This is a genomic window from Leptospira chreensis (genome assembly GCF_016919165.1).
GTDB classification, from domain to species: domain Bacteria; phylum Spirochaetota; class Leptospiria; order Leptospirales; family Leptospiraceae; genus Leptospira_A; species Leptospira_A chreensis.
Genome location: NZ_JAFFPS010000008.1, coordinates 1 through 56,922 on the forward strand (window position 1 = coordinate 1; position 56,922 = coordinate 56,922).

Here is a 56,922-nt window from a genome sequence, read left to right on the forward strand (position 1 = left end):
CTGATGAATCTTACAATTGTTATGGGCTCGAATACTTCTGTTTTGAGGGGGACGGCCTTTGGACTTCTTCAGATGAAGAACTTGTAAACTTGGCGAAGAAGGAAGTTGTCAAGTTAGGATTAACAAAAATTGAAGATATAAAAGAGGGTTTCGTTGTTCGCCAAAAGAAAGCCTACCCGGTTTATGATGATGTTTATCAAGATCATATTGATATCTTAAAAACTGAGATTCAAGGCAAATTTCCTAATCTTCATTTAGTTGGTAGAAATGGGATGCATAAATATAATAATCAAGATCATGCGATGATGACTGCTATGTTAACTGTTGAAAACATAGCTCAGGATCGTAATGTGTATGATGTCTGGAATGTGAACCAAGACGCTGAATATCACGAAGGTGGAGAAGCGGGTAAAATTAATATTGAAGAAAGATTGGTTCCTTTAAAAGTTTAGGGCAATTTCTTTTAGTTAAGTCATAAGATCGATATTATCAATAGGATAATATCGATTTGTGGTTAAGATTTTTTTTACTTCATCAGTTAAATTTTCTGATATGAGGGCTTTGATTAGATCCCTTTTTAGGAATGGAAATCCATGATCCTTAATGATTGTATCCCAGTATACATGGGTAGGATTCATGTAATGCTTGTGGTCGATGATTTGATTGAGTTTTTTGTATTCAACGTAAGATCCCACTTTGAATCCATGATCCAGCCAATATTTGGTTCCGCCTACCTCATACTCAAGAATTAACAGTTTTTTAAAGCGAGTAGGGTAATAACACAGCCCATTCCAAAAATCTTTAAACAGCTTGGATTTCGGTGTTCTGTTTTGGAATACTAAAAAATAGCTCATAACATGATAGCCAAATTCGTATGAATCTGTTAGTCCCCAAACATCATAGTCTGACTGATTAAACTTGTCAAAGATTGGTTTTAATGACTGGAGTGGTCCATAAATACTATCATTTGTGAATACGATTTGTTCGTATTCTTCCCAGTTTTCAGTTTCGAATAAACCGGTCTTCCACGATCCAAAATCATATCCAATGTTCTCACGCCAAATGTAGTGTTTTAAATATGGTTTTATAGATTCAATTTCCTTTTCAATGGAAACTGGTGAAGTGTCTACCAAGACAATATCTGAACCAAGTTCGAATAGATTTTTAAGATAAAATCTAAGATTCTCAGTGACTTGACCTTTAAGATTAAATGTGGAAAATAGCACCAAACGAACATTTTGTTTTGTATGGAATTTTTGGCTGACAAAGACCTTCGGTTTACTACTTAGAAAAAGCCTTTTAAAAAGGTTAAACTTGTGTAACTGATACAAGATTTTTAATAAGAATTCCTTAATCAGGATTTTATTGTTTTTTCTCTCTATTTTAATCATCTCTGGTCAAATCTCTTCATTTTCCATTTTTAATTGGATTTTACTACTCAAACTTGTGTAAAGTGTTTTGTGCAATTAAAGAAAAATAAATTGAAAATGGAATGCTAAAGTTATTATTGTTCTATAAGCACGTTTATGGATTATTCAAAATACTCAGTTGTAGTTGTTGGATCTGGTTTTTTTGGCTCGGTCATTGCGGAGAGAGTTGCTTCTGAACTAAAGAAGGAAGTCCTCGTAATAGAAAAAAGAAATCATATCGGGGGGAACTGCTATTCCGAAATCAATCCAGAAACGGGAATTGAATTCCATACTTATGGAACTCATATCTTTCATACTTCGAATCAAAAAGTTTGGGATTATATTCATAGGTTTACTGAATTTAATAATTACTATCACCAAGTTCTAACCACTTTCAAAAATAAAGTCTACCAGATGCCGATCAATTTGGAGACAATCAATCAATATTATGGTTTGAATCTAAAACCATATGAAGTGGAAGCTTTTTTGGAAAAAGAAAAGGCAAAGGAAAAGTTTGATCACCCACCACAAAACTTTGAAGAAAAAGCCGTATCTTTAATCGGTCGCCCGTTATACGAAGCATTCATTAAAGGTTATACCAAAAAACAGTGGAACAAGGATCCAAAGGAATTACCTGAATTTATATTAAATCGACTTCCTATCCGAAAAAATTATAACGAAAGTTACTACTATAGTCGATGGCAAGGGATTCCCAAAGATGGTTACGGAAAAATTTTTGAAAGAATGCTTTCTAATCCCCTCATCACTACTTCTTTAAACACCAATTTTTTTGATGTTAAGGATCAGATTCCTAAAGATACAATTCTCATCTATAGTGGGCCTATTGATCAATACTTTGATTATAAGTTTGGGAAATTAGAATATCGTACCCTTCGTTTTGAAACGGAAATACATTCTGTTGATGATTATCAAGGTACATCTGTTATGAATTATGCTGAGGAAGAGGTTCCATTTACAAGAATTCATGAACCTAGGCATCTTCATCCAGAAAGAACATACGGAAACTCAACGCTAACAATTAAAGAGTTTTCTTCCTTAGATGATGGGTCTAATCCTTATTATCCTATTAATGACAAACGGAATACAGATTTAGTGAAGGTTTACAGAAAGGAAGCTGATGCATTAGAAAATGTTTTTATCAGTGGAAGATTAGGTGACTATAAATATTTCGATATGCATGAAACGATAGACGCTGCTTTAACCCTTTTTGAAAACAAAATCCGTTCCAAACTCGGGTAATCATTCAGGACTTACTTAAAATAAAACTTTGTAAGTTCTCTTAACATAATCAATCGCCCTCTGATAATTTGAAACATACTTCGCTTGGTACCTCCTAATCCTCTTAAAGTGAAGGTGTTTTGGTGTCTTCGGTAATAAATGTAGGGAGTTTCGAGAAGTTCTACCTTACCCGTTAATTCGGCAACAAGGCCCAACCAAAGGTCATGACCGATTTCTTTGGTTTTGGGGAAGGGAATTGCCTGATCCAAAATATTTCTGCGAAAGGCCATACAAGATCCATAATAAGAACTTCGAATGATATTTTTGATAATCCCTTTTTTTGATCCAAATAATTTGAAAAATGAAGGATGGGTCGGATTCAAATTTTCGTCAGTTACGATGGAGTTATGCAAAACTAAGTCATAGTTTTCTAATATTTGATTAATTGTTTTTACTTTGTTCTCAATCCAAAGATCGTCTTGGTCTGATAGATAAATATAATCTCCTGTTGCTTGGACTAAAGCATTCTGAAAATTTTGAATTGGATCTCTGAATTTTTGGAAGAGGAAAAGTTGGATTCTTGCATCTTCGGAAGCAAATTTTTCTAAGATCTTTACCGTTCCATCAGAAGAGGAATCGTCGGAGATGATCACTTCATCGTTATCTGATAGTTGTGTCAGGATGGAGTTAAGTTGCTCTGCAATATATTTCTCACCGTTATATGTTGCCATACATACTGAAATTTTTGGTTTCATAAATGTTACTCCAACTCTATTTAAGTTTCGTTATCTGAAAACAAAATATTCGAAACTGTTCGGTTAGAATCCGGTATTATTTTCTTCTATTGACATGTCGCTCCTCGGAAAAGAACTTGTTCGAAGAGTTCGGTAAAGGACATATAAAAGCTTAAATCTATGAAAACTCAAAATTTTCCCATTTCTGGTCCCGTACTCATTTTACCAACGGTTCATGGAGATGATAGGGGCTTTTTTTTGGAATCGTTTAAGGCTTCCGAATACACGGCTTTGGGAATCCCGGAACTTTTTCAACAGGACAATCATTCTAAATCCAATAAAAATGTTTTGCGTGGACTTCACTTCCAAGCTCCCCCGATGGACCAAGGGAAATTGGTTCGAGTGGTAAAAGGATCTGTATTGGATATCGCTGTAGATATTAGAAAAAATTCCAAAACATATGGTCAGTATGTCTCTGTAACTCTCACAGAAAAAAATCATGAAATATTTTGGGTTCCGTCAGGTTTTGCCCATGGGTTCCTTGTTTTGGAAGACAATACAGAATTTTTGTATAAAGTAACCAATGAGTATTCTAAGGAATCTGAGGGTGGGATATTGTTTAATGATCCAACAATCGGAATTGATTGGGGTATCAATACGGACAGTTGTATTTTATCTGAAAAGGATAAGCAACTAACATTATTTAAAGATTTTATTAGTCCATTTTAGTTGATAAACCAATTGCTTTTAAGCAGATTTTTTATTCCTAGTTATAACATGATTGAAAGGACAGTATAGGTTAAAGAATGAAACAAAGAAAGATTCTTGTCACAGGTGGGGCCGGTTTTATCGGTTCAAATTTTGTTCACACGATACTCGAATCCACGGAGAATGTATCAATCACTGTTGTTGATAAGTTAACATATGCTGGTAATTTAAAAAATCTAGAAAAATGGAAGGACGATTCACGACTTCAATTTATAAAATTGGATATTACCGATAAAGCTGAAGTTTTCTCTAAATTGGAAAATATTCCTGTGACAGAGATCGCGCATTTTGCAGCCGAATCTCATGTGGATCGATCTATTCTTGGCCCGGAAGAATTTGTGAAAACAAATTTGATGGGAAGTTTTTACATGTTAGAACTCGCGAGAATGTTACATGCTAAAAAACAATTGAGATTATTCCTTCATGTCTCGACCGATGAGGTGTTTGGTTCCTTGAGTGCAGATGGGGCATTCACAGAACAAACTCCGTATGCACCTAATTCTCCTTATTCGGCTTCAAAAGCTGGGTCTGACCATTTAGTTCGTGCCTATTTCCATACCTATGGATTACCCGTAATTACAACTAATTGTTCTAATAATTATGGACCATTTCATTTTCCCGAAAAATTAATTCCTCTTATGATATTAAACTGTCTCCAGGGAAAACCACTCCCGGTTTATGGAACTGGTGAAAATATAAGAGATTGGTTGTATGTAAAAGACCATTGCCTAGCCATTGATTTAGTAATGAGAGACGGTAAGTTTGGTGAAACTTACAACATTGGGACTCGAAATGAAAAAAACAATTTAGACATTGTTTATAAAATTTGTGAACTAATGGATGAAAAAAATCCCAAGGGTGCACCTCATAAAAAATTGATTCAATTTGTTAAGGACCGTCCTGGGCATGATTTTCGTTATGCGATTGACCCATCGAAAATAGAAACTGAATTGGGTTGGAAACCAAAGTATCAATTTGAAGAAGCCATCGAACAAACTGTGGATTGGTTTTTGGAAAATAGATCCTGGTGGGAAGAAATTCTTTCTGGCGAATATAACAAATATTATGATTCACAATATAAGGAATTAAAAAACAAATGAAGGGTATCATTTTAGCAGGTGGTTCGGGAACACGTCTGTATCCAGTAACTAAGGTCGTGAGTAAACAATTACTGCCGATCTATGACAAACCAATGATCTATTATCCTTTAAGTACGCTTATGCTTGCAGGTATCAAAGAAGTTTTGATTATTTCAACTCCAGAGTCGACTCCGCTTTTTCGAGAAATGTTAGGTGATGGCTCCCAGTGGGGAATTTCTTTACAATATGAGATACAACCTTCTCCCGATGGATTGGCGCAAGCCTTTCTCATAGGGGAACGGTTTTTGAATGGTGGGGAACCTTCAGCGTTGATTTTGGGCGATAATATTTTTTTTGGTCATGGTATGGAAGAACAGCTGAATGCGGCAGTATCCAAAAAAAATGGAGCTACTGTTTTTGCCTATCATGTGAATGATCCCGAAAGGTATGGTGTTGTTGAGTTTGATGGTGAGAGAAGGGCTGTGTCGATCGAAGAGAAACCTCTAAAGCCCAAAAGCAGTTATGCTGTTACTGGATTGTATTTTTATGATTCTAATGTAGTCGAATATGCAAAACAAGTGAAACCTTCCAAAAGAGGAGAACTTGAAATTACTGATCTGAATAAGATCTATTTAGAAAAAGGTAGTTTAGATGTCCAACTGATGGGAAGAGGGTATGCCTGGCTCGACACAGGGACTCATGAATCTCTTCTAGAAGCCTCCACATTTGTTGAGACTGTAGAAAGGCGACAGGGCCTTAAGATTGCTTGTCCCGAAGAAATTGCTTATCGCAAAGGTTATATTTCTAAAAAGGAATTGGAAAATTTAGCAGAACCTTTGAAGAAAAATGGATACGGTCAATATTTACTTCGTATCTTAAATGAAACTATCTATTCATAAGAATTTAAGAACTAAAAGATAATGAAAAAAATTCTAGTTACAGGATCTACCGGACAGTTAGGAAATGAACTCCGATCTTTATCTCAAGTAGAGAAAGAGTATCATTTCGAATTTGTAGATCGCTCCCAGTTGGATTTAGGTTCCGAAGTCAGTATCAAAGATTTTTTTTCCAATCAATCCTCTTCTAATTATTTAGCAATTATCAACGCCGCGGCTTATACTGCTGTGGATTTGGCGGAGAAAGACAAACAAAACGCAGAGTTAGTGAACGTGGATGGACCCACAAGAATTGCAAAGTATGCAAAATCATTGGGAGCAAAATTCATTCATGTCTCAACGGATTTTGTTTTTGATGGAAATCATTCTCGTCCTTATAAAGAAGTAGATCTTAAAAACCCCATTTCTGTTTATGGAAAAACAAAATCTGATGGAGAAGATTCCGTTTTAGATACCAACCCAGATTCGTTAATCCTTAGAACATCATGGGTTTATTCTAAGTTTGGAAAAAATTTCTTTAACACCATCGCTCGGTTGTCCAAAGAAAAGGATAGCCTTCGCGTTATAGACGACCAAATGGGAACTCCAACTTGGGCCGGAGACCTTGCACGTGTATGTTTTTCTGCTGCCATCTCAAAGGAGTCTGGAATCTTTCATTTTTCGAACGAAGGTGTTGCCAGTTGGTATGATTTTGCTTATGAGATTGTTAGGTCATTTGGTTATGATTGTAAGGTGATACCTATTGTTACCGAAGATTATCCGACAGATGCCAAACGACCTTCCTATAGCGTCCTGAGTAAACAAAAAATCAAGAAGACCTTCGACGTTCAAAACGTACATTGGAAAGAAAGGTTGTATCGTTTGGTGGATGAAATAAAAAACCAGAAGTAAGATTAGTTTTCCAAACGCTTTGATTTGTCTGAAATACTAAATTCATTTCCAGTTCTATTTTGATTTTTCCTTTCTAATAAACCAATCTCTTTAAAATGAAGTAAATTTTTATGCCTAAAGTATCTGTAATTATGCCAGCCTACAATGCGGTTTCCTATCTTGAGGAATCTGTAAATTCTCTTAAAAATCAAAACTATACAGATTGGGAATTGTTACTTGTGGATGATTGTTCCAAAGATGAAACAGCAGCTTTGGCCAAAAAAATTGCGGCTTCGGATTCTCGTATCCAATTCATAGCTAAAGAAAAAAATTCGGGATCTGCTGATACTCGTAATACGGGGATACGATTAGCAAAAGGTGAATTCATTGCTTTTCTTGATGCCGATGATTTGTGGGAACCTAATTTTTTGGAAAAGATGATCCCATTTATGGAAGAATCGAAAGCTCCATTTTCATTCGCATCTTACCGCATCATTGATGAGGATGGTTTTGAGTTTTGTGAACCATTTCTGGTAAAATCGAAGAAGTATTCTTATCGTGATTTGTTACATTACAATCGAGTGGGTTTACTGACTGCTATTTATCATGTTCCCAGTGTTGGAAAAAAATTCTTTGACCCAAGTTTGAAAAGTTTGAGAGATGATTACGCACTCTGGCTCGATATCCTTCGTGATGGTAAAATTGCCTATGCTAATTCTGAGATACTAGCGCGGTATCGGGTGCGTAGGGGAGCTGCAACGTCTAACAAGAAAAAAGTGATGTTAGCCCATTTTCGTATGTTAAAAAACCGTGAAAACATTTCTGGCTTTTATGCCTTAATTCTAACATTGGTTCATGGAATTATGGGCCTTCGTAAATATAGAAATAAATAGCGATTCCCCCATCTCATATATCGCTTTTTACCGCTTGACTTTCATTTCTCTCCGTAATTCCTAGATAGTAGCTATGGTCGCTAGACGTAACCTCGTAAGTCCTGAGAAAGCAAACAAAACATCCCTAATCATTCCTATTTACAATGAGTCTGCCCATCTGGTAGATTTCTTAGGAAAGATTGATTCCCTCCAATTGCCGACCAAAAAAGAACTTGTATTCATCGATGATGCCTCACGCGACCACTCGCTTGCCATCCTCAAGGAATTTCGGTTTCGTTCGGAATATAAAATCTTGATCCAAGAAAAGAACCAAGGAAAAGGCGCTGCCCTCCACCGTGGGATTGCTGAGGCAACGGGAAATATTATTATTGTTCAAGATGCAGATTTTGAATATGACATGGATGAAATCCATATGCTCATTGAACCAATTGCGAAGGGTAAAGCGGATGTTGTGTTCGGTTCTCGTTTTAAAAAAGATGGCCGTCAAGTACACCGCACTTTCCATTATCTGATCAATCGAATCCTCACAATCCTCTCCAATTTCTTAAGTGGGCTTTACCTCACCGATATGGAAACTTGTTACAAAGCGTTTCGGTCAGAAATTGTTCAAAATATCAACCTGGAATCAAAGCGGTTTGGATTTGAGCCAGAGATTACCGCTAAGTTAGCACGTCTTAAAATTAGGGTATTGGAATTTCCAATTTCTTATTTTCCAAGAAATTATTTAGAAGGGAAAAAAATTACATGGAAAGATGGGGTTGCGGCACTTCGTCACATTCTCTATTTTAATCTCATTGTTTCTAAAAAAAGTTTTTTCTATAAGTCGATGCCTGACAAATATATTCCTAAAACTGCCAACTGGCTTTAAGATGAAGAGAATCCTACTTCTCCTTTTTGATTTTTTATTCTTCTTTGGTTTTTTAAGTCTTTTTTTTGGAGAAACAAACCAAAAGTTTTTTAGAAATGATGCAATTGGTTTAGGGTTCTTTCTTTTTTCTATTTATTTCATCTGGAATTACAAAAAGAGGAAAAGTTCTTTTTCTTCTTTGTTTCACCTGCTATTTGTTATATTACTTTCTAATTTTGTATTTTTTAAATTAGCTGAGTATGACCCGATTCAACTCCTCCCTGAAAAACTTGCGATAAAATTGTTTATGTTTTTCTGGGCCGTTGGTTTAATTTACCTTCATTCCAAATATTCGGAAAAAGACTTTTTCTCCTTCGGTAGTATTTTAGCGATTCTACCTTGTTTTGTAACATCCAATTTTATGAGTTATCCTGTGATTCCGATTGGATTCGCGCTAGCTCTAACAATCAGACATCAGGAAGCACTTCAAGAAAGGATTTCTTGGTTTCTTGTCATTGGAATGGGGGCCTTTCTTTATTGGATTATCAAAGATTGGTATGATGATTTTGCATTAATTCGAATTTTGCTACTCTTTGAGGTTTTGATTTTTGTTTCTATTGCGAAGGCCTGGAAAGAAGAAATCAAACAGACTGTGGTGGATGGATTACTCTTAGGATTTCTCATCAATGCCGTCATTCTTTCCATCAAAATGTTTCTGGAGCCGAATTTCAGTATTAGCGCTTATCGTGAGGAATTGTTTCTCATCCCAGTAAGTTTGATTGGTTCAAACTCATTTTTGGTATTAGGTCTTGCTGTTTATTCGATTCATTTGGGAAACAGGTACAAAAACCTATTTTACTTTGCTGTTTTAATTTTTGCTTCTTTTCTGTTGATGATATCGGTTTCACGAATTTCAATATTGTCAGTAGGTTTACTTGTTTTCCTAATTATGTGGAACCAACGATCCAATTCTGTAAAAAAGATTTTGCTTGTCGTTGGGATTCCGGTAATCCTCCTCTATGTTTTGTTTTCCGTTTATTCTGAAAAAATACTTTTAGATATAGGAACCATTGGAATCCGATTATCGATTTGGAAGTTGCATTTTTTTTCAACGTTTGCCAATGCCCCGGTGTTTGGTCTGGGCTTTAACCCGGAGAAAATTATCCCATTTTTAGATGTACGTTATTTGTCGATTGCTGATTTTGAATCAGTAAAAGATTATATGATTCACTTTCATACTTTTCCACTAGCGCACAATTTGTATTTTCAAATGTTAAGTTCTGTCGGTATTGTTGGAGTCATAGTTTTTTTCTATTTTGTATTTACCTTTCAGTTCCGATTTTTTAAAAACTATAACAAGTTTTCTTCGAAAGAAAAGTTATTAGTTTCTGTTCTTTCTATTTGGCTCGTTCACGAGTTTCTAGATTTTAGTAGTTTGGAAGTGGCAAATGTTTTCTTTCTAGGAATGGTTGTTGTTTGTCTTTGGAATTCTACATTTGATAGAGAAAATAAAAAAGAGATTACTAATCCCATTTTTTCAAAACTCTATCTAACAATTTTCTTTTTCATCCTCTTATTATTTTCCATTCGTTTTAGTTTTGTAGAACAATCTATTTTTAGATATTATAAAGATGTACAACTTTCTGCATTTTATGAGTTTCAACCTAAAACAAATTCCTCTCTGCGTCCACTTCGAGATATGAATCTAGAATTGTTAAACAATTGGAAAGTGCGTTTTTTGGGCGAACGTTATTTCTTTCTTGAACTTGCCTTGGCTGCGGGGTCGGAGACTGAGTCGGATTTACTTGTTCAATGTTTTGAAACCATGCCCCGTAAGGAACTTTGTTCTGCTAATTTAATGGCTTATGTGATCAAACAACAAAATATGGAGAACGCGCTCCATATGAGTCGATATTTTCTATCTACGAAAGATCCATTTGGAATCTATACTCGGGACTTTTTATGAAAAAAAAGAAATCTGTTTCCTTTGTCATTCCTTGTTTAAACGAGGAAAGGACCTTACCTTTGGTTCTAGAAAAACTTGTGACCATTCAGAGAGATTATAAAAGTCTCTATGATATTGAAATTTTAGTTTCTGATAATGGTAGTAAAGATAAGTCTGTAGCCATTGCAAAGAAGTTTGGTGCGACTGTGGTTTCCGCAATGGAAAAAGGTTACGGGTCAGCCCTTGATACAGGGATTCGTAGTGCCAAAGGTGAGATTGTTGTTTTTGCTGATGCAGATGATACCTATGATTTTTTAGAATCACCTGCTTTAATTGAAAAACAGATCGAAACTGATTGTGATATGGTCATTGGTTCTCGTTTGGATGGCAGAATCCATAAAGGAGCTATGCCTTTTTTACATCGTTACTTAGGGACACCTGTTATTAACTGGATCATCAATTTGCTTTATGCAAAAAAAACAAAGATCCGCGATAGTAATTCTGGGTTTCGTTGTTTTAAAAAAGAAAGTTATTTGAAATGGAATGTAAAAAGCAAAGGGATGGAATTTGCCTCCGAACTTTTGATCAAAGCATTGATTAATGAATCTACCATGTATCATGTTCCTGTTTCTTTATACCCTGATAAGGCAGGAAGAATCCCACATTTACGCACATGGCGTGATGGTATGAGGCACTTGTTAAGGATTTTGTTTTATGGCCCACACCTATTTGAACGAGTAGGGGTTTTGATATTTTTAGCTGCCTGGTCGCAACTCCTTGTTTCTGTTTTTGTTGGAAAAGTAATCACCTTGTTTGGTGCTAATTTGTATGGCTTACATTCCATGGTATTGTTTTCCTTCTTTTCTATTTTGGGTTTGAGCCTTTGGGGTACGGGACTTCTCATTGCAACCAAACAGCCAAGAATTAGCCGAATTTATCAGTCGATTTTAGCAATGGAAGAAGACCGACTTTTTTTTGTTTTGTTAAGTGGTTTTGGAATCATTGTTTTGGCCATCATTTGGATTTTTTTGCAATGGCAAAAGTCCGGTTTCGTTTTTATTAATTTTGAACGCGAGTTTATAGTAGCGACTAATTTAAGTTTAACGTTACTTATCTTTGGTTTGCAAGCTGTAACAGCACATATCATTAAAAGAGATTAAAATGGGTTTTCCCAGAAGGCTGTTTATCTATTTTCTCCTTCTACTGATTCCCATTTTCTATCGATGGAAGTGGAATGACAATACTGTATTTGTTTCTAGTGATCCTGAAATTAAATACTACCAAGTAATCCAAAGCCTTGAAGGTGGTTCCGCTTGGGAATGTTATTTCCCAGCCAAAGATTTGGGATTCGATGTTTCTATGATCCCTTTTGGTTATCCATGGGCTTTCTTTTTGAAAGATGGAAATTGTGTATTTCAATACCCGGTATTGTTTACCTGGATCCAGAAACTGATCATTACCATTTCATCCAAGAAATGGATAACATACATTCCCCTCTTATTTTTCTTTTTTAATTTTTATCTTTTGGATCGCATTTTGGGTAGGTACGAGAAGAGGGGATACCTCTTACTGATCTCTGTTGTTTTTATCCAGTTTCTCACTCCAGTATTTCTCTCTGCCTTAGATTATTCTGAACTCACGTTAACCAATTTTTTCTTTCTTTCCGCTATACTGTCATTTCTGGAATTCCAAAAGGAAAAAGGTTTTCGTTATGGAATCCTTCTTGCGGTTTCCGTTATATTTAACTTTCAACTTCGTCCTGAATCCACAATCGCACTCATTTTCTTTTTAGGAATTGCCTTTAGCTTGGAAAAGGACAAATGGATGTTAACGAAGAACCTCATCCCTTATATCATTCTTTCTTTTGGATTACAATTAGCATTCTTTCTTTGGAATCATCAGACATATGGTCACATCCTTGGAATGCGAGGTTTGAATACAGTGACTGATATGGGATCAGGAGCCATTCAAAGGCAACTTGTTAAGGAATGGGTAGCGGATCTTTGGGGGAATGAATTCAAAATTGGAATATTTAAAGGATACCCAGTTTTATTTTTAGGTCTCATCGCATTATGGTGGGAGAGGAAATCGGAAATTTTTCCATTTCTGTTATCGGGTTTGTTGTTTGTATTTCTTTTACCAATTCTATCACCGTACCGAGCGGGTGTTGATATATTCGGAATGCGTTACTATGAGAGTGGCGTTTATCTTTTGATGATGGGTGTTTTTCTATCCCTAAGCAAAAGAGATGCGAGTGTTTCTTATTTTCTGATTCTGTTACCTTTTGTATATTTCTCTTATAAATCTGATTCTAGAGCCATCAAACAATGGTCATCTTCTGCTAAATTATACCATCAGGTGATGAAACAAATTGAAACATTAAAACCTGACTTAATTGTCCAACGCGGACTTTCTTTGTCTTATCTGGTTGGTGATAGTTATACTAAATACCCTCAGGTTGCTGTTTATTCCAATGAAGATTGGAAAAAAGTGGAAACTGTTTTGGGAAATCAAAAGAAGAGAATATTGTATTTAGAATGGGAAGGGAATCAACTTGTAAATGAAGAATTTCCTTCTGCTATCTGGAAAGCAAAATTCGATATCAACTTTGAACTAAAACCTGTGCGATACAAAATTCAATCGGAACATTCTTTGGCTCACTTCAAAGGTTTTCTTTTGGAGCAACATAAATGAAGAAAGTTCTCGATTGGGTAAATCAAGTTCAAGAAAAAATGATTAAAAAAGAAGTTATTATTTTTGTTTTAGTTTTCTGTGTTGGGTTTTTGGTTTTCAAACGAATCGGGTGGGATAGCGGACTTGGTCCATTAATGCAATCCGATTCACAAATTAAGCTGTATCAAACGATTGAATATAAAGAAAGGGGGATCAACTCCCATCAATGTTATTCCAAATACAGTGACTTCGATTCTGAGCTTCGATTTTATCCATTTCGTTATCCATGGACATACTTTTCAACGGATTCCAATGGTCAGAAGACTTGTGTTTTTCAGTATCCGAGTTTTTTTGCTCAATTTTTCTCACTTTTCCCCATTCCGTATCGTGCGTTAAATTCGATTATAATTTTTCTCTATCTGCTTTTATGTTTTGGCTTTGTTTTGTTTTTACGTTCCGTTTTTAACATTAAGAAAGTCGATCATTTGACCTTAGCTGGGCTTTTGTTTTTAGTCGGCTATGGTATCTCGAGTGCCATTGAGTTTTCAGAGAGTGTTCCATCTCATATACTTCTCCTTGCATTTTTTTATTCCGTTTTTCGATTGGAAAGTAACAAAACTGTTTCCTTTCCTCTTGATTTTCTTTTGGGTTTTTGCGGTGGTGTTTCTGTTTTTTTACGTTCCGAGTCGATCATATATATTGGATTCCTTGGTTTGGTTCTCCTCTATTACAATCGAAATCAGTTCCTTAGTTGTTTAAGAAAATACTATCCTCTCGTTTTGGGATTCAGCTTAGCATTGGTTTTATTTGGATATTATAACTATTCCGCATTCCAAGAGGTTCTTGGAGTAAGAAGTAAGGTAAGTCTAAACGATTTTTCTAGATTAGTTTTAATCGAGCGAATTCATTTGATTTCTGAATTTTTCTTTGGAGATACCAACCGTATTGGTTTTTTATTCTATTGTTTACCGATTGTCGCTCTGATTATTTATTCATTTTTGAAATTGAACCTATCGCGATTGCAAAAATTAATGATAGTATCAGCACTACTTTCGTTCTTTAGTGTTGTATTCCTGAGCCCGTATTCATCGGGTGGGTTGTATTTAGGCCTTCGTTTTACTGAGTTTTCCTATTTTATCTTTAGTGTTTTTGTCATTTCGTTGCTCTCTACAGTCAGCTTTCCAAAGGAACGTCAGATCATCCTACTATTGGTATTGTTACAAATTGGATTTGGGGTTTACCATGTTAGGCGAAATTTCAAAACCATCGATTATGTAAAAAAATACCACGACGTGTTTCAGGAAAAATTAGAAAAATATCCAGAGGCACCGGTTGTCCATTTAAGCACTTTTGATTTGTTACTCATTTCTGATTCGTTTCTGAAAAAACCACATTGGATTGCCAATAGACAAACAGAGTTTGCTGCTTTGGAATCAAAGTTTGTAAATTCTGGAATAAAACAATTCCAAGTATTTGTTTATAATTTTAAACCGCCGAAAGATGAGAATGTAACTCAGGAATTTTATGAAAATTGGATCGATACTAAATACGAAATTGAATCTAAATATTTTCAAAAAATATCGGATGAAGAAATTGCTGGGTTTCGACTTATGTTTTGGGAGAAAAAGTGAACCAAATCAATTCTAAATTACGTGAATATCGATTCGAAATAGGAATCCTTTTGGCTTTGGCCATTGGGATTTTTTTGCGATTCTATCAATTGGACCGCCAAAGTTTATGGGGGGATGAACTATACTCTGTATATGCGTCTTCTCTTTCTAATTGGTCTGATTTTTGGGCCTATCTTGCAGAGGATCCGCATCCACCTTTGTTTCAGATTTTACTTTCTTATTGGATTCGGTTTACGCCAAACTTCACTGAATATTCTGTGAAATTGTTTCCCGTTTTTATTTCAATATTGAATCTATTGATACTTTGGGTTTTGACTTCCTCTTGGGAAAAACCAAAACGATTTCTTTTTCTATTCTTACTTTCTCTTTCCCCCGGTGCGATCTATTATGCGCAGGAAGTTAGATCGTATTCATTATTACTTTGTCTATCCTCTATTATACTCGTTTTATTCATTAATTTAGAAATTAAAGCCAATAGAAGGATTCGTTTTCTTTATTTGATCTTCGCTTCTATTTTGATCTCTTACGTTCATTTGTTCGGGTTTATTTTTGTTGGTACTTTATACTTTGTGTTTTGGTTGCGTTTTTTTTGGAACAGAGATATAGAAGCCAGGTATATTTTTATTCTTGGTATTTTAACCTTATTTGCTTTTATTCCTTTTTTATACCAACTGGTTAGTGGCTCCAAAATTGCCACTGCTAGTTGGATCGATCCACCGAATTGGGTTTTATATCGCACTTATTATTCCCTGTTTTTTTATACCTCTAAGAAGTTTCTATTTCTAACAGCGATTGTTCCGATTTCAGTTTTCATCTATTGGATAGGGAAGGACATTCGAGACACAAAATCTAGCGATCCAAAACAAACGTTTTCTTCTTCACGGATGATCCTTCTTGTTGCCTTTTGTATTGTGATTTCCACTAGCTTATTTTCCTTATTCAAACCCATTGTTACCAATCGGAATTGGATCGTAACTCTTCCTTTGGTTTATTATTTTGTGGCAGATCACCTGAAGGTTTCTTTGCATCGTTGGTATGTCGTTGCAGCGTTGATTTTATTGACTTTATTCTCCCTTCTTGATTTCAAAAAGAACTACTATTTTGTATTTAAGGAAGATTGGAGAGGCTCGGCTCAGTTTGTGACAAACCACTGCCAACCGCCTGTTGTATTAGTAGACTCGTACCCGGAATATCTTGGTTTGTATTTGCGATGGGAAGGTCATAATGAATTTTCACCAATTCTTACTGGGTCCGATTCTGAAATTTTACAATCCAAACTTTGTATAACAAAGCGTTTTTTAGGTGGGAATGGAGTCGGTTTACCTCCTTCGGTTGCTATGGAAAAATCAGGGCAGTCTTTATTTTATGGATTTACTGTTGAGGAATACAAAAAATCAAAATAAATTTTAGATCTGAATCGCTAGACCATGCGATGGAATTGATTCCTAACAGATTGTGAATTATATAAATTGGAAGTTTTATGAAATATTATTTAGAAGAAAGAAAAAATCCGAATCTTTTGTGCATCATCATCCCTTGTTATAACGAAGAGTCGGCTCTTCCCTTTTTAAAAGAAAGATTAACGCAAGTCTTGAAACTACTTTCTATGAAAACAGAAATTATTTTTGTCAATGACGGTAGTACAGACGAAACCATTTTTCAATTAGTGGATTGGTCTAAAGTGGATTCACGAATCCACGTTGTGAGTCTTTCTAGAAATTTTGGCCATCAAATTGCGGTGACTGCGGGAATGGATTATGCGAAGGGAGATGCCGTAGTTGTAATGGATGCTGATTTACAAGATCCACCTGAAGTTATTTTGGAAATGTTAGCTAAGTATCGAGAAGGATACGATGTCGTTTATGGCCAAAGGCTTGCTCGTTCCGGAGAATCGTTTTTTAAGAAAACAACAGCTTGGGTTTTCTATCGGGTAATGAAAATTTTAGTTCATAAAGATCTTCCTTTAGATTCTGGTGATTTTCGCCTAATCTCAAGAAGGTGTTTGGATGCATTGAATGGACTTCGTGAAAATCATCGTTTTTTGCGAGGAATGAATGCTTGGATTGGGTTTCCACAAACCCCCGTATATTACAATCGTGACCCACGTGTCGCAGGTGAAACAAAATATCCTTTGCAAAAGATGTTAAAACTAGCGATGAATGCTGCGGTTTCGTTTTCGCCTTTACCATTAAGGTTTAGTTTGGGTTTAGGAATCGTTGTTGCCATCATTGGTTTTGGAGTTGGGGTTTATGCACTCTTTCGTGCCTTTCAACATTTTATTTTAAAAATGCCAATCGTGTATAACCCAGGATGGGCTACGATTGTGACTCTAATTTGTTTGATTGGTGGATCCATTTTAATTTCGATTGGAATTTTAGGGGAATACATCGCTCGTATCTTTGAAGAATCCAAAGGGCGACCTTTGTATGTGGTTGAGTTTGTAAAAGGCGGAACATCTCTTAAGCGGAAATAAATTAATATTCCGCTTATGGTTTGATTTGTTATTTAGATTTCACTGTTCCCACCCAAATGCGATAGGTCTGCCGATCTAGAATTTGGAAATCATTGGTCAATAATCGCATTTGAGTTTCTAGTTTCATTTCATCCCATTCGGAGATACGGTAACCCGATTTCCGTTTATCTTCATTGATTGCTTCTTTCATTTCCTTCGAAAATAAATCTGGATTCCAAGTGATAAATGCAATTTTGGCATTGTGATTTGTAGTAACAATGCGATCCAATAACTTAGAATTGAGATCGGATGTATAGGAAACAATTACCGTATGATCAAAATAATAACTTCCACTGGTGTATAAATTTAGGTAGTCCTGAAATACGAGGATATCTGGTTTTATTTCCGTTAGGATCGGAGTGAATTTTTTTTCTAAGTTTGTTTTTGCTTTTTGTAATTTGGCACCAAGGATACCCAAAGAAAAGGTAAAGAGGCCAAAGGTAAGTAAAAAAGAAAAGAACAATGGTTTTCTCTTATGATAATAATAGGAAACAAATGGTTTCAAAAGTAAAAGATAAGGGAAAATTAAAACCGTATAAAACCTTGGCCCCCAGTTGTTGAATCCGTCATTGGGAGCAAGGAAAGGTATGACAACAAGTGTTACCGTTGTGGCGATGAGGAGATTTTTTTTGGAATCAGAAATGGTTTTGAACTTATACCAATAAATACTCAGCAAAACGAATGCGAACGGGATGTATCCAAAAAAACCAAGCTTTCTATCTGAATAAAATAATAAACTTTGAAACCACTGCAATCGTTCCGAAAACCCAGCCGAAAATCCGTTAGCATTGGCTAGAAATCGTGTACCCAGAAAATGGCCGTACAGGATTTGATTGATGCTTAAATAAAAAATGAGAAAGACTACAGTAGAAATCAAAAATACTAAATAGGTTTTTATATAACTTTGGATTTTGTTCCACCCATTTCTTTTTATGTAAAAGTAGAAATGGCTAAGGAAAAAAATGCCATAAAATGGGACTGTGTCTAGCCTGACTATGATGCTCCAAGCAAGGAAAGCTCCGCTTAAAAATTGAAAGTTTACTGAACGTTTCTTTTTTAAGAAAGGATATAAAGAGATTGTGGAGAAGGCAAATAACAAAGGGAATTCAGAATACTCCCAACTGAGTGGCCAGAGAAAAGTGGTAAAAAATGAAATGGCGATGAGTAGAATCGAAAAATGGTAAAACCTTCTTAAGATCAAAAAGGTAAATGCTAGAAATAGTAGGGATGTGTAGGCCAGAAACGAAACTGGTAGGATTGAAAGGAAAGGTGCCATTAAATAAGCAAACTGAATGGGAAAGGCGCTGACTAAGTTCCTGTTATTTTGTATGTATAAGTTTTTAGTCAGATGAAAAAACTCTAATTCAGGATCAAAAGCTTTCGCAGGATAATACAAATTGTCCGACAAAAAATGGTTCTGCCAAATGGAGTAGGTTTGTACTGCTTTGTCGTGGCTGTCTTGAAATAATGAATAACGCGGTTGGGTATATTCAATAGAATAGAAAACGGCAAGAATCAATAAAATCCAAAGGATCCAACTTCTAATTTTACTATGACTTCTTTTCATTCTTTTGAAATTTCCTTCCAACCTTTAATAAATTCAACTCGGTTTGTATGAATAATCGATTGCTTTCTAACGATTTATCAAGACAGTATGCCAATATCGTATCATTATGAAAGAATATTTTTTAGAAATTTTTAAGAAAAACAAAAAGGAAATAAATGAGTTGTACGGGATCCGTGCACTTAGCTGTTATCTGGTAATCCTATTTCATTGTTTTGCATTTTCCATTGATGCCTTTCCCAGTCATTATGCTCCCTATTTGAACAACGCGCAGAATGTCGAATTTTTGATGAGTTTGTTTTTTGTGATTAGTGCTTTTTTGGTTTCTACTTCCTTCTCAAGAGAACTGGAAAGAGCGAGTTTTCTGGAAAGTTGGAAAAACTTTGTAATCAAACGTAGTTTGCGAATTTTTCCGGCATTCTATGTAATCTTGTCGATTACGCTTCTCATTATGGCAGGAGTCTTAAAGAAAAGCCAAGAAATGGAAGGAGCTTCCACCTTTGCCGAAGGAATTGTTGGTTTAAAATTAAAACTTTCTTTTTGGTGGACGGACTTAGCTTATATTTCTAATTATTTTCCAAACCGTATTATGGTGCATGGTTGGTCTCTCTCCATGGAAGAACAATTCTATCTGGCTATGCCCATTGTGTTTTTATTTTATACAAAAGTTCTTGCCAATCGAAATCAGAAATTTGTTTTTTTAATTCTACTTCTTTTACTTCCTAATTTCATTCGTTATTATTATTTTCAAAATTCTACTTTTGAATCGTTTGATATTTATGTACAAACATTGTTTCATCCCATTCATACACATTTCGAACCCTTTGTTTATGGAATTTTGCTGATGGAGCTTTGGAGGTCCAGTAAGATCTCCACTGAAATTAAGGGACTCAAAACTGCTTTTTTTAGTATTTTCACTGTTTTGTTTTTGATTTTTTGTTATGTATGTACATTAGAATTTTCGGAAGCAAAAGAATACTTTATTGTTTATCGAATTAGTTTTTATTCCTTTTTTGCTTTTGTGATTGTTTTTGGGTCAGTGGGGGGATTCTTTTCGAAAATCTCTTGGTTTTTAGCGAACCCATTTTTAGTATTCATCGGGAAACTCAGCTACGGAATTTATTTGGTTCATATGCTCGTGAATGCAACGGTTATGTTGACCGTACTCGATCATAAAATCGTAGAAAATAACGATGTGGGTAGGTTGTTTAAAGCATCCTTTATCAGTTTGTTTATCTCAACGATCATTGCTCTTGTCAGTTATCTTGTGATCGAGAAACCATTTTTAAAAATCAGGGAATGGACCCAGGCCCGGTTTGATATTTCTACCAATACGTTTTATTATGTAAAAGGAAATGCCAAAGAAAGGGTGCTTGTCTCTTTGTTTTTAACCTTTCTTTCCTTTTTTCCTTACCTGATCATCAAACAAATGGTTGCTGTTGATTTTATCCCCAAAGGGACTTTCTCCACCGCTGTCATTTGGCTGTGTTTGATCATTCCTGTGTTCATCAATCTCGTAAGCTTAAGCGTTAAGAAAAAACTGTTTTTCTATTATTATTTAAGCCGCTTTCAAGATTAAACAAAGTTCTAAAGAACTTTATGTATTGTAAAGTTCTAAGACTTAAAGGCAGAAACAAGACCTTCTTTTAGTTTCTGTCTTGCTCCTTCTGCTGCTTTGGGGATTGTCAAATCCTCAAGTAGCTTTAACAGAAACCCTTCGTCCACTAATTTCCCCTCTAACACCTTTCCAATCATTCCCGCCACCACAGCTAGATTTTGTTCGATGGTAAAATAACCTTCGGATTCCAAAATCAACGCCATTCCTATTGCACCTTCCGTTCCATAAAATGCTTGGTTGGTCCCAAATACGGACTCATACATTCCCGCCGGAAGTGCGTCCTTAACTTTTTCACGCATTTCCTGTTCGCTCGGTCCATGCCCCGTTCGATTGATGATACTCAAATTAACTGGATTTACGTTTCCGTGAATTCTATGGATTTCTTCCGCAAGCAAACGAATTTTTTTGGCGGCATCCCTTGTGATCGCATCACGACCAAGGAAATTTAGTTTATAAAGATATTCTTCTAATTCATCTCCAGTCAGTTTTCCCATACAGATGATTTGATAGAGAGTGAAGATCATATAATCAGATTCTGTATTATCACCGAGTAGAATTTCTTTGGATTCTATGGGTAAGTAGATCCGGTCATAAAGCAGGATGGAAAGTTTATAGGACATTTGGTCAAAGAGACTTTGGTAGGAGGCACCTAAGAATTTTTTAGTCCGAGACCAAGCTGGTTTGAATCCATTTTGTAAAAATTCGATCGGATTAAAAATCGTACCGAGCACTTTATCGAAAACACCTTTGATGGTTCCTTCTAAGTATTTTAAATGTAAGGATTCGATTTGGATATTGTCTTTGGCAATGGTCGCAAGCATGGTTCTGCGAAAGAAGTGAGGGCTTGCGGAAATAAAAGCGAGTGGGGCGTTCGAGAGGGAAGTTCTAAGTTCCCTATACAGTTCTGGCATTCCCGGCAGTGCCTGCTTTTGGTTCGGTGTTTCAAAGACGGCTGTGAACTTTCCCTTCCCCGAATGGATGTCGGTGGCCAAATACGTTTGGTCGATATCGGATGTGACCACAAGTCCTTTGTAGTCTTCGGAAAGGATACGGAGTTTGCCCTTACCCACCATGGTAGTCTTTCCTAAAATGGAATCTTCTGTGGAATTGAGATGGGCTAAGTCTTTGGAGTATTGACGAAAACTATCCAGACCTTCTAGAATCACTTGGAAGTCATGAGATCCTACGGGAAGTTTGTCCCTGATTTCACAGGAAAAAAATCCATCCTCATCGGCTTTGATTTTTCCCGAACTATAGATTTTGTTTCCGGCCAAATCGAAAACTTCCAATTTCAATACGGGTTTTCTGACCGGTGCCAAAGAGAAATCGAGAAAGGGGGTGATTTTTGTTTCTTCTCCAATAAAGAGTCCGGTCATAAGATCCCAAAGCCCTTCGGCTTTCATTAGATCGGTAATCCCTACATCCACCACCTGTCCTCTGACGTAAGATCGCCTCTCTCTTCCTAAAGATCCTCCGCAGACAGCAATTCTTTTGATATCGGTAATGATTGGTTGTGTGGTATTTGGTTCTTGGGACATAGAATTTATGCCCTAGAGCATCTAAGAAAACAAGGAGCCGTCTATTCCTTTTTATGGTTTCACTACGATCCACCAATGATTTTGTCCGACTTTTGCAAAAGGAAGGAGAGCTCCATGTAGTTTCCGATCCTGTGGATCCTTATTTGGAACTAGCAGAGATCCAAAGGCGTGTGGTCGCCAAAAAAGGCCCAGCCCTCTTATTTACCAATGTGAAAGGAACTAAGTTTCCGGTGGCGACCAATCTCTATGGATCAGAAAAGAGAATCCATTTGGCTTTTGGGCCAAAGCCGGTCGCAACCATAGAGCGTCTGGCCAAACTTGCTAAAGAAATTTTCCCGCCCCGGTTTTCTAAACTTTGGAAAGAACGTTCCCTTGGGCTTTTGCCTTTCCAAGTGGGTTTAAAACAAGTGAGAAGAGCTCCTGTGCTCTCTGGTAGCGTTCTCTCGACAAATGACTTACCCCAACTGGTTTCTTGGCCCAAAGACGGAGGAGCCTTTGTGACCCTCCCTTTGGTTTATACCCAACATCCAGAATCAGGAAATGGAAACCTAGGAATGTACCGTGTCCAACTTTTCGGTGACAAGACGGTAGGGATGCACATCCAAATCCATCGGGGTGGTGGATTCCATTATTATGAGGCCGAAAAAAATGGCCAAGCCCTCCCGGCCCATGTGTACATCGGCGGACCTCCGGCACTCACCATTGCTGCGGTCGCTCCTCTTCCCGAAGAAATCCCCGAACTTGTTTTTGCTTCCTTTTTAATGGGAGAAAAACTTCGAATGACAAAGGACAAAGCGGTCTCCCCATATCCCATTATTGCTGATGCTGACTTTGCCTTGATCGGAACCATTCCTCCTAAACTTCGAAAACCGGAAGGTCCCTTTGGAGACCACTACGGATACTATTCGTTGTTACACGACTATCCCTATTTGGACCTAACCCATATCCGACACAGAAAGGATGCGATTTGGGCCGCCACTGTTGTGGGAAGGCCTCCCCAAGAAGACCACTACATAGCTGAGTTCTTACAAGATTTACTCTCTCCTATGTTTCCACTTGTTATGCCACAGGTGCTAGGTGTTTGGGCTTACGAAGAGTCAGGGGTTCATTCCCTGGCGGCAGCTGTCGTGAAAGAACGCTATTTCCGAGAAGCTTTTATGGGAGCTCTTCGGATACTGGGAGAAGGGCAGTTGTCTCTTACCAAATGTTTACTTGTGACAAACGAACGAGTGAATCTTAAAAACTTTTCGGAAACCTTCAGAGTCATTACAGAAAGATGTGATCCAAGAACTGATTTTTTTATCTTTAGCCATATCAGCCAAGATACTTTGGATTATACCAGTGGAACGGTGAACAAGGGAAGTAAGATGCTTTGGATGGGAATCACGGAAGCCAATGCCTCTTTAAAGTATCCCAACTTACCGAAGGAATTTTCTGGAAATTTCAAAGACAAACGTTTCCAAAATCCGAAAGTGTTTTTGCCAGGAGTCCTTGTGGTGAAAGGTTCAGCTTATGTTAAAGAGGATCATTTGGCACTGGCTTTATTGCAAGAAGACTTAAGTCGTTTCCATTATGTATTCCTTGTGGATGATGCAGAAGATTCTGTGCGAACTGATTCGGATTTTATCTGGACTATGTTTACCCGAATGGAACCGGCCTCCGACGTTTATGCCAGAACGGAAACCAAACAAAACCATATTGCTTATGAAGTTCCCATTGTCTTTGATTGCCGGATGAAACCTTGGATTCCCGAAGTTCTGGTTCCTCTTTCGGAAACGGTCAAACAAGTGGACGAGAAATTTGGAAGGATGATCGACTTGGTCTGACTTCCTCTGATTTCATGTAATCGGATTCTTTTGGATCCGCATTTGTTTTTCTTCTTTGTAAAAAAAGTGAATGGTAAGAAACGAAAGGTTATAAAAACTAAAACGAAGACATGGCAAAAAAATTAACTTTAGTCACTGGCGGTGCGGGTCTCATCGGTTCGCAAATCATCGAAGATCTCAATCACAATGGGAATACGGATATCTTGGTTGTGGACCATCTGGGAACTACAGAGAAATGGAAAAATCTACAACGAAACTTTTTCCAAGACTATTATGAGAAAGATAAATTCGAATCGCTTTTGGATGCGGGACATTCTCTTTTCAATGAAATTTCGGAAATCTATCACTTAGGTGCCTGTTCTGCCACAACAGAAAAAGATGCTACCTATCTTATGCAAAATAACTTCCATTATACGAAGAAACTGGCTGAGTTTGCCGTCGCGAGAAACATTCCCTTTCTTTATGCATCGAGTGCGGCTACTTATGGGGAAGGAGAATTTGGATACAACGACAAAGCTCCTATTGAGAATTTAAAACCGTTAAATATGTATGGGTATTCCAAACAACTATTTGATCTTTATGCTAAAAAAACGGGGATCGCTGACAAAGTCATTGGACTCAAATACTTCAATGTCTTTGGGTATGGGGAAGCACATAAGGGAGATATGCGTAGCCTTGTTTTGAAAGGTTATGAACAAATCCGCGATACAGGGAAATTAAAGTTATTCAAATCCTATAAACCGGAATACAAAGACGGGGAACAAAAACGAGACTTTCTCTATGTAAAGGATGCCAGTAAAATTAGTATTTATCTTTGCAGTGAACGAAAGTACGGATTGTACAATGTGGGACGAGGGGTTGCGGAAACTTGGAATGAACTAGCGAACGCTTTGTTCGCTGCCATGGGTAAACCCGTCAACATTGAGTATGTGGATATGCCTGATTCCTTAAAAGGCAAATACCAATACTATACCTGCGCGGAAATGGAAAAGATAGGGCAAACGGGTTATCCCTTTGGTTATACCAACCTCCGGGATTCAGTGGGAGAGTATGTTCGTTTCCTTGTGGAAGAAAAGAACTAGTGTTTACTTTTTATACACTTTGACAATGGTTTGGATCAAATCTTTGAACTTTGGATCTTTCAAACTATAGAATACTTGGTTGGATGATTTGCGGGATTCTAAGATTCCGTTGTTTTTCATCTTACTTAAGTGTTGGGAGGCAGCCGATTGGCTCGTTCCTAACAATTCAACAAGCTGTCCGACTGTTTTTTCTTCTTTGGCTAGGGTATAAAGAATCAAAAGGCGGATAGGGTGGGCGATCCCTTGGATCCCCTTAATGGCTTGTTCCAATTGTTGTTTAGTGAGTTCAGTTTTTATTTTCATCAGTAAGAATTCCGTTATATCCTTATGACGAATCTATCCTGTATTTACCTACGAAATTTTTTTCGTTTGTAAAAAAAATGACAAAGCCATGCAATAAATTTTGAACACCCCCGGCGGCAACCGAGGGCAAAGTGATTAATCGAAGTTAGATTCGAACTCCACCGGAGATTTCTAAAACAACACCGGTAACCAAATCATTGGAGATGATGAACTCTGCAGTGGATGCAATTTCATCTGGTTCCCCTAGTCGTCCCACAGGGATGATGGATTTCCATTTGTCTAATGCTTCTGGGTTCATATCTTTTAAGACCATTTCCGTTCCGATAAAACCGGGAGCAATCCCTGCCACTCGGATTCCAAATTTGGCAAGTTCTTTGGACCAAGTCACTGTCATTGCCGCCACTCCGGCCTTCGCTGCACTGTAATTGGTTTGTCCTGAATTTCCGTGCATAGCAATCGATGCGATGGGAATGATCACTCCCTTTTTTTGTTCTACCATCTTTGCCGCTGCTTCTCTTGCCGTAAGGAAAACACCTGTCAAATTCACATCAATGACGGATTGCCATTGGTCGATTCCCATCTTTCCTTTGACCTTTCCTGTTTCTTTGTCCACGCGGATGAGAAGCCCGTCTCTTAAGATTCCAGCGTTCAAAATGGCCACATCGAGACTTCCTTGGAAAGCTACCGCTTCCTCAATCAGTCGGATGCTGTCTTCTTCTTTGGCCACATTGGCGATGATACCCGTCGTTTTGATTCCTTCTTTTTGGAAGAGGGCGACCGTTTCGTCGAGTTTGTCTTTTTGAATGTCAGAGAGAATGATATTGGCTCCGGCCTTTCCTAAGCGGTAAGCCATTGCCTTTCCGAGTCCACCGGCCGATCCGGTGACGAGAATGTTTGCACCTTTTAATTCCATGTCCACCAGTTTCGAAAATGGCGAACATGAGGTCTATTCAAATCGGGGTTTGATTTTGTTAGATTTCTGCGAGTTCCGCACTTCGAAACGACACATAATTGTCGTTAAATGGAATTTCTACACGAGCGACCGTTCTGTCGGAATGAGTGATGATTCGAAATAGGTTAGGGTCCACTCCTTCATTTTTCAGAAGGATCATAATCAGAGCAATTCCAAGACCCGCACCTTCCGTATTGTCCATATTGTCCATATAGAACTCGGCGATGTCGTTATAGTTCATGGACTTTTTCATTTTTTCACGCATCCGGGCTTCTTCGGTTTTGATTACGGGAGTGTTGTTTGTAACTTCTACAAGGAGGCCATCGGGGCAGTAGTGGAATTTGATTTGGACATAGACACCACGAGCGAGGCATCGTTTTCCATATTCATCAGCCATCTTCTCAGAAAACTTTTTGGAATAGTCTTTGATTCCTTGGAAGTAGTCGTTTTCGTCAGTGATGTCGAGTCCCTCGTCTTCAAAGAAAACTCGTTTTTGATTGGCTTTGATTCCGTTGATGGTTAATTCTTTGGAGATGGTGTAAAGCATCTCCACAAATTGGGTTTGTCCCACTTCCGCAAGAATGTTTGTGATGAGTCCAAGGACGTATTGTTCTAGTTGGCGATTCATCCGCGAAGAACGGACGACTATTTTGGATTTTGCCTTTACCAAATCAGGGATTTGTGTTTCTAATTCTATAAATGGTTTCGCCACGAATCATTCCTTAAAGCGGGGATTGTTCCCACATGGTTCTATTATCGAACGGGGAAATCCACAACTAAAATCTCAAGGGAAATTCACTGTTTTTCTTGTTTTTTCTCCATTTCCATGAAATAAACTCATTTTCCATTGACCAAAGAGCCTCATTTAAAATAGTGTAAAAAACCTAGCCTTGCTTGGAAACCCGCGCTTGGGTGGGAAACGTTTGCCCTCTTAGCTCAGTGGTAGAGCACTTCCATGGTAAGGAAGGGGTCACCAGTTCAAGCCTGGTAGAGGGCTTGTTTAGGGCTGTAGTTTAATGGTAGAACTAGGATCTCCAAAGTCCTTGGTGGGAGTTCGATTCTCTCCAGCCCTGCCAGATACTGCAGAATATATAGAATTAGAGAACAGGACAAGGATCAATGAAAGCTACGAGTTTCATTCAGGAATGTAAAGCAGAACTTGAAAAAGTGCATTGGCCTACGCGCCAAGAAGTGGTGAGTTCTACCGTTGTAGTCCTAGTTACAGTATTTATCTTTTCCCTATTTTTATCAGCTTCGGATTTTGTTTTCCTGAAACTGTTAAAGTGGTTCTGGGCATTAGGAACATAGGTAGGGAAGTGGGCGATTCTTTAGATAAAAAATGGTATGTGCTTCAGACCTATTCCGGACACGAGAATAAGGTGAAGACAAACATTGAAAAGATGGTCCAACAACAAAAGCTGGAAGACCAAATTTTCGCGGTAAAAATTCCTTCAATGGAAGTTGCCGAGATGAAAAACGGCAAGAAGAAGGTTACTAAGAAAAAACTCATGCCGGGTTATGTTCTCGTTGAGATGAACATGACGGATGACCTTCGATTTAAAATCCAGAACTTACCTTCTGTGTCTACGTTTGTAGGCGGAAAAGGAAAAGGGCCGGAGCCACTTTCACTTGATGAGATCAAAAACCTCTTCAGTGATGTGGGAAGTGTGGAATCGGAAGAAGTTTCGAGACCTCGTTTCCTATTCAAAGTGGGCGAAACATTGAAAATTATAGATGGTCCGTTTGCTAATTTCACAGGACTTGTGGATGAAATTTTCCCTGATAAAGGAAGACTCCGCGTTCGTGTAGAAATTTTCGGAAGATCCACTCCTGTAGAGTTGGATTACCTCCAAGTAAAATCGGAACAATAGAACTGATAGATTGATTTGAGTAAGGAACTATAACGAGATGGCTGCAAAGAAAGTAGTAAAACAAATTAAACTCCAAGTGGAAGCAGGGAAAGCAAACCCAGCTCCTCCAGTAGGTCCCGCTCTTGGTCAAGCCGGACTCAATATTATGGAATTTTGTAAACAGTTCAATGAGAGATCAAAAACTCAAATGGGACTCAAACTTCCTGTAGTAATCACTGTTTATTCTGACAGAAGTTTTACATTCGTAACTAAATCTCCTCCAGCGGCTCTTCTTGTATTGAAGGCGCTTGGCTTACAGGGTGGATCTGCCACTCCACACACTGTAAAAGTGGGAACAATCAAACGAGCTCAACTAGAAGAAATTGCAAAAACTAAGATGGAAGACCTCAATGCGAACGATATGGATGCAGCAATCAACATCATTGCTGGAACTTGTCGTTCCATGGGTGTAAACGTCGAGTAATCATAGGAAACGGGAACTGAAGTCATGAAACGCGGCAAAAAGTATATCCAACTCAAAGAGAAAGTCGATCGCACAAAGGCTTATACCCTTGGCGATGCAGTCGGTTTGGCAAAAGCTACTAGTTTTTCCAAATTCGATGGAACATTAGAGATTTCGACTAAAATCAATTATAAGTCTCTTCAAAACGTTAGAGGAACAATTTCTCTTCCACACGGAACTGGTAAAACAATCAAAGTTTTGGTTTTCTGCAAAGGAGACAAACAAAACGAAGCAAAAGAAGCGGGCGCTGACTTTGTAGGAGATATGGATCTCATTGAAAAAGTTGCTGGTGGTTGGACTGATTTTGACGCTTGCGTTGCTACTCCTGATATGATGAAGGAAGTAGGAAAGCTAGGTCCGGTTCTTGGCCGTAAAGGTCTTATGCCGAAACCAAAAGCAGGAACAGTGACTACTGATGTATCAAAAGCAGTAAAAGAACTAAAAGCCGGCCGAATTGAATACCGCCCTGACAAAGGGGGAGTGGTTCACTTAGGGGTTGGAAAATGTTCCTTCTCTGATGATAAACTTTCTGACAACATCAATGCAGTAGTGGCAGCACTTATGAAAGACAAACCTTCCGATGCGAAGGGTGATTATTTGAAGTCTTTCTCTGTTGCGGCAACTATGGGAATCGGCGTGAAAGTCGATGTGAAAGAACTAGTAAACGCGAACATATAACGAGTAAGAACAATGGCAAATTCATCTAAAATTGAAGCAGTAGCGGAACTTAAAGGTCGTCTTGAAAAAAGACCCAATTTCATTTTAGCATCTTACAGTGGTTTAACTGTTGAAGATATGTCTAACCTTCGTGCGAAACTTCGCAAAGAAGGATCGGAGATGAAGGTAATCAAAAATAACCTGTTTCTCCGTGCTTTAAAAGAGTCTTCTGAACATAAAAATAACTCCATTGATTTTGGAGATATTTACAAAGGCCCTCTTGCAGCTATTTTCTCTCTGGATGCACTTCCAGCAGTAGCGAAAGTTTGTAAGGACTTTGCAAAAGATAAGAAGGAACTCGAAATTCGAACCGGCTATATGGACGGGGAAGTTTTGGGTAAATCTGGAGTAGAAGCGATTGCTGGACTTCCGTCCAAACAAGAACTTCTTGCGCAAATTGCTCGTGGGGTCAATGCTCCTGCAACACAAATTGCTTCTGGAATCAATCAAATCATGGCATCATTGGCACGCGCCATCAATGCTGTAGCCGAGAAAAACGGCAATTAGTAATCATAGTGATTAGTAGGATAAGGAGAATATAGATGTCTGTTGACGCGCTATTAGAACAAATTGGAAGTCTTACACTGGTTCAGGCAGCTGATCTAGTGAAAAAGATGGAGGACAAATTCGGGATTTCTGCTGCTGCACCAGTTGCGGTAGCGGCGGTTGCGGGTGCAGGTGGTCCAGCTGCTGCTGAAGAGCCTGCTACTTTCAATATCATCTTGAAAGCACACGGTGACAAAAAGATCGACGTTATTAAACTCGTTCGCGAAATCACTGGTCTTGGATTGGCAGATGCGAAAACGCTTGTTGAAGCTGGTGGAAAATCAGTGAAAGACGGTGTTTCTAAAGACGAAGCTGCTGATATTAAGAAAAAACTCGAAGGTGTTGGGGCTCAAGTAGAAGTTGCTGCTGCCGGTTAATCGGTTGCCAATTTTTAAACCCAGTCTTCAAAAACTTAGAGGCAGGGAGGCCGTAGGCGTCCCCACCTCTATTTTTTCGTTTATCATACCATCTATTATTTTGACGTCTCTAGGGAGAGTATTCCATGCATACCCGAATGCAAATTAGAAACCGGGTAAATTTCGGTAAAATTACCGACCTCAATTTACTTCCTAATCTTATCTACGTACAGAAAAAATCCTTTGATTGGTTTCTCCAGTCGGAAGTGAAAGATCCGACGAAACGTTTGAACCAAGGGTTGGAAGCGGTATTTCGCGAATCCTTCCCAATCGAATCGCCAAACAACGATATGGTCATGGAATATGGCCATTATATCTTGGGAGAGCCGAAACGCGATCCACAAGAGTGCAAAGACACTGATTCTTCTTTTGCTGTTCCTTTAAAAGCAGTCATTCGACTCATCATTAAAGATACCGGAGAGATCCGGGAGCAAGTTGTCTATATGGGAGACCTTCCTGTGATGACAGACCACGGAACTTTCATCATCAATGGTGCGGAAAGGGTAGTGGTTAGCCAGTTGCATAGATCACCTGGTATTTTCTTTTCTTACGACCAAGTGCGAGATACTTTCTCGGCTCGGGTCATTCCATACCGAGGTTCTTGGTTAGAATTCGAGATGGACAATAAGGGAATCCTTGTTGCGAAAATCGACCGTAAGAAAAAATTCCCAGCTACCTTACTTGTAAAAGCTATGGGTATGGGAACAAACGAAGAAGTACTTCGTTTGTTCTACGGATCTTCTAAAATGAAGATCGCTGGTGCGAATCCAAAAGACCTCAAACGTCTGATTGGTCGCCGAACCATCGCTGATATCATCAACATGGAAACCGGAGAGGTAATGCTCGATGCCGGTTCCAAAATCAACGAAGATAATATCTCCATCCTTCGTGAAATGAAGGTAAAAGATGTGGATGTCATTGAATTTCCGAAAGGAAAAGACAACCCAGTTCTTATCAACTGTTTGGAAAAAGACGGTGTCAACGACTACGAAGACGCAGTAAAAAAATTCCACACAATTATGAGACCAGGGGAGCCTTCTACGATTGAAAACGCAGAAGCGGAACTCCGACGCCTCTTTTTCTCTCCTAAAACTTTTGATTTAGGAATCGTGGGTCGTTACAAAATCAATAGTAAATTCGAATTCAATAATCCGAAAGACTTTGCTAAGGCAGAAGATCGAGTACTACGTAAATATGACATCATTGAAACAGTTCGTTACTTAGTGATGCTTATGTCAGAAGCGGAGAACTACTACCCGGATGATATTGACCACTTAGGAAACAGAAGGATTCGTTCTGTTGGTGAGCTTATTGCTAACCAATTGAAACTCGGATTCTCTCGGGTAGAACGAGTGATCAAAGAAAGAATGACAGTTCAGGAGCCGGAACAACAAACTCCTCAACTTCTCATTTCGATCAAACCAATCACTGCTGTAATCAATGAATTTTTTGGTTCCTCACAACTTTCTCAGTTTATGGACCAAACAAACCCACTTGCTGAACTTACTCACAAACGTAGGTTAAACGCACTTGGGCCTGGGGGACTTTCTCGTGATAGAGCAGGTTTCGAAGTTCGTGACGTTCATTATTCTCACTATGGCCGTATGTGCCCAATTGAAACACCGGAAGGTCCAAACATTGGTCTCATTCTTTCCATGTCTAGTTTTGCAAGGGTCAACGATTATGGTTTTATTGAAACTCCTTACCGCCTTGTCAAAAACGGTAAAGTTCAAAAACAAGTCGAGTATCTCACTGCAGACAAAGAAGAATACCATTACATGGCACAGTCGAATTCGACTGTAGATGATAAGGGAGAATTCACTTCCAAACTCATTTCCACTCGCCATAGAGGGGACTTTCCTTTCCGTAGCCCAGCAGAAATCCAATACATGGATTTGGCACCACTCCAAGTAGTGTCTGTGTCTACGGCTCTCATTCCGTTTTTGGAACATGATGATGCGAACCGCGCACTTATGGGTTCCAACATGCAACGCCAAGCGGTTCCATTACTCACGGAAGAAGCTCCGTTTGTAGGAACTGGTATGGAGGCTCGTGCGGCTTATGACGCAGGTGTTTGTATCGTTGCGAAAAAAGACGGTGTGGTTTCGAAAGTAGATGCTACAGGTGTTTGGATCAAAGAAGACCAATCTAAAGAGATTGTTCATTACCCACTCATTAAATTCAAAAAAACCAACCAAGGAACTTGTTTTAACCAAAAACCAAACGTGGCTATGTTACACACAACCACTGGTGGAAAGGTAAGTAAAGTATCCAAGGAACGTGTGGAACTTACTTCTCCTAACGGAGAAAAAGAAACACACGAACTTTTCCATTCGGAAGAAGTTCAGTTTGTGGCCGTTGTGAAAGAAGGCCAAGACTTAGGAATTGGAGCACCAGTTGCCGGACAAATCATCAAAGGTGAAAAATACGGTGACTTTGGTCAAATCCTCCAAAAAGGAACTGTTCTTGCGAATGGTCCATCCACTGATGCTGGTTATTTGGCACTGGGACGTAACGTTCTTGTTGCATTTATGCCTTGGGAAGGTTACAACTTTGAGGATGCGATTCTAATTTCTGAACGAATCATCAAAGACGACGTTTTCTCTTCGATCCACATTGAAGAATTCGAAATCCAAGCTCGGGAAACCAAACTCGGACAAGAACAAATCACTCGTGACATTCCAAACCTTTCGGACAAAGCGTTCCGTGATTTGGATGAGTCCGGTGTGATCCGTGTGGGTGCCGAAGTAAAACCAGGAGACATCCTTGTCGGTATGGTAACACCAAAAGGTGAAACTGACCTCACTCCAGAATACAAACTTTTACACTCCATTTTTGGAGAGAAGGCAAAAGAAGTAAGGGATTCCTCACTTCGTATGCCAAACGGTTTTGAAGGAACTGTCATCGATATCAAACGTTATTCCCGTGAAACTGGCGATGAACTCGCTGCTGGCGTGGAAGAAATGGTGAAAGTCTATGTAGCTCGTAAACGTAAACTCCTCGTGGGTGATAAGATGGCGGGACGACATGGAAACAAAGGGGTCGTGGCTCGAGTGATGGCACAAGAAGATATGCCATACATGGAAGACGGATCTCCTGTTGATATCGTGCTAAACCCATTGGGAGTTCCTTCACGGATGAACCTCGGTCAGATTTTCGAAACCCAACTTGGTTTCGCTGCGAAAAAACTCGGAATCAATTTTGAAACCCCAGTTTTTGACGGAGCAACCGAAGGTGACGTAAACGAGTTCTGCAAAAAAGCAGGATTACCGGAAAACAGCAAATTTCAGTTATACGACGGAAGAACGGGCGAAAAATTCATCAACCAAGTATTCTGCGGTTATATCTACATGTTGAAACTGGCCCACTTGGTGGATGATAAAATTCACGCAAGATCTACTGGACCTTACTCACTTGTTACGCAACAACCACTCGGTGGTAAGGCGCAGTTCGGGGGACAAAGGCTCGGTGAGATGGAAGTTTGGGCTCTTGAGGCTTATGGTGCATCACACACCTTACAAGAGTTACTTACTATCAAGTCAGACGACATGTTAGGACGTGCAAGAATTTACGAAGCAATTGTGAAAGGAATCCACTCGATCAAACCGGGAATTCCAGAATCATTCAACGTTCTTGTACAAGAACTCCGAGGACTAGCTCTTGATATCATTATCAAAGACTCCGAAGGATTGGAAGTGGATATCTCTGATTACGAAGATGAATTCTCGAAGAACAAAAAGAAAATCAAGTTCGAGACCATTGAAAACGTTTAGGGAAGGGAAAAAGTATGAGAAATTACAATAGTTTTGAATCGATTACGATCCGTTTGGCTTCGCCGGAACGGATCAAAGAGTGGTCGTTTGGGGAAGTTAAAAAACCTGAAACGATCAACTACCGTACCCTAAAGCCGGAACGAGATGGTCTTTTCTGCGAAAAAATCTTCGGAACCACTAAGGATTGGGAATGTTACTGCGGTAAATTCAAATCCATCCGTTACAAGGGAGTGGTTTGCGACAAATGCGGGGTTGAGGTAACTCACTCCAAAGTTCGTCGTGAGAGAATGGGCCATATTGAACTTGCGGCTCCCGTATCTCATATTTGGTATTACCGATCGGTTCCGTCTCGTATGGGACTACTTCTCGATATGACCATCAACCAACTCAAAAGTGTTCTTTACTTTGAGAAGTATGTGATCATTGATCCTGCTGATTCCGGAAGGAATCGCGGAGAACTCATCGATGAAGATGAATACCATAATTATTTAGATGAATACGGTGATAAGTTTATCGCAGGTATCGGTGGGGACGCCATCAAAGAACTTCTCGCACGCATTGATGTGGATGCAGAAGCTCGGGTGATCCGCCAAAAGATCCAAGATAAAAACAAAATCTCCGACAAACGTATTTTTAAACGCCTAGAAGTTTTGGAAGCGTTCCGGGATTCCGGAAACCGTCCTGAATGGATGGTGCTTGATGTAGTTCCCGTGATTCCACCAGAACTACGTCCTATGGTGCAACTTGAGGGGGGACGTTTTGCAACTTCCGACCTAAACGACTTGTATCGTCGTGTGATTAACAGAAACAATCGACTCAAACGCCTTCTTGCATTAAAAGCTCCTGAGATTATCGTACGTAACGAAAAACGTATGTTACAGGAAGCAGTAGATGCACTTTTTGATAACAGCCGTCGCAAACGAACTGTAAAAGGAAAAGGAAATAGACCACTAAAATCGATTTCCGATATGCTCAAAGGAAAACAAGGCCGGTTCCGCCAAAACCTACTCGGTAAACGGGTGGATTATTCTGGTCGTTCCGTAATTGTTGTGGGACCTGAACTCAAATACCACCAAATGGGTCTTCCTAAAAAAATGGCTTTGGAACTATTCAAACCATTCATTATGAAACGCCTTGTGGATTTGGAACTAGCACCAAACATCAAATCTGCGAAGAAAAAAATCGAAGCAGAAGACAAAGAAGTTTTTGATGTATTGGAAACAGTTGTTAAAGAACACCCTGTACTACTCAACCGAGCTCCGACTCTTCACAGATTAGGAATCCAAGCATTTTTACCTGTCCTTGTAGAAGGAAAAGCAATTAAACTCCATCCTCTCGTATGTCACGCGTTTAACGCCGACTTCGACGGGGATCAAATGGCGATTCACGTTCCACTAGCTCCAAAAGCTCAGCTCGAAACCTGGATGTTAATGTTATCACCACATAACATTTTGAACCCTGCCAATGGACAACCGATCTGCGGACCAACACAAGATATCGTTCTTGGAATTTACTACCTCACATCCGAAGTCAAAGACGGAAAAGGGGAAGGGAAATTCTTCACTGGGCTCGAAGAGGTAATGTATGCAATTGAAACGAAAACCGTTGAAATTCGCTCCAAAATCTCCGTTCTCCATGAAGGAAAGATCATCGAAACCACACCGGGTCGACTCATTTTCAACCAGGTGATGCCAAAAGGTTATGTTTATATCAACAGAACCCTAGGTGATAAAGAAACAAACAAAATCATTGCAGACGTATACGAGAAGTTTGGGCCAGGAATCACAGTTGTGATGCTTGATGAAATCAAACGACTTGGTTATCGTTACGCGACTGTATTTGCTCCGACCATTTCCATTGATGACATCCGCGTTTCTCCTCAAAAAGAGGGACTCGTAAACGATGCCAACAAAGAAGTAGAAAAAGCGGATATGGAGTATCGTAAAGGTATCATCACTAACGAAGAACGTCGTAAAAAAGTAATCGAGATTTGGACCAAAACCAATGACCGCATTACCGACGGGATGTTTAAGGAATTGGAAAAAGACCAAGGTGGGTTCAACCCAGTATTCGTGATGGCAGCATCCGGAGCTCGTGGTTCCAAACAACAGATTCGTCAGCTCGCAGGGATGCGGGGTCTTATGGCGAAACCGTCTGGGGAAATCATCGAACTTGCGATTCGTTCCAACTTCCGTGAAGGTCTCGGAGTCTTAGAATTTTTTATCTCTACACACGGTGCGAGAAAGGGTCTTGCGGATACGGCGTTAAAAACTGCCGATGCCGGTTACCTCACTCGTCGTCTTGTGGATATCTCTCAGGACGTAATTGTTTCTGAAGACGATTGTGGAACTAAGGCAAACATCACTCTTGGAATCGTAAAAGAAGGGGAGAACGTCATTGTTTCCCTGGGAGACCGCGTATTTGGTCGTTATACGGCAGAAGATTCTGTGGATCCAGTGACTGAAAAAGTTGTTTTCCCGAAAGACACACTCATCACAAGAGCGATTGGCCAACAAATCGAAAATCTTGGTTATGATAAAATCAAAGTAAGATCTCCCCTCACTTGCCGGTCTCGTCACGGGATCTGTACAAAGTGTTACGGTATGGACATGGCTCGCCTAGTTCCTGCCGAAATTGGGGAAGCCGTAGGAACCATTGCAGCACAGTCCATCGGGCAACCAGGAACACAGCTGACAATGAGAACCTTCCACGTGGGTGGAGCGGCATCTGCTACCATTCAGGAAAAAGAACATAAAGTTCCTTATAGGTCTCTCGTAAAATCCATTAACGGACGTTTGGTGACAAACGCGAATGGAGCGAAGGTATTTGCTCGTCGCGGAACCATCATCGTGAATCGCCTCATCCAAGAATTCAATACAGAATCACTTTCCAGTGTTCGTATTGTGGATGGACAAAGATTGGAGAAAGGGGAAGTATTCGCAACGCAAGTGGGTGAATCCACAGAACAACGAATCACTTCAGACCAAGCGGGAACTGTTTCTCTTGTGGGAACTACACTTCGTATTTTAGGTGATGACTTTGTCATTCCAGTAAAAATCGGAACCATGCTTCGCACAGAAGAAGGCCAAATCGTAGAAGAAAACAAAGCACTTGCTGAGTTTGACCCTTACAACGAAGTCGCAGTTTCTGAAACTGCGGGAACCATTGTTTGGGAAGATTTGGAAATTGGTAAAAACGTTCGTCGTGACGTGGATCCAAAAACATCCAATATCATTCTGAAAGTTGTAGAACAAAAGAAAGATCGTTTGGTTCCGAAAGTGGTTGTAGGATCCGATGGATATTCCGTTCCTGTGGACGCACTCCTCCAGTTCCAAAATGGGGACAAAGTGCGAGAAGGGGATGTGATCTTCAAGATTCCATCAGTTGCTGAAAAAACACGAGATATCACCGGTGGTCTTCCAAGGGTAGATGAACTTTTCGAAGCTCGTCGTCCGAAAGATGCCTGCACACTCGCAGAAATCGATGGAAAGATCGAAGACAAAGGTGAGATCGTTAAAGAAAAACGAATTCTATATATCGTTCCAGAAACTACTGAACTTGAAAAAGTAAAAGTAGCAATCCCAATCGGAAAACAAATCCGTGTTCGCCAAGGGGACTTTGTGAAACGAGGAGACCAGTTGGATGAAGGAAACTTTGACCCGCATGATATCCTAACGATCAAAGGGCCAAACGCACTTCACGAATACTTAGTTTCTGAGGTTCAGGAAGTTTACCGCCTGCAAGGGGTTCATATCAACGATAAACATATCGAAGTTGTGGTTCGCCAAATGCTTCGTAAGGTAATCATCACTGATAGTGGGGACACATCTTTTGTGAACCAACAACAAGTGGATAAATTCCTTTTTGATGAAGAAAATGACAGAGTGGAAAAAGAAGGGGGATCTCCTGCACAAGGAACTCCAGTCCTTCTTGGTCTTACAAAAGCGTCCCTCAACACTGAGTCTTATTTCTCTGCAGCGTCTTTCCAAGAAACCACCAAGGTTCTAACCGATGCGGCAATCAAAGGAAAAACAGACAATTTAGTGGGTCTCAAAGAGAACGTAATCATCGGTCATATGATTCCTGCGGGAACTGGTATGAAAAAATACCGTGACATCGAAGTTTTCAAGGAAATACCTGGAGACTTAGATTGGGATCTCGAAACCGAAGAAGAGGAAGAAGAAGTTTCTGAACTTTCTGAAGCAACTCCTGTTTCTGCTGCCACATTGACTCGACTCGTTGCCGAAGAGGACGAGGATGAAGACGAATTGGAAGAAGAAGCTGAGGAAGCGGAAGACGACGACGAAGATTAATCCCTAAGACCTTTGTCTCTAGATACTTGCGAGAGTTTCTAGGGACAAAATTATGTTTTCGTTTACAAAATGTCCCTATCTGGAATTTTGGACGAAAACGTCATTATTTTTTAAAGACAGAGAAATAGAAGAAGGAATCGAATGCCTACAATTAACCAGCTCATCCGTATCGGAAGAGAAGACCAAAAGAAAAGAACTAAATCTCCTGCCCTAAAGGCATGCCCACAAAGACGTGGAGTTTGCACACGGGTAATGACTTTCACTCCAAAAAAACCGAACTCTGCTCTTCGTAAAGTAGCAAGGGTTCGCCTCACTACTGGAATTGAAGTCACAGCTTACATTCCTGGTGAAGGCCATAACCTCCAAGAACACAACGTGGTTCTCATCCGTGGGGGAAGGGTAAAAGACTTACCAGGGGTTCGTTATCATATCATTCGTGGAACACTGGATACACTCGGTGTGGACAAACGTCGTAAAGGACGTTCTAAATACGGCGCTAAGCGTCCTAAAGCGTAATCGGAGTAAAGGTATATGTCTAGAAGAAGAGGAAAAGTTGAACCGCGCCACATCGAAGGCGATCCTAAATACAATGACAAAGTGATTTCTAAGTTTATCAACTGCCTAATGGTAGATGGTAAAAAAAGTGTCGCTGAAGCCGTGTTCTATGATGCTTTAGAAGTGATTTCTAAAAAAACTGGTCAAGATCCTTTTGCTGTTTTCCAAGAAGCTTTGGAAAATGCAAAACCACAAGTGGAAGTAAAATCCCGCCGAGTGGGTGGTGTGACTTACCAAGTTCCGATCGAAGTTCGTCCAGAAAGACGACTTGCACTCGGAATCCGATGGCTCATCAAATACAGCCGTGGTAGAAACGAAAAATCAATGAAGAATAAATTGGCTGCTGAATTCATGGAAGCTCAAAAAGGCACTGGATCTGCAATCAAGAAGAAAGAAGATATCCGAAAGATGGCAGACGCCAACAAGGCATTCTCGCACTACCGCTGGTAGTCTCATCCATTCGATTCCATACATTGACAAGCCAGGTGGTTCACCTGGCTTTTTTATTTTCTGAAGTACCAAATTTATGAAATACCGCACCGTTGGAATCTTTGCTCATATTGACTCTGGGAAAACCACCCTCACCGAACGAATTTTATTCGAAGCAGGCAAAATCTCCGCGGTCGGCTCCATCGAAGATGGGAATACGGAATCAGATAGTCTGCAGGAAGAAATCGAACGGGGAATTTCCATTCGCACCACCTTCCATTCCATTCCTTGGAAAACTACCTTTGGTGAATTTCAGATCCAGTTAGTGGATACTCCGGGGCATATTGACTTTCGAAACCAAGTCACAGACCTTTTGCCCGCAATGGAAACGGCGATTGTGGTTTTGGAGGCGGGAACTGTGGTCCAGTCCCAAGCTCGTCTTGTGATGGAGGAGCTCCTTCGTGCCGGTGTCCCAATGGTTTTTTTTATTAATAAACTCGACCGGTTTGATGAAGATTACTTGGACACACTAGTCTCTTTGGAGGAGATTCTCGGTGGGGCTCCTGTCTCTCTTTTCCAAAAAGACGCGAAAGGAAAAATCGAATACTATCTAAAATCTCCATCCCGATTTCCCAAATTGGTAAAAGAGGAGCTTATCGCTTGGAATGATGATCTCACTATTTCTTCTTGGAATGACTCTTCGGGCCAAACTGATTTTTCCATGATTGGCCTTCATTCTGGACCAAAGTCAGGGAAACTCTATCCTGTGTATGGCGGATCGGCCAAAACAGGGGAGGGGGTTCGGGAACTTCTGGACTTAGTCCTCTGGACGGATCCAAAAGATCCTCCGGGGGAAATGGGCACCGCCTTCCCACTCCTTGTCCTCTCTAGAAGGACGGACGAGGTTCTGGGTCGGTATGCTGTCGTTTATCCCACAGAAGACAGGAGAAAAGAGGAGATCCTTCACTTTTCAAAAATAGTGAATCCAGAACGAAGGGGTAAAGAAGCGGGCCCAGCGGAATCTTGGGTTCCCTTTCTAGATCCGGAAACGGGGGAACCAGTTTTCGATTTACAAAAAGGAAAACTGGTCTTCCTAAAAGACCATCCCCATTTGGTTTTGCTTCCGGGAAGTTCCGTAGCACTTTCGAGAGCTGCCACAGAGGGTGAAGCCAAACCCTCGGATCGAATTCCCAGTCCCTTTTCAATGGTTTTAGAGCCAGACCATTCTACCGAAAAAGAGTTTTGGTTATGTCGCTTGGAGGAATTAACTTGGGAAGATCCGGGATATAGTCTGCAAAACAAGGATGATACCGGACAATTGGTACTCTTTGGGCGAGGAGAGCTCCATTTAGAGATTGGAATCCGCAGAATTCAAGAAAGATCAGAAAAAAAACTCAACTTTAGTTCGATAAACATTGCCAAAATAGAGCTTCTAAAAAAAATGTCTCATAAGGTTGCCCTAGAGCATCGTGCCTTTGAAGACCAAAAGTCAAGCGGCGCGCTCATCGCAGTCCTGGAAGATACTGCCGACTTTTCGAAGCAAATTGCCTTCGAGGTAAGTCTTCCGGAAGAAGTAAAAAATTCGATAGAAACGTCCTTTCTGGAAGCCTGCTTACACGGGTTTTACGGCGAGGAAGTTGCCGGTCTCAAATTTCGTATTCTCTCGTATGAGATGCCAAGTGGAGATTTGCAAACCACTTTAACGTTATTGAAAGTAGCGATACTTGCAGGCGTAAAGGAATTGTTTCCATCCAACACATACTTGGTCGGACCCCTCACGGAAGTAGATGTGATGGTGGACGCGGACCACTTAGGTGTAGTTCTTTCTGATCTAAGTCGCAGAAATGCCAAGGTGGTATCCACCTGGGAAGCTGTGGCAGGGAAGAGTCACTTAAAAGCCAATGCGCCGGCCCAAAACCTGCTTGGCTTTTCAGGGGCTCTTAGAAACATGACCAAAGGGATTGGCATTTCTTGGGAAAGGACTGCTTTTACCTATGAATTTCATGCAGTTTTAAAGGAGTAAAGAACCGAGGATCGGGTCTTGCACCACGATTGAGGAGTAGATTCTAACAATGGCTAAAGAAAAATTTGACCGTTCAAAACCACACTTAAACATCGGAACAATTGGTCACGTTGACCACGGTAAAACAACCCTAACCGCAGCGATCACAACAACGCTTGCCAAGTTAGTGGGTGGAAAAAACAAAGCGATTGCTTACGACCAAATCGACAACGCGCCCGAAGAAAAGGCTCGTGGGATTACTATTGCAACGTCTCACCAGGAGTATGAAACTCCTAACCGTCACTACGCACACGTAGATTGCCCGGGACACGCGGACTATGTTAAAAACATGATTACTGGTGCTGCTCAGATGGACGCTGCGATTCTCGTAGTATCTGCAACTGACGGTGCTATGCCACAAACTAAAGAACATATCCTTCTTGCTCGCCAAGTAGGGGTTCCTTACATCGTGGTTTACCTAAACAAAGCGGACATGCTAGCTGCTGATGAAAGAGACGATATGGTGGAGATGGTTAAAGAGGAAATCAAAGACCTTCTTAACAAATACAACTTCCCTGGTGATAAAACACCTTTCATCTCTGGTTCTGCATTAAAAGCACTTGAAGGTGAAGATTCTGATCTAGGTATGAAATCCATTATTAAACTAATGGAAGCAGTTGATACTTACGTTCCAAATCCTACACGTATTGTTGATAAACCTTTCCTAATGCCAGTTGAGGACGTATTCTCAATCACTGGTCGTGGAACTGTTGCAACTGGTCGTGTTGAGCAAGGTGTTCTTAAGATCAACGACGAGATCGAGATTGTTGGTATTCGTGATACTACAAAATCAGTGGTTACTGGTATTGAAATGTTCCGTAAACTACTCGATCAAGCAGAAGCTGGAGACAACATTGGTGCTCTTCTTCGCGGAACTAAAAAAGAAGACATCGAAAGAGGTCAAGTTCTTGCGAAACCGGGTACTATCACTCCACACAGAAAGTTTAAAGCGGAAGTTTACGTTCTTACTAAAGACGAAGGTGGACGTCATACTCCATTCTTTAACAACTACCGTCCTCAATTCTACTTCAGAACTACAGACATCACTGGTGTTTGTAACCTTCCTGGTGGAATGGAGATGGTTATGCCGGGAGATAACGTTACGATGTCTATCGAACTTATCCACCCGATCGCCATGGACCAAGGTTTGAAGTTCGCTATCCGTGAGGGTGGAAGAACAATTGGTTCTGGTGTTGTTGCGGAGATCGTCGAGTAATACAATGGCTGGACAAAGAATTCGCGTTAAGTTAAAAGCTTTCGATCATCGGTTGATTGACCAATCAACCTTTGAGATCGTTGCGACTGCGAAGAGGACCGGGGCAACTGTCTCCGGTCCAATCCCGCTTCCAACGAAAAAAGAAATCTACACGGTATTACGTTCTCCGCACGTGAATAAAAAAGCTAGAGAACAATTTGAAATGAGAACTCACAAGAGACTCATCGATATTTTAAATACGAATGAAGATACGGTAGAAGCCCTGATGAAGCTTCAACTCCCTGCTGGAGTTTCCGTAGATATTAAATCCTAAGGATAGGATCCATGGCTAAAGGTTTAATCGGCGAAAAATTGGGCATGGCCCACATATTCAATAACGAAGGTAAGATGGTTACTGTAACCGTTTTACGCGTGGGTCCTTGTTTTGTGTCCCAGGTAAAAACATCTGCTAATGACGGCTATGAGGCTGTTCAATTAGCATTTGGTGATGCCAAGGAAAAACACATGACGAAGGCCGAAGTTGGACACATAAAAAAAGCAAGCATTGCTGCTCCGAAAAAAACTCTGATTGAATTCAAAGGTTTTGAAGACGTAGCGGTTGGCGCAGAAGTAAAACTGGCTGATATATTTGCTTTGAACGACACGGTGAAAGTAACCGGAACTTCCAAGGGTAAGGGAACTCAAGGTGTTGTAAAACGCCATGGATTCGCTGGTGGACCTGCGGGACACGGTTCTAGGTTTCAAAGACACCCTGGTTCTATTGGTTCCAACACAACTCCTGGACGTGTGTTCAAGGGTTTGAAAATGGGCGGAAGAATGGGTTCTGAACAGAGCACTGTTCGAAACCTAAAAGTAGTAAAAATTGATGCAGACGCCAATTTGGTATTTGTATCCGGTCCGGTTCCAGGAAGAGAACGCGGTATCGTTACGATAGAAAAAATCGGATAGATAGGTAGAACATGAAAGCGCGTAAATACAATAAAGAAGGCGTATTCGTAAGCGAAGTTGAACTTCCGGCAGAACTTTTTGCTACCGGCATTTCGCTTGGAGCCATCTATGATGCGGTAAAAGCTGAAAATGCGAACAATAGACAAGGAACACATTCTACTAAGGATCGTTCTGAAGTTCGCGGTGGGGGAATCAAACCTTGGGCTCAAAAAGGAACTGGTCGCGCACGACAAGGTTCCATTAGAGCTCCACATTTCGTTGGTGGTGGTATCATTCATGGACCAAAACCAAGAGATTATTCCTCTAACCTGTCACGCAGCGTAAAGAAAAAGGCTGTTCTCTCCATCCTTAACAAAAAGGCAGAAGAAAACAGAATCGCGATCATAGAAGACGTAGAACCTTCTTCTTACTCCACGAAATCCATTTACAACATTTTGAAGAACATGGAAATCGCAGAGAAGGGTAACGTGGGTTTTGTAGTAGCTGGTGAAAACCAATTCCTCAAAAAATCCACTCGCAATATAGAGAACCTCAAATATGTGAACAGCAAACGAGTCGTTTGCCGAGACATCCTCTATAATAACAATTTAGTAATCTCTGAAAGCGCTTTAAAAGAGCTTCAGGCACAGTATTCTAAGAAAGGATAAGACAGTGAACCTAGAGAATGTAATCTTATCACCGGTTGTTACAGAAAAGTCGCAAGACCTTCAAACAATTGGAGAACGTATGGGAAAAAGAACTGTCAAGTATACGTTCAAAGTCCACCCGGATGCGAACAAAACTTTGATCAAACAGGCTTTGAAACAAATGTATAACGTAGTTCCAACAAATGTAAACGTCGCAGTTTACCGTGGGAAAATGAAACGTTTTAGAAACATGCCGTCCCCAAGACCGCACTACAAAAAAGCTGTAGTGACGTTTGCTGACGGAGCAAATTTGGATTTTGCTAAGGTTTAATTATGGGAATTAGAAAACTTAAACCCACTACGCAATCTAGCCGCTTCTACTCGGTTCTAGATTTCAAAGAAATCACAGAAGTGGTTCCTTACAAACCGCTCACGGCTAACGTTTCTTACAAAGCGGGTCGTGACAACAAGGGACGAATTGCTGTTAGACGGAAAGGTGGACGTAACAAAAGAAAGTTCCGGATCATCGATTTCAAACGCAATAAATTTGGAATCCCAGCGACTGTAAAAACAATCGAGTATGACCCAAACCGTTCAGCGTTTATCGCACTTATTTGTTATGCTGATGGTGAATACCGTTACATTTTAGCTCCTAACGGACTTAAAGTGGGGGACAAAATTGAATCAGGTCCCAATGCAGAGATCAAACTAGGAAATACACTTCCTTTAGATAAAATCCCTGCAGGAACAAACGTTCACAACATTGAACTACATATCGGAAAAGGCGGTCAAATCGCCCGCACAGCAGGATCTTTTGCTGTGATCTCCGCGAAAGACGGTGACTATGTATCTCTCAAACTTCCTTCTTCGGAAATCCGAAAAGTTCGTAAAGAGTGTCTAGCAACTGTTGGAGAACTTTCCAATAAAGACCACAACTTGGTCATTATTGGTAAAGCCGGTCGTAACCGCTGGTTAGGAAAGAGACCGAAAGTAAGAGGGGTCGTTATGAACCCTGTGGACCACCCACTCGGTGGTGGTGAAGGTAGAACTTCCGGAGGTCGCCATCCAGTGACTCCTTGGGGTAAACCTACGAAGGGATTTAAAACACGTAAGACGAGGCCGTCTGACCGTTTTATCGTCCAAAGACGTAAGAAAAACAGGAATAGGTAGGATCTAGATAATCATGGCTAGAAGCTTAAAAAAAGGTCCGTTCATTGACGACCACCTCATGAAAAAAATAACCAAGTTAAACTCTGAAGGGAAAAAAACTCCCTTCAAGTCTTGGTCCAGAAGAAGTACCATTTATCCAGACATGATCGGTCACACCGTAATGATTCATAATGGCAAAGCGTTTGTTCCTGTTTATGTTAACGAAAACATGATCGGTCACAAACTCGGTGAATTTGCTCCCACTAGAACCTTCAAAGGCCATGGTGGAGACAAAAAAGTTGCGAAGAAATAGGTAGAGAGATGGAAGCAAAAGCAGTAGGAAAACACCTCAGAATTTCTGCCAGAAAAGCTCGCCTGGTTGCAGATGAAGTTCGTGGATACGATTACAAGGAAGCCATTGATATCTTGCGTTTTACAAATAAAGCAGCAAGTTCAATGATCATCAACCTTTTGAACTCGGCAGTGGCTAACGCCGTCCAAATGAACGAAAGTTTGGATCCAAGTTCATTATACGTGAAAAAAATCTATGTGGATGACGGCCCTATTATGAAACGTTTCCGTCCAAGAGCACGCGGTCGTGCTTCTAGGATCCGTAAACGTCTTAGCCACATCACTGTTGTAGTATCTGAAATCGAAAAGAAGGCAGTTTAAACTATGGGTCAGAAAGTAAATCCAATCGGACTACGAATCGGAATCACACGTAATTGGGATTCCATTTGGTTTGCCAAACAAGATTACATTAAAAATCTTCACGAAGATATCAAGATCCGTAGATTCCTTCAGAAGAAATTCAAAAACGCATCCGTTGTGAAGATCATAATCGAAAGATTCCCTGAAAAAATCAACGTGAACCTCCATACTTCTAAACCAGGTATGGTGATTGGTCAAAAAGGCCAAAACATCGAAGCGGTAAAACAAGAACTTAAAAAATTCGCGGATAAGCCGATCGGAATGAACATCATCGAAGTGAAGAAACCAGAAATCATTGCGCAAGCAATTGCAGAAACGGTAGCTCTTCAAATCGAACAAAGGATGCCATTTCGTCGAGTGATGAAAGCGGAACTTCGACGTGCGATGCGCGGTGGAGTGGAAGGTGTAAAAATCCAAATCTCCGGACGTTTGAACGGAGCGGATATGGCAAGAACTGAAAAGTATATGGAAGGACGAGTTCCTCTTCATACTCTTCGTGCCAAAATCGACTTTGGATTTAAAGAAGCCCTCACAACTTTCGGTCAGATCGGTGTGAAGGTATGGACTTATACAGGTGACTACTTCCCGACTAATAAGGAAGAGACCGATGAAGACAAATACGCTGTAAAACGTAGAACGAGTTAAGAAGTACTAAAGAGATACGATAATGTTAGCACCTAAACGAGTAAAATTTAGAAAACGCCAAAGAGGGCGCTTGAAAGGTAAGGACGAAAGAGGTTCTTACGTTGCGTTCGGAGAATATGGTTTAAAAGCTATTTCTTCCGGTCGTATCACAGCGCGACAAATCGAAGCTGCAAGGATTACTATCAACCGCCAAGTAAAACGAGGTGGGAAATTGTGGATCCGTATCTTCCCTCATCTTCCTATCACTAAAAAACCTGCCGAAACTCGTATGGGTAAAGGTAAAGGTAACCCGGAATTCTGGATTGCAGAGATTCGCCCGGGCCGCGTTCTTTTTGAGATGGCGGGGATCGATGAAGAAACAGCAAGAAAGGCTCTTCATTTAGCAGCTTTCAAACTGCCAGTAGAAACTTCATTTGTTAAGAGGAACGTTCTATGAAAGACGATTTTAAGTCACTTTCTCCAGAAGATTTAAAGAAAGAAATTCTCTCCTCTTCCGAAGAAGTAAGAAAAGCAAGATTCCAGTTTGGTGTTACAAGATCTCTTGAGAACCCTAAACTAATCCGAAATCATAAGAAGAGAATTGCCCAAGCATTGACTGTCCTTCGTGAGAAGGAACTAACAGCAAAAGGCAAACTCAAACAAATCGCACCAAAAGCTGGTTCAGCTCCGAAAGCTGCTAAAACTAGCAAAGGTAAGAAGAAGTAGGTTATGGAAGATAAAAACTCTAAAAAGTCTTTAACCATTCAGGGTGTAGTAGTGAGCGATTCTATGGATAAAACCGTAGTGATCGAAATCATCACAAGAAAAGTACATCCACGGTTTAAGAAGATTATGACCAGAACTTCCCGCGTGAAAATTCACGATGAGAAGAACGAGTGTCAAGTTGGTGATCGAGTCATCGCTGTGGAAACAAGACCACTTTCTAAACAGAAACACCATAAACTTGTAAAGGTAATTGAGAAGGCTAAATTAGTATGATTCAACAAGAAACTATTTTACAAGTAGCCGATAACTCGGGTGTGAAAAAAGTCATGTGCGTAAAAGTGCTTGGCGGTTCCAAAAAACGCTACGCAACGCTTGGTGACGAAATCATCGTCGCTGTTAAGGAAGCACAACCTGCATACGGTCTTCGTGACGGTCAGGGTAAAAAAGTGCATAACAAAGCGGTTCAAAGAGCAGTTGTTGTGAGAACGAAAAAAGAAGTTCGTCGTCCAGACGGAACTTACATTCGTTTCGATGACAATGCCGTTGCCATCATTGATGACAAAGGGAATCCCAAAGGAACCAGGATCTTCGGACCTGTTGCCCGTGAACTTCGCGATAAAAAATACATGAAAATTATATCTCTCGCTCCGGAGGTTCTCTAGAATGGCAGCTAAATTAGCATATAGAGGCTCCGAGCCCACTAAATTCAAAAAAACGAAAATCAAAAAGGACGATGAAGTTCTTGTGATTTCCGGAAAAGAAAAAGGGAAAAAAGGGAAAGTTCTAGCTATCGACAAACGCAAAGACCGCGTTTATATCGAAGGTGTGAACAAAAGAAAGAGATTCGTAAGACCTACCCAAGAGAACCCTCAAGGTGGCGCGATCGAAATCGAATTCCCAATCCATATTTCCAATGTGATGTTTCACGACACCAAAGCAGAGAACAAAGCGAAGCCAAAGAAGAAAATTAAGGCTGTACGCTTGGGCTTTGCCAAGAAGGATGGTAAATCCATCCGAGTGACTCGACCTGAAGGGAAAGAAGTATAAGTTATGGTACCTAGGCTTAAATCAAAATACGAGAAGGAAATCCGTCCTACACTCCAAAAGTCACTCGGCTTTCAAAGTGTAATGCGAGTTCCCAAACTTGAAAAAATCGTAATTAACGTTGGTATGGGTGAAGCTCACACCAACCCAAAAGCGATGGAAGCTTGTTTGTTAGAAATTGGTCAAATTACAGGCCAAAGACCAGTAAAAACTTTCGCTAAGAAGTCCATTGCGGGTTTCAAAGTGAGAGAAGGAATGGTGCTTGGTTGCAAAGTTACCCTTCGCGGTCATCATATGTATGAGTTCCTTGACAGATTTATAAACGTGGCTCTTCCACGGGTTCGTGACTTTCGCGGTGTAAACCCCAAAGGTTTCGATGGTCGAGGAAATTACAATCTGTCCGTAAGAGAACAGATCATCTTCCCTGAGATTCATTTTGATAAAATCAATACGATCTACGGGATCAATATCACTTTCGTAACGAACACGGAAGTGGACAAAGAAGCGTTCGAATTATTCCAAGCCTTCGGTATGCCTTACCGAGCGGCAGGTAAGTAGGAGATTATTCATGGCGAAAAAATCAATGATGGAACGCCACGCCAAAGAGCAAAAATTCAAAGTGAGAGAGTACAATCGTTGCCCTCTTTGTGGTCGATCACGCGCTTATTTGCGCCGCTTTGATATGTGTCGTCTTTGCTTCCGGGACCTTGCTAGCAAGGCTCAGATCCCCGGTGTGAAAAAGTCCTCCTGGTAATTAGGTTAAGGTAAGATATGAGTCTTTCAGATCCAATCGCAGATATGCTAACAAGAATCAGAAACGCACAACAAGCTAAACATGAGCTTTGTGTGATTCCTGGTAGCAAAATCAAAAAATCCATCCTAGATCTTCTTAAAGAAGAAGGTTTTGTAGATGATGTTCAAACTGTAAAAAATGGAAGTTTTGATGACTTCCAAGTGAAATTAAAATACGACACGGAAAAGAAACCGGTAATTCGTATGATCGAGAGAGTATCCACTCCAGGTCGTCGAGTTTACATCCAATCCGGAGAAATCAGACCGTTCCGAAATAACATCGGAACACTCATCCTTTCGACTTCGAAAGGTGTGATGACTGGGAAACGTGCTCGCAAACTCAGAGTAGGAGGGGAAGTTCTCTGTAAGGTATTCTAGAGAACGATAACACCATGTCTCGAGTTGGAAAAAGTATTATCAAATTACCTGCAAAGGTAGAAGTGAAAGCAGAAGCTGAGGCCCTTACGATTAAGGGGCCTTTAGGGGAATTAAAAACTCCACTTTACGAAGGTGTCAGCGCAAATGTTGAAAACGGCGAATTGGTTTTTACTCGTAAAAGTGAAGACCAAAAGACTGTGGCTCTCCACGGTCTCGTTCGTTCCCTTGCGATGAACTGCGTAAAAGGTGTCACTACTGGTTGGGAAAAGAACTTAGAAATCACAGGGGTTGGCTATCGTGCTCAAAAACGCGGTAAAGATCTAGTGATGGCTCTTGGTTACTCTCACGAAGTGGTTTTCCCTGAACCTACAGGTATCAAAATTGATGTCGCAGATCAGCTAAAAATCAAAGTATCGGGAATTGACCGACAACTGGTTGGACAAGTTGCGGCTGACATTCGTTCTAAAAGACCTCCTGAACCTTACAAAGGAAAAGGAATCAAATATCAGAACGAATACATCCGTAGAAAGGCCGGAAAGACCGGTAAGAAGTAGAACGTCATGATCAATAAGACAGCTAAAAATACGAAAAGATTGAGAAGAGCGGAACGAGTTCGATACAAACTCCGCTCTACATCGGAAAGACCTCGGTTGGTTTTCAACAAAACAAACCGTTACCTCACCGCACAAATCATTGATGACGCGAAGGGTGTAACGCTTGTTTATGCAACCACTCTAGAGAAAGATTTTCCGAAACATGAAAATTCTAAGAAGAGTAAATCGGCTGCGACCGAACTCGGTAAAGTAGTCGCTGATAAGGCGAAAAAAGCAGGAGTTTCCCAAGTGGTTCTCGACCGTTCTGGAATGGTTTACCATGGAAGAATTGCCGCTTTTGCTGATTCTGCCCGTGAAGGTGGATTGGAGTTCTAAATGATGTTAGAAGAAGAAACAAAAGAATTTACTGAGAAGGTCGTAAAAATCGACCGAGTTGCCAAGGTAGTGAAGGGGGGACGTCGTTTCTCCTTCAACGCACTTTCAGTCGTTGGTGACTCTAAAGGAAAAGTAGGAATTGGATTTGGAAAGGCGAATGAAGTTCCAGATGCGATCCGAAAGTCCATTGAATCGGCAAAAAAGAATTTAAAATCCATTCACTATATCGGTCATACCGTTCCTCACGATGTTGTGGGACAGTTCAAATCCGCTCGAGTGATTTTGAAGCCAGCTTCTCCGGGAACGGGGATCATCGCCGGAGCTTCTGTTCGTTCCGTTTTGGAAAGAGCAGGAATCCAAGATGTTCTTACAAAGTCATGGGGATCTTCAAACCCAATGAACATTGTAAAAGCGACTATGGACGCATTACAACAGTTGGAAACACCGTCAATGGCGGTAAAACGACGTGGTGTCAGCCTCAAACACTTGTTTGGGCAAGATCTATAAGAAGGAATCTGACTATGGAAGACGTGATTGTAACGCAAGAAAAGAGTTCTATTGGTATCATTCCAGTACACAAAAAAACTCTAATTGCACTAGGCCTTAAAAAGAAAGGCCAATCCAAAAAACACAAAATGACTCCCCAATTGAAAGGGATGTTACGACAAGTAGGTTACTTGTTGAAAGTGGAAAAGGTATAATTGTATGGCACAAGACAGAATTGAACAAGGTCGTGGATTTGGTGCGAAACGCCCCAAAAAATCTACTTCTCTAGGAAACAAAAACTTGGTTCCGGTTCCGGAAGGTGCAAAAACCTCTCCGAAACGTGTGGGTCAAGGTCCAGGATCCGGGATGGGAAAAACTTCCACTCGTGGTTCCAAAGGACAAAGAGCACGGGCCGCTTCGATGAGACGTGGATTCGAAGGTGGACAGTTGCCTCTCCACAGACGTTTGCCAAAACGTGGTTTTACCAATATTTTCTCTGTGGAGTTCCAACCAGTTAATTTGATCTCTTTATCTAAAGCAGGTCTTTCTGGAGAAGTAACACCAGCAGTTCTCAAAGCAAAAAGTTTGATTAAGTCCGAAGCTGGACCGATTAAACTTTTGGGAACGGGAGAAGTGACAGTTGCCATCACCATTACGGTAGATGCTTTTTCTGCCTCTGCAAAAGAGAAAATTGAAAAAGCGGGTGGAAAAGTCATCATTAGAGAAAAGAAAAAAGAAGAGAAAAAAAACTAGATAACCCATGTTTCAAACCATCGCTAACATCTTTCGAATCCCGGAATTAAGATCTAAAATCCTATTTACGATTGGTATGTTGTTACTTTTTAGAATGGGAACTCACGTAACCATTCCTGGTATCAACAGCCTTATCGTAACGGGTATTACTGCCGATCCGAGTGAAGGTTTCCTCGGAATGGTTGATTTGTTTGCAGGTGGTGCTCTTCTCAAATTTTCTATTTTTGCACTAGGGATTATGCCTTATATCTCTTCTTCCATCATCATGCAGCTAGTTATGGTTCTCATTCCTAGTTTGCAAAAGATGCAAAAGGAAGGGGAAGAGGGTAGAAAAAAGATCCAACAGTATACAAAATACGGAACTCTGATCCTTTGTGCGATCCAATCTCTTGCTGTGATCCAACTTGCTAATTCTTGGTCTACAGGATCGGGAACGGCGCAAGCGAAGTATCCAGGTCTCATCAATCCATCCGTGGAAGGTTACTTTCTGCCGATAGCGATGTTATCCATCACTACGGGAACAGTACTACTCATTTGGCTTGGGGAACAAATTACGGAACGCGGAATTGGTAACGGGATCTCTCTCATTATCTTTGCCGGGATTATCGGTCGTATGCCAGAAGCACTCATTGCTATGTTTACTTCTGATACCTCGGATGCTCTTAGCATTCTCATTCTTATCATTATTTTTATCGTTCTTATCTCCTTAACTGTGATTTTAACCCAAGGGGTTCGCCGGGTTCCGTTAAATTACGGAAAACAAATGGTGGGAAGAAAGATGGTTCAGGCACGTAGCCAATCCATCCCTTTTAAAGTAAACAGTGCCAATGTAATGCCAATTATCTTTGCATCCTCTTTGATTTTGTTTCCACAAACAATTGTTCAGTGGTTATCATCTAAGGGTGGTCAGTGGGCAGGTTGGGCAGTGATTATGGACTATTTTAACCCATTTTCACAAATCTGGTATCATGCCCTTTTTTATTATGTGATTTATACCTCTCTAATCATTTTCTTCGCATATTTCTATACAGCGATTCAGTTCAATCCACAGGAACTTGCTGATAACTTAAAGAAATACGGTGGGTTCATCCCGGGTGTTCGTCCAGGAAGCCAAACAAAAGATATGATTGAGAAGATCTTGAATCGAATCACCCTACCGGGTGCTCTTTTCCTTGCCGGTCTTGCTCTTGCTCCGTATCTCATCATTAAGTTCTTAAACCTCGGTTCTAACACCGGTGGGGGAACCTTAGTGTATACATTCGGAGGAACTTCGCTTCTCATTATGGTGGGTGTGGCTCTAGAAACATTGAAACAAATCGAAGCCCAACTCCTTATGAGAAACTACGAAGGATTCATGAAGAAGACTAAAATCAAGGGAAGAGTGTAACCAATGAAGAGACTCATTTTTATGGGCCCCCCAGGTGCTGGGAAGGGAACTCAAGCTGACATCATCAAAGAGAAATACCAAATTCCGCAGATCTCAACTGGAGACATTCTCCGTGCTGCCGTAAAAAACGGTACCCCAATGGGGATTGAAGCAAAAAAATATATGGACGCTGGAGACCTTGTTCCAGATGCTGTCGTTATAGGCATAATTCGCGACCGTTTGGTCGAAGCTGATTGTGCGAATGGATTCATTCTGGATGGATTTCCTAGGACGGTGGAGCAAGCAAAGGCTCTCTCGGAAATCCTCAAAGAGCTTCACATGGAGCTCGACTCCGTTGTCAACCTAGACGTTCCTGACGAAGAACTCGTCAAACGGTTGCTAGGTAGAGCGATCAAAGAAGGACGCTCGGATGACAACGAAGAGACCATCAAAAACCGTCTGCATACTTACAACACCAAGACGTTGCCCCTGATAGACTTTTATAAAGGCTCTGGGATCCTTCGGCAAATCAATGGTTTGGGAAGTATGGAAGAAATCACTAACACTATTTTAAAATCGATCTAGTAGGAGATAGACCCTGGCTAAGGAAGAAGCAATAACCATCGACGGAACCGTTTTAGAACCGTTACCGAATGCCATGTTCCGTGTGGAACTGGAGAACGGTCATAAAGTTCTAGCACACATTTCGGGAAAAATGCGTATGCATTATATCCGTATATTACCCGGCGATAAGGTTACTGTAGAGCTTTCTCCTTATGACTTAACTAAGGGCCGTATCACTTACAGAAAGAAATAGGGAACTATAATGAAAGTTAGATCATCAGTTAAGAAAATCTGTCCAGAATGCAAAGTCATTCGCAGAAAAGGTGTAATCCGAGTGATTTGCACGAACCCAAAACACAAACAAAGGCAAAGATAGAAAGATATGGCACGTATCGCGGGTGTTGATTTACCATCAAACAAAAGAATAGTGATCGGTCTTACATACGTATTTGGTATTGGTAAGACATCCTCTCAAAGTATCCTGAAAAAAGCAGGAATTGACGAATCTATCAGGGTGAAGGACCTTTCGGACGAACAAGAAGCCGCGATCCGTAGAGTCATTGAAGAATCATACCAGGTAGAAGGGGATCTTCGTTCAGAAGTCAACCTAAACATCAAACGATTGATGGACGTAGGTTGTTACAGAGGTTTCCGTCACAGACGAGGACTTCCAGTCAACGGACAAAGAACAAGAACCAACGCTAGAACCCGTAAGGGTATCAAGAAGACTGTTGCCAACAAGAAAAAGGCACCAGGTAAATAGAGGACTCATCCATGGCTGAAAAAGACGCTAAGAATAAAAAAGATACCAAAAAGGTTAAGAAAAAAGAAAAGAAAAACGTTCCACGCGGTAAGGTTTATATCCAAGCTTCGTTTAACAATACAATCGTATCCATTACAGATATGGTTGGAAACGTTCTTTCTTGGTCTTCCTCTGGAATGATGGGATTTCGTGGATCCAAAAAATCCACTCCGTATGCTGCACAAGTTGCGGCTACCAATGCTGCTGAGAAAGCGATTGAGGCTTCTGGTATTTCAGAAGTAGACGTAATGGTTTCTGGTCCTGGAATTGGACGTGAGTCTGCCATTCGTTCTTTAACAACGAAAGGCCTTGCAATCAAACTCATTAAAGACGTAACTCCGCTCCCTCACAATGGGTGCCGACCACGAAAAAGAAGAAGGGTGTAGGAATTAGATTATGGCACGTTACCGAGGTCCAGTTGTTAAATTGATGAGAAGAGAGGGGCTTAACCTCTTTCTCAAAAATAGTCATACTTTACATAAAGAAAAATCTTCCCTAGAAAAGAGAAAGTACCCACCAGGTCTTCCTCCAAAGAAAAAAGGAAAGATCACTGAATACGGAGCTCAGCTTCGTGAAAAACAAAAAGTAAAACGCGCATACGGAGTTTTAGAAAAACAATTCCGTAGATACTTCGAAGAAGCAACTCACACTCCAGGGATTCCTGGTGAGAACCTACTTCAATTCCTCGAAAGAAGATTGGATAACGTTCTTTATCGTATGGGTTTTGCTGTTACTAGAAGACAAGCACGTAACTTTGTTGCACACAGACATATTCTAGTGAATGGCCACCGAGTAGACATTTGTTCTTACCGAGTGAACATAGGTGATAAAATCGAAATTCGTGAGAAATTCCAAAAATCTACGTTTATCGAGGAAAATATCAAACTCGCTCAAGCAATCAATCGTACTGCTTCTTGGGTTAGTGTAGATTATACCAAGTTCTCCGGAGAAGTGTTATCACTTCCAACAAGAGATCATATTGATATCCCTGTGAAAGAACAGGTAATCGTAGAGTTGTACTCGAAGTAAGAATTTAGAGAAGAAGGATACGACATTGTCTCCAAAGAATTTATTAAAAGGTTTTAAAAGACCCAAAAAAATCGAATTCACTACCGATGTGAATACACCAAACTATGGTAAGTTTGTTGCAGAACCTTTCGAAAGAGGAATTGGTACAACGATCGGAAACTCCCTTCGTCGTACACTCATGTCCTCCATCGAAGGTGCTGCCATTTCCGCGATTCGAATTGAAGGAGTCTCTCATGAGTTCTCTTATATCGAAGGTGTAGCAGAAGACGTTACTCGTATCATTCTTAACTTAAAACAAGTTCGAATCAAATACGAGCCTGAAGACAAAGAAGCAAGTAAAGTAATCCACTTAGAATTAAAAGGTGCTGGTTACTTTCGTGCAGCGGATCTCGCTGTAGATTCTTCTATTGAAATCATGAATCCAGACCTTCATATTGCAACTCTCAATGAGGATGCAAATTTGATTATGGATTTGGAAATCCAAAGAGGACGTGGTTACGTTCCTGCTGAGGACAAAAAGAAAGATATCGAAGTTTTAGGAACTATCCCAATCGATTCTATCTTTTCACCAATCCAAAAAGTATTGTTTGAAGTATCGGAAACTCGTGTTGCACAACGTTCTGATTACGAAAAACTTACTATGGAAGTTTGGACTGACGGTTCTGTTTCTCCTGAAGATGCAGTAGCGCAAGCAGCAAAAATATTAAAAGACCACCTGACTGTTTTCATCAACTTTGAAGAAGAAATTGAAGAAGAAGAAGAAGAATTGGATGAAGCTGATGAAAAACTAAAAGCAGCTTTATCTAAACATGTAGAAGAATTGGAACTTTCTGTTCGTTCTACAAACGTTCTTCGTAGTTTGGAAATCGACTTCATTGGTGAACTCGTTAAGAGATCAGAAGACGAAATGACTAAATCAAAACATTTCAGCGAACAAAGTTTACAAGAGTTGAAAGCAAAACTTTCCTCTATGGGACTTTCGTTCGGTATGAGAGATTTTTAAGATGAACAAACGTAATAAAGTTAAACAACTCAACAGATCCGCAGATCATAGAAAAGCTATGATCCAAAATATGGTAATCTCTCTTCTTCGCCACGAAAGAATTGAATCTTCCGTTGCGAAATTGAAGGTGGCTCGTTCTTATGCAGAACGAATCATCACTAGAGCAAAACGCAACTTAGATGCTAACCTTGCCAATCTTGACGAACAAAAGAA

The 56,922-nt window shown here is 40.2% G+C and carries 66 protein-coding genes and 2 tRNA genes (1 of these 68 only partly in view); 61 read left to right on the forward strand and 7 right to left on the reverse strand.

Features of this window, described 5'->3' with window-relative positions; genetic code table 11:
• Positions 1-452, forward strand: a 452-nt coding sequence (locus JWG41_RS01690) for a hypothetical protein (protein WP_205268258.1), incomplete at its 5' end; no start/stop codon positions are given.
• A gap of 15 nt (positions 453-467) precedes the next feature.
• Here the strand turns inward: JWG41_RS01690 and JWG41_RS01695 are convergent.
• The gene (locus tag JWG41_RS01695; protein ID WP_205268259.1) at positions 468-1,391 is read right to left on the reverse strand and encodes a rhamnan synthesis F family protein; all 924 of its coding nucleotides are present in this window, start codon (positions 1,389-1,391) and stop codon (positions 468-470) included.
• Between the two features lie 135 nt (positions 1,392-1,526).
• Between JWG41_RS01695 and glf the strand changes: the two genes are divergently transcribed.
• On the forward strand, positions 1,527-2,669 hold the full coding sequence (gene glf / locus JWG41_RS01700; RefSeq protein WP_205268260.1) for a UDP-galactopyranose mutase: 1,143 nt from the start codon (positions 1,527-1,529) through the stop codon (positions 2,667-2,669).
• Positions 2,670-2,680: 11 nt separating this feature from the next.
• Here glf and JWG41_RS01705 read toward each other — a convergent pair whose 3' ends face one another.
• A complete protein-coding gene (locus tag JWG41_RS01705; RefSeq protein ID WP_205268261.1) occupies positions 2,681-3,403 on the reverse strand; it encodes a glycosyltransferase family 2 protein in 723 nt (240 codons plus the stop codon).
• A gap of 159 nt (positions 3,404-3,562) precedes the next feature.
• Here JWG41_RS01705 and rfbC point away from each other — a divergent pair, with 159 nt between their 5' ends.
• The 12 genes from rfbC (at position 3,563) to JWG41_RS01765 (ending at position 17,457) form a co-directional block, all read left to right on the forward strand.
• Positions 3,563-4,111: a dTDP-4-dehydrorhamnose 3,5-epimerase gene (gene rfbC / locus JWG41_RS01710; RefSeq protein WP_205268262.1), complete on the forward strand. Its 549-nt coding sequence runs from the start codon at positions 3,563-3,565 to the stop codon at positions 4,109-4,111.
• Positions 4,112-4,188: 77 nt separating this feature from the next.
• Positions 4,189-5,250: a dTDP-glucose 4,6-dehydratase gene (gene rfbB, locus JWG41_RS01715; RefSeq protein WP_205268263.1), complete on the forward strand. Its 1,062-nt coding sequence runs from the start codon at positions 4,189-4,191 to the stop codon at positions 5,248-5,250.
• Positions 5,247-6,128, forward strand: coding sequence for a glucose-1-phosphate thymidylyltransferase RfbA (rfbA, locus tag JWG41_RS01720; RefSeq protein WP_205268264.1), 882 nt, complete (start codon positions 5,247-5,249; stop codon positions 6,126-6,128). Before rfbB ends, rfbA begins: the two co-directional genes overlap by 4 nt.
• A 21-nt stretch (positions 6,129-6,149) precedes the next feature.
• Positions 6,150-7,016 (forward strand): dTDP-4-dehydrorhamnose reductase, encoded by an 867-nt coding sequence (gene rfbD, locus JWG41_RS01725; protein WP_205268265.1) that lies wholly within the window; start codon positions 6,150-6,152, stop codon positions 7,014-7,016.
• A gap of 110 nt (positions 7,017-7,126) precedes the next feature.
• The gene (locus tag JWG41_RS01730; protein WP_205268266.1) at positions 7,127-7,888 is read left to right on the forward strand and encodes a glycosyltransferase family 2 protein; all 762 of its coding nucleotides are present in this window, start codon (positions 7,127-7,129) and stop codon (positions 7,886-7,888) included.
• A 73-nt stretch (positions 7,889-7,961) separates the two neighbouring features.
• Entirely contained in the window at positions 7,962-8,756 is a 795-nt protein-coding gene (locus tag JWG41_RS01735) for a glycosyltransferase family 2 protein (RefSeq protein ID WP_205268267.1), read from the forward strand.
• A 178-nt stretch (positions 8,757-8,934) separates the two neighbouring features.
• Positions 8,935-10,701, forward strand: a complete 1,767-nt coding sequence (locus tag JWG41_RS01740; protein WP_205268268.1) for an O-antigen ligase family protein — start codon at positions 8,935-8,937, stop codon at positions 10,699-10,701.
• A complete protein-coding gene (locus tag JWG41_RS01745; RefSeq protein WP_205268269.1) occupies positions 10,698-11,840 on the forward strand; it encodes a glycosyltransferase family 2 protein in 1,143 nt (380 codons plus the stop codon). The genes JWG41_RS01740 and JWG41_RS01745 overlap by 4 nt, the downstream gene beginning before the upstream one ends.
• 1 nt (position 11,841) lies before the next feature.
• Entirely contained in the window at positions 11,842-13,374 is a 1,533-nt protein-coding gene (locus JWG41_RS01750; RefSeq protein WP_205268270.1) for an LA_3751/LA_3752 family putative glycosyltransferase, read from the forward strand.
• Complete coding sequence (locus JWG41_RS01755; protein ID WP_205268271.1) at positions 13,371-14,984, forward strand: LA_3751/LA_3752 family putative glycosyltransferase; 1,614 nt, start codon at positions 13,371-13,373, stop codon at positions 14,982-14,984. The genes JWG41_RS01750 and JWG41_RS01755 overlap by 4 nt, the downstream gene beginning before the upstream one ends.
• On the forward strand, positions 14,981-16,387 hold the full coding sequence (locus JWG41_RS01760; protein WP_205268272.1) for a dolichyl-phosphate-mannose--protein mannosyltransferase: 1,407 nt from the start codon (positions 14,981-14,983) through the stop codon (positions 16,385-16,387). The genes JWG41_RS01755 and JWG41_RS01760 overlap by 4 nt, the downstream gene beginning before the upstream one ends.
• A gap of 77 nt (positions 16,388-16,464) precedes the next feature.
• Entirely contained in the window at positions 16,465-17,457 is a 993-nt protein-coding gene (locus JWG41_RS01765; protein WP_205268273.1) for a glycosyltransferase family 2 protein, read from the forward strand.
• A 28-nt stretch (positions 17,458-17,485) separates the two neighbouring features.
• On the opposite strand, the gene JWG41_RS01770 is transcribed toward JWG41_RS01765, so the two are convergent.
• Entirely contained in the window at positions 17,486-19,063 is a 1,578-nt protein-coding gene (locus tag JWG41_RS01770) for an LA_3751/LA_3752 family putative glycosyltransferase (RefSeq protein ID WP_205268274.1), read from the reverse strand.
• A gap of 106 nt (positions 19,064-19,169) precedes the next feature.
• Here JWG41_RS01770 and JWG41_RS01775 point away from each other — a divergent pair, with 106 nt between their 5' ends.
• On the forward strand, positions 19,170-20,639 hold the full coding sequence (locus tag JWG41_RS01775; protein ID WP_205268275.1) for an acyltransferase family protein: 1,470 nt from the start codon (positions 19,170-19,172) through the stop codon (positions 20,637-20,639).
• A 35-nt stretch (positions 20,640-20,674) separates the two neighbouring features.
• Here the strand turns inward: JWG41_RS01775 and JWG41_RS01780 are convergent, their stop codons facing one another.
• A complete protein-coding gene (locus JWG41_RS01780; protein ID WP_205268276.1) occupies positions 20,675-22,216 on the reverse strand; it encodes a phosphatase domain-containing protein in 1,542 nt (513 codons plus the stop codon).
• Positions 22,217-22,269: 53 nt separating this feature from the next.
• Between JWG41_RS01780 and JWG41_RS01785 the strand changes: the two genes are divergently transcribed.
• Together JWG41_RS01785 and rfaD are read left to right on the forward strand one after the other, a co-directional pair.
• Positions 22,270-24,042, forward strand: a complete 1,773-nt coding sequence (locus tag JWG41_RS01785) for a UbiD family decarboxylase (RefSeq protein WP_205268277.1) — start codon at positions 22,270-22,272, stop codon at positions 24,040-24,042.
• Positions 24,043-24,152: 110 nt separating this feature from the next.
• On the forward strand, positions 24,153-25,124 hold the full coding sequence (rfaD, locus tag JWG41_RS01790; RefSeq protein ID WP_205268278.1) for an ADP-glyceromanno-heptose 6-epimerase: 972 nt from the start codon (positions 24,153-24,155) through the stop codon (positions 25,122-25,124).
• Between the two features lie 3 nt (positions 25,125-25,127).
• Here the strand turns inward: rfaD and JWG41_RS01795 are convergent, their stop codons facing one another.
• From JWG41_RS01795 to JWG41_RS01805, 3 genes are all read right to left on the reverse strand, one after another.
• Positions 25,128-25,427 carry an ArsR/SmtB family transcription factor gene (locus tag JWG41_RS01795; RefSeq protein ID WP_100790775.1) on the reverse strand — a complete coding sequence of 100 codons (300 nt, stop codon included), beginning with the start codon at positions 25,425-25,427 and terminating at the stop codon, positions 25,128-25,130.
• A 145-nt stretch (positions 25,428-25,572) separates the two neighbouring features.
• Complete coding sequence (locus JWG41_RS01800) at positions 25,573-26,340, reverse strand: SDR family NAD(P)-dependent oxidoreductase (protein WP_205268279.1); 768 nt, start codon at positions 26,338-26,340, stop codon at positions 25,573-25,575.
• Positions 26,341-26,398: 58 nt separating this feature from the next.
• On the reverse strand, positions 26,399-27,091 hold the full coding sequence (locus JWG41_RS01805) for a histidine kinase (RefSeq protein WP_205268280.1): 693 nt from the start codon (positions 27,089-27,091) through the stop codon (positions 26,399-26,401).
• Positions 27,092-27,304: 213 nt separating this feature from the next.
• Between JWG41_RS01805 and JWG41_RS01810 the strand changes: the two genes are divergently transcribed.
• The 44 genes from JWG41_RS01810 to rplQ all read left to right on the forward strand — a co-directional run.
• Positions 27,305-27,376 (forward strand) — tRNA-Thr (locus tag JWG41_RS01810).
• Positions 27,377-27,381: 5 nt separating this feature from the next.
• Positions 27,382-27,455, forward strand: a tRNA-Trp gene (locus JWG41_RS01815).
• Positions 27,456-27,498: 43 nt separating this feature from the next.
• A complete protein-coding gene (secE, locus tag JWG41_RS01820) occupies positions 27,499-27,687 on the forward strand; it encodes a preprotein translocase subunit SecE (protein ID WP_002973751.1) in 189 nt (62 codons plus the stop codon).
• Positions 27,688-27,695: 8 nt separating this feature from the next.
• The gene (gene nusG, locus JWG41_RS01825) at positions 27,696-28,250 is read left to right on the forward strand and encodes a transcription termination/antitermination protein NusG (RefSeq protein WP_002973653.1); all 555 of its coding nucleotides are present in this window, start codon (positions 27,696-27,698) and stop codon (positions 28,248-28,250) included.
• 37 nt (positions 28,251-28,287) lie between these two features.
• Positions 28,288-28,713 (forward strand): 50S ribosomal protein L11, encoded by a 426-nt coding sequence (gene rplK, locus JWG41_RS01830; protein ID WP_205268281.1) that lies wholly within the window; start codon positions 28,288-28,290, stop codon positions 28,711-28,713.
• Positions 28,714-28,737: 24 nt separating this feature from the next.
• Positions 28,738-29,430 (forward strand): 50S ribosomal protein L1, encoded by a 693-nt coding sequence (gene rplA, locus JWG41_RS01835; protein WP_002974044.1) that lies wholly within the window; start codon positions 28,738-28,740, stop codon positions 29,428-29,430.
• A 12-nt stretch (positions 29,431-29,442) separates the two neighbouring features.
• Positions 29,443-29,976: a 50S ribosomal protein L10 gene (gene rplJ, locus JWG41_RS01840; RefSeq protein ID WP_205268282.1), complete on the forward strand. Its 534-nt coding sequence runs from the start codon at positions 29,443-29,445 to the stop codon at positions 29,974-29,976.
• Positions 29,977-30,011: 35 nt separating this feature from the next.
• Positions 30,012-30,392, forward strand: coding sequence for a 50S ribosomal protein L7/L12 (gene rplL, locus JWG41_RS01845; RefSeq protein WP_002983005.1), 381 nt, complete (start codon positions 30,012-30,014; stop codon positions 30,390-30,392).
• A 125-nt stretch (positions 30,393-30,517) separates the two neighbouring features.
• Positions 30,518-34,204, forward strand: coding sequence for a DNA-directed RNA polymerase subunit beta (rpoB, locus tag JWG41_RS01850; RefSeq protein WP_205268283.1), 3,687 nt, complete (start codon positions 30,518-30,520; stop codon positions 34,202-34,204).
• A 14-nt stretch (positions 34,205-34,218) separates the two neighbouring features.
• Positions 34,219-38,517 (forward strand): DNA-directed RNA polymerase subunit beta', encoded by a 4,299-nt coding sequence (gene rpoC / locus JWG41_RS01855; protein WP_205268284.1) that lies wholly within the window; start codon positions 34,219-34,221, stop codon positions 38,515-38,517.
• Between the two features lie 141 nt (positions 38,518-38,658).
• Entirely contained in the window at positions 38,659-39,033 is a 375-nt protein-coding gene (rpsL, locus tag JWG41_RS01860; protein WP_004783543.1) for a 30S ribosomal protein S12, read from the forward strand.
• A 15-nt stretch (positions 39,034-39,048) separates the two neighbouring features.
• On the forward strand, positions 39,049-39,522 hold the full coding sequence (rpsG, locus tag JWG41_RS01865; RefSeq protein ID WP_205268285.1) for a 30S ribosomal protein S7: 474 nt from the start codon (positions 39,049-39,051) through the stop codon (positions 39,520-39,522).
• A gap of 76 nt (positions 39,523-39,598) precedes the next feature.
• Positions 39,599-41,524 carry an elongation factor G-like protein gene (locus JWG41_RS01870; RefSeq protein WP_205268286.1) on the forward strand — a complete coding sequence of 642 codons (1,926 nt, stop codon included), beginning with the start codon at positions 39,599-39,601 and terminating at the stop codon, positions 41,522-41,524.
• 49 nt (positions 41,525-41,573) lie between these two features.
• On the forward strand, positions 41,574-42,779 hold the full coding sequence (tuf, locus tag JWG41_RS01875; RefSeq protein ID WP_015679831.1) for an elongation factor Tu: 1,206 nt from the start codon (positions 41,574-41,576) through the stop codon (positions 42,777-42,779).
• Between the two features lie 4 nt (positions 42,780-42,783).
• Positions 42,784-43,092 carry a 30S ribosomal protein S10 gene (gene rpsJ / locus JWG41_RS01880; protein WP_002974412.1) on the forward strand — a complete coding sequence of 103 codons (309 nt, stop codon included), beginning with the start codon at positions 42,784-42,786 and terminating at the stop codon, positions 43,090-43,092.
• 11 nt (positions 43,093-43,103) lie between these two features.
• A complete protein-coding gene (gene rplC / locus JWG41_RS01885; protein ID WP_205268287.1) occupies positions 43,104-43,727 on the forward strand; it encodes a 50S ribosomal protein L3 in 624 nt (207 codons plus the stop codon).
• Between the two features lie 11 nt (positions 43,728-43,738).
• Entirely contained in the window at positions 43,739-44,374 is a 636-nt protein-coding gene (gene rplD, locus JWG41_RS01890; RefSeq protein ID WP_002973655.1) for a 50S ribosomal protein L4, read from the forward strand.
• A 4-nt stretch (positions 44,375-44,378) separates the two neighbouring features.
• On the forward strand, positions 44,379-44,684 hold the full coding sequence (locus tag JWG41_RS01895; RefSeq protein ID WP_100790764.1) for a 50S ribosomal protein L23: 306 nt from the start codon (positions 44,379-44,381) through the stop codon (positions 44,682-44,684).
• Positions 44,685-44,686: 2 nt separating this feature from the next.
• The gene (rplB, locus tag JWG41_RS01900; RefSeq protein WP_205268288.1) at positions 44,687-45,523 is read left to right on the forward strand and encodes a 50S ribosomal protein L2; all 837 of its coding nucleotides are present in this window, start codon (positions 44,687-44,689) and stop codon (positions 45,521-45,523) included.
• 13 nt (positions 45,524-45,536) lie between these two features.
• Complete coding sequence (gene rpsS, locus JWG41_RS01905; protein ID WP_002974021.1) at positions 45,537-45,815, forward strand: 30S ribosomal protein S19; 279 nt, start codon at positions 45,537-45,539, stop codon at positions 45,813-45,815.
• An 8-nt stretch (positions 45,816-45,823) separates the two neighbouring features.
• Positions 45,824-46,174 carry a 50S ribosomal protein L22 gene (gene rplV / locus JWG41_RS01910; protein ID WP_015680094.1) on the forward strand — a complete coding sequence of 117 codons (351 nt, stop codon included), beginning with the start codon at positions 45,824-45,826 and terminating at the stop codon, positions 46,172-46,174.
• A 3-nt stretch (positions 46,175-46,177) separates the two neighbouring features.
• Positions 46,178-46,858 (forward strand): 30S ribosomal protein S3, encoded by a 681-nt coding sequence (gene rpsC / locus JWG41_RS01915; protein WP_205268289.1) that lies wholly within the window; start codon positions 46,178-46,180, stop codon positions 46,856-46,858.
• A 22-nt stretch (positions 46,859-46,880) separates the two neighbouring features.
• The gene (rplP, locus tag JWG41_RS01920) at positions 46,881-47,294 is read left to right on the forward strand and encodes a 50S ribosomal protein L16 (RefSeq protein WP_002974545.1); all 414 of its coding nucleotides are present in this window, start codon (positions 46,881-46,883) and stop codon (positions 47,292-47,294) included.
• On the forward strand, positions 47,291-47,563 hold the full coding sequence (rpmC, locus tag JWG41_RS01925; protein WP_002982886.1) for a 50S ribosomal protein L29: 273 nt from the start codon (positions 47,291-47,293) through the stop codon (positions 47,561-47,563). The genes rplP and rpmC overlap by 4 nt, the downstream gene beginning before the upstream one ends.
• A 3-nt stretch (positions 47,564-47,566) precedes the next feature.
• Entirely contained in the window at positions 47,567-47,836 is a 270-nt protein-coding gene (gene rpsQ, locus JWG41_RS01930) for a 30S ribosomal protein S17 (protein ID WP_002982819.1), read from the forward strand.
• Positions 47,833-48,225, forward strand: a complete 393-nt coding sequence (gene rplN / locus JWG41_RS01935; RefSeq protein WP_002974152.1) for a 50S ribosomal protein L14 — start codon at positions 47,833-47,835, stop codon at positions 48,223-48,225. Before rpsQ ends, rplN begins: the two co-directional genes overlap by 4 nt.
• 1 nt (position 48,226) lies before the next feature.
• Complete coding sequence (rplX, locus tag JWG41_RS01940; RefSeq protein WP_205268290.1) at positions 48,227-48,610, forward strand: 50S ribosomal protein L24; 384 nt, start codon at positions 48,227-48,229, stop codon at positions 48,608-48,610.
• A gap of 3 nt (positions 48,611-48,613) precedes the next feature.
• Positions 48,614-49,165, forward strand: a complete 552-nt coding sequence (gene rplE / locus JWG41_RS01945) for a 50S ribosomal protein L5 (RefSeq protein WP_002982447.1) — start codon at positions 48,614-48,616, stop codon at positions 49,163-49,165.
• Positions 49,166-49,175: 10 nt separating this feature from the next.
• Positions 49,176-49,361 (forward strand): type Z 30S ribosomal protein S14, encoded by a 186-nt coding sequence (locus JWG41_RS01950; protein ID WP_012476296.1) that lies wholly within the window; start codon positions 49,176-49,178, stop codon positions 49,359-49,361.
• A gap of 17 nt (positions 49,362-49,378) precedes the next feature.
• Positions 49,379-49,777 (forward strand): 30S ribosomal protein S8, encoded by a 399-nt coding sequence (gene rpsH, locus JWG41_RS01955; RefSeq protein ID WP_002973604.1) that lies wholly within the window; start codon positions 49,379-49,381, stop codon positions 49,775-49,777.
• 14 nt (positions 49,778-49,791) lie between these two features.
• On the forward strand, positions 49,792-50,331 hold the full coding sequence (gene rplF / locus JWG41_RS01960; protein ID WP_002973724.1) for a 50S ribosomal protein L6: 540 nt from the start codon (positions 49,792-49,794) through the stop codon (positions 50,329-50,331).
• 6 nt (positions 50,332-50,337) lie between these two features.
• Positions 50,338-50,706 carry a 50S ribosomal protein L18 gene (rplR, locus tag JWG41_RS01965; protein WP_039926661.1) on the forward strand — a complete coding sequence of 123 codons (369 nt, stop codon included), beginning with the start codon at positions 50,338-50,340 and terminating at the stop codon, positions 50,704-50,706.
• 3 nt (positions 50,707-50,709) lie between these two features.
• Positions 50,710-51,213: a 30S ribosomal protein S5 gene (rpsE, locus tag JWG41_RS01970; RefSeq protein ID WP_002973816.1), complete on the forward strand. Its 504-nt coding sequence runs from the start codon at positions 50,710-50,712 to the stop codon at positions 51,211-51,213.
• A 14-nt stretch (positions 51,214-51,227) separates the two neighbouring features.
• Positions 51,228-51,407, forward strand: coding sequence for a 50S ribosomal protein L30 (gene rpmD / locus JWG41_RS01975; RefSeq protein WP_015679814.1), 180 nt, complete (start codon positions 51,228-51,230; stop codon positions 51,405-51,407).
• 4 nt (positions 51,408-51,411) lie between these two features.
• Positions 51,412-51,945, forward strand: a complete 534-nt coding sequence (gene rplO, locus JWG41_RS01980) for a 50S ribosomal protein L15 (protein WP_205268291.1) — start codon at positions 51,412-51,414, stop codon at positions 51,943-51,945.
• Between the two features lie 7 nt (positions 51,946-51,952).
• Entirely contained in the window at positions 51,953-53,332 is a 1,380-nt protein-coding gene (gene secY / locus JWG41_RS01985; protein ID WP_002974039.1) for a preprotein translocase subunit SecY, read from the forward strand.
• A gap of 3 nt (positions 53,333-53,335) precedes the next feature.
• Positions 53,336-53,896: an adenylate kinase gene (locus JWG41_RS01990; protein ID WP_205268292.1), complete on the forward strand. Its 561-nt coding sequence runs from the start codon at positions 53,336-53,338 to the stop codon at positions 53,894-53,896.
• Positions 53,897-53,909: 13 nt separating this feature from the next.
• Positions 53,910-54,128: a translation initiation factor IF-1 gene (gene infA, locus JWG41_RS01995; protein ID WP_012476295.1), complete on the forward strand. Its 219-nt coding sequence runs from the start codon at positions 53,910-53,912 to the stop codon at positions 54,126-54,128.
• 9 nt (positions 54,129-54,137) lie between these two features.
• Positions 54,138-54,251: a 50S ribosomal protein L36 gene (gene rpmJ / locus JWG41_RS02000; RefSeq protein ID WP_002983148.1), complete on the forward strand. Its 114-nt coding sequence runs from the start codon at positions 54,138-54,140 to the stop codon at positions 54,249-54,251.
• Positions 54,252-54,257: 6 nt separating this feature from the next.
• Positions 54,258-54,638 carry a 30S ribosomal protein S13 gene (gene rpsM, locus JWG41_RS02005; RefSeq protein ID WP_205268293.1) on the forward strand — a complete coding sequence of 127 codons (381 nt, stop codon included), beginning with the start codon at positions 54,258-54,260 and terminating at the stop codon, positions 54,636-54,638.
• A gap of 11 nt (positions 54,639-54,649) precedes the next feature.
• Complete coding sequence (rpsK, locus tag JWG41_RS02010) at positions 54,650-55,063, forward strand: 30S ribosomal protein S11 (protein WP_205268294.1); 414 nt, start codon at positions 54,650-54,652, stop codon at positions 55,061-55,063.
• Positions 55,064-55,073: 10 nt separating this feature from the next.
• Complete coding sequence (rpsD, locus tag JWG41_RS02015; protein WP_205268295.1) at positions 55,074-55,706, forward strand: 30S ribosomal protein S4; 633 nt, start codon at positions 55,074-55,076, stop codon at positions 55,704-55,706.
• 25 nt (positions 55,707-55,731) lie between these two features.
• Complete coding sequence (locus tag JWG41_RS02020) at positions 55,732-56,709, forward strand: DNA-directed RNA polymerase subunit alpha (protein ID WP_002974165.1); 978 nt, start codon at positions 55,732-55,734, stop codon at positions 56,707-56,709.
• Between the two features lies 1 nt (position 56,710).
• Positions 56,711-56,922, forward strand: partial view of a 50S ribosomal protein L17 gene (gene rplQ, locus JWG41_RS02025; protein WP_205268296.1) — the beginning only. 304 nt of this gene lie beyond the right edge of the window; 212 of the gene's 516 nt are visible here — the first part of the coding sequence; its start codon is at positions 56,711-56,713; the stop codon falls past the right edge of the window.

Coding starts and splice junctions, on each gene's coding strand:
- rpsJ (WP_002974412.1), top strand. CDS start 42,784: ATGGCTGGACAAAGAATTCGCGTTAAGTTAAAAGCTTTCGATCATCGG.
- rplP (WP_002974545.1), top strand. CDS start 46,881: ATGTTAGCACCTAAACGAGTAAAATTTAGAAAACGCCAAAGAGGGCGC.
- JWG41_RS01870 (WP_205268286.1), top strand. CDS start 39,599: ATGAAATACCGCACCGTTGGAATCTTTGCTCATATTGACTCTGGGAAA.
- secY (WP_002974039.1), top strand. CDS start 51,953: ATGTTTCAAACCATCGCTAACATCTTTCGAATCCCGGAATTAAGATCT.
- rfbB (WP_205268263.1), top strand. CDS start 4,189: ATGAAACAAAGAAAGATTCTTGTCACAGGTGGGGCCGGTTTTATCGGT.
- rfbA (WP_205268264.1), top strand. CDS start 5,247: ATGAAGGGTATCATTTTAGCAGGTGGTTCGGGAACACGTCTGTATCCA.
- rplJ (WP_205268282.1), top strand. CDS start 29,443: ATGGCAAATTCATCTAAAATTGAAGCAGTAGCGGAACTTAAAGGTCGT.
- rfbD (WP_205268265.1), top strand. CDS start 6,150: ATGAAAAAAATTCTAGTTACAGGATCTACCGGACAGTTAGGAAATGAA.
- rplL (WP_002983005.1), top strand. CDS start 30,012: ATGTCTGTTGACGCGCTATTAGAACAAATTGGAAGTCTTACACTGGTT.
- rpsK (WP_205268294.1), top strand. CDS start 54,650: ATGGCTGAAAAAGACGCTAAGAATAAAAAAGATACCAAAAAGGTTAAG.
- rplK (WP_205268281.1), top strand. CDS start 28,288: ATGGCTGCAAAGAAAGTAGTAAAACAAATTAAACTCCAAGTGGAAGCA.
- rplC (WP_205268287.1), top strand. CDS start 43,104: ATGGCTAAAGGTTTAATCGGCGAAAAATTGGGCATGGCCCACATATTC.
- JWG41_RS01775 (WP_205268275.1), top strand. CDS start 19,170: ATGAAAGAATATTTTTTAGAAATTTTTAAGAAAAACAAAAAGGAAATA.
- JWG41_RS01735 (WP_205268267.1), top strand. CDS start 7,962: ATGGTCGCTAGACGTAACCTCGTAAGTCCTGAGAAAGCAAACAAAACA.
- JWG41_RS01770 (WP_205268274.1), bottom strand. CDS start 19,063: ATGAAAAGAAGTCATAGTAAAATTAGAAGTTGGATCCTTTGGATTTTA.
- secE (WP_002973751.1), top strand. CDS start 27,499: ATGAAAGCTACGAGTTTCATTCAGGAATGTAAAGCAGAACTTGAAAAA.
- rfaD (WP_205268278.1), top strand. CDS start 24,153: ATGGCAAAAAAATTAACTTTAGTCACTGGCGGTGCGGGTCTCATCGGT.
- JWG41_RS01795 (WP_100790775.1), bottom strand. CDS start 25,427: ATGAAAATAAAAACTGAACTCACTAAACAACAATTGGAACAAGCCATT.
- rpsH (WP_002973604.1), top strand. CDS start 49,379: ATGAGTCTTTCAGATCCAATCGCAGATATGCTAACAAGAATCAGAAAC.
- JWG41_RS01695 (WP_205268259.1), bottom strand. CDS start 1,391: ATGATTAAAATAGAGAGAAAAAACAATAAAATCCTGATTAAGGAATTC.
- rpsG (WP_205268285.1), top strand. CDS start 39,049: ATGTCTAGAAGAAGAGGAAAAGTTGAACCGCGCCACATCGAAGGCGAT.
- JWG41_RS01990 (WP_205268292.1), top strand. CDS start 53,336: ATGAAGAGACTCATTTTTATGGGCCCCCCAGGTGCTGGGAAGGGAACT.
- rplO (WP_205268291.1), top strand. CDS start 51,412: ATGGCACAAGACAGAATTGAACAAGGTCGTGGATTTGGTGCGAAACGC.
- JWG41_RS01800 (WP_205268279.1), bottom strand. CDS start 26,340: ATGGAATTAAAAGGTGCAAACATTCTCGTCACCGGATCGGCCGGTGGA.
- rpoB (WP_205268283.1), top strand. CDS start 30,518: ATGCATACCCGAATGCAAATTAGAAACCGGGTAAATTTCGGTAAAATT.
- rpsE (WP_002973816.1), top strand. CDS start 50,710: ATGTTAGAAGAAGAAACAAAAGAATTTACTGAGAAGGTCGTAAAAATC.
- rpsQ (WP_002982819.1), top strand. CDS start 47,567: ATGGAAGATAAAAACTCTAAAAAGTCTTTAACCATTCAGGGTGTAGTA.
- rplE (WP_002982447.1), top strand. CDS start 48,614: ATGGTACCTAGGCTTAAATCAAAATACGAGAAGGAAATCCGTCCTACA.
- rplF (WP_002973724.1), top strand. CDS start 49,792: ATGTCTCGAGTTGGAAAAAGTATTATCAAATTACCTGCAAAGGTAGAA.
- rpmJ (WP_002983148.1), top strand. CDS start 54,138: ATGAAAGTTAGATCATCAGTTAAGAAAATCTGTCCAGAATGCAAAGTC.
- JWG41_RS01950 (WP_012476296.1), top strand. CDS start 49,176: ATGGCGAAAAAATCAATGATGGAACGCCACGCCAAAGAGCAAAAATTC.
- rplX (WP_205268290.1), top strand. CDS start 48,227: ATGGCAGCTAAATTAGCATATAGAGGCTCCGAGCCCACTAAATTCAAA.
- JWG41_RS01730 (WP_205268266.1), top strand. CDS start 7,127: ATGCCTAAAGTATCTGTAATTATGCCAGCCTACAATGCGGTTTCCTAT.
- JWG41_RS01750 (WP_205268270.1), top strand. CDS start 11,842: ATGGGTTTTCCCAGAAGGCTGTTTATCTATTTTCTCCTTCTACTGATT.
- rpmC (WP_002982886.1), top strand. CDS start 47,291: ATGAAAGACGATTTTAAGTCACTTTCTCCAGAAGATTTAAAGAAAGAA.
- JWG41_RS01765 (WP_205268273.1), top strand. CDS start 16,465: ATGAAATATTATTTAGAAGAAAGAAAAAATCCGAATCTTTTGTGCATC.
- tuf (WP_015679831.1), top strand. CDS start 41,574: ATGGCTAAAGAAAAATTTGACCGTTCAAAACCACACTTAAACATCGGA.
- JWG41_RS01755 (WP_205268271.1), top strand. CDS start 13,371: ATGAAGAAAGTTCTCGATTGGGTAAATCAAGTTCAAGAAAAAATGATT.
- JWG41_RS01705 (WP_205268261.1), bottom strand. CDS start 3,403: ATGAAACCAAAAATTTCAGTATGTATGGCAACATATAACGGTGAGAAA.
- rfbC (WP_205268262.1), top strand. CDS start 3,563: ATGAAAACTCAAAATTTTCCCATTTCTGGTCCCGTACTCATTTTACCA.
- rplB (WP_205268288.1), top strand. CDS start 44,687: ATGGGAATTAGAAAACTTAAACCCACTACGCAATCTAGCCGCTTCTAC.
- rplN (WP_002974152.1), top strand. CDS start 47,833: ATGATTCAACAAGAAACTATTTTACAAGTAGCCGATAACTCGGGTGTG.
- JWG41_RS01745 (WP_205268269.1), top strand. CDS start 10,698: ATGAAAAAAAAGAAATCTGTTTCCTTTGTCATTCCTTGTTTAAACGAG.
- rplR (WP_039926661.1), top strand. CDS start 50,338: ATGATCAATAAGACAGCTAAAAATACGAAAAGATTGAGAAGAGCGGAA.
- rplV (WP_015680094.1), top strand. CDS start 45,824: ATGGAAGCAAAAGCAGTAGGAAAACACCTCAGAATTTCTGCCAGAAAA.
- rpsL (WP_004783543.1), top strand. CDS start 38,659: ATGCCTACAATTAACCAGCTCATCCGTATCGGAAGAGAAGACCAAAAG.
- glf (WP_205268260.1), top strand. CDS start 1,527: ATGGATTATTCAAAATACTCAGTTGTAGTTGTTGGATCTGGTTTTTTT.
- rpsM (WP_205268293.1), top strand. CDS start 54,258: ATGGCACGTATCGCGGGTGTTGATTTACCATCAAACAAAAGAATAGTG.
- rplA (WP_002974044.1), top strand. CDS start 28,738: ATGAAACGCGGCAAAAAGTATATCCAACTCAAAGAGAAAGTCGATCGC.
- rplD (WP_002973655.1), top strand. CDS start 43,739: ATGAAAGCGCGTAAATACAATAAAGAAGGCGTATTCGTAAGCGAAGTT.
- JWG41_RS01785 (WP_205268277.1), top strand. CDS start 22,270: ATGGTTTCACTACGATCCACCAATGATTTTGTCCGACTTTTGCAAAAG.
- rpmD (WP_015679814.1), top strand. CDS start 51,228: ATGGAAGACGTGATTGTAACGCAAGAAAAGAGTTCTATTGGTATCATT.
- rpoC (WP_205268284.1), top strand. CDS start 34,219: ATGAGAAATTACAATAGTTTTGAATCGATTACGATCCGTTTGGCTTCG.
- rpsS (WP_002974021.1), top strand. CDS start 45,537: ATGGCTAGAAGCTTAAAAAAAGGTCCGTTCATTGACGACCACCTCATG.
- rpsD (WP_205268295.1), top strand. CDS start 55,074: ATGGCACGTTACCGAGGTCCAGTTGTTAAATTGATGAGAAGAGAGGGG.
- JWG41_RS01780 (WP_205268276.1), bottom strand. CDS start 22,216: ATGTCCCAAGAACCAAATACCACACAACCAATCATTACCGATATCAAA.
- rpsC (WP_205268289.1), top strand. CDS start 46,178: ATGGGTCAGAAAGTAAATCCAATCGGACTACGAATCGGAATCACACGT.